Genomic DNA, 57,671 nt, shown 5'->3' with positions numbered 1-57,671 from the left:
CTCTACGTGAGGCATAACGTTTGTTAAAGCATCTTTCCAGATTTCAAGGGCAGTTTTTTCGTTTTCTCCTTTTTTGCTTTCTACGATATCCAATGCATCATAGAATATTTTGAATGCGATGGATTTTTTACCGTCCATCATCAAATTGTTTACAAATCTTGTTACCAGTTGATCATTAAATTTAGGATCGGGTAACAACGGTCTTTTTTTCGCTTTTGTCTTTCTCATTGTTTCGTGTCTTACTGATTAATGATTACTTTTTCTTTCCTTTTGCAGGTGCTGCAGCTGCCTGACCTGGTTTTGGTCTTTTAGCTCCGTACTTTGATCTTCTTTGGGTTCTTCCGCTTACTCCAGCGGTATCCAAAGCTCCACGAACAATGTGATAACGTACTCCCGGTAGGTCTTTCACCCTTCCTCCGCGTACCAATACTATCGAGTGCTCTTGAAGATTATGACCTTCGCCCGGGATGTAGGCGTTGACTTCTTTACCGTTCGAAAGTCTTACCCTTGCAACTTTTCTAAGTGCAGAGTTCGGTTTCTTAGGAGTGGTAGTATATACTCTTGTACATACACCCCGTCTTTGTGGACATGAATCAAGGGCAGCCGATTTACTCTTCTTGGTAAGTGCGACTCTTCCTTTTCTAACTAATTGTTGAATAGTAGGCATTTAATTGCTTTTTATTTTAGGGTGCAAAATTAAGATTATTTTTTTAACCTGCAAGTACAATTGTCTAATTTATAAGAATTTGTAACCAACGTTTACTTTAAAATAAGTCGCGATGTATACAAAATCTGCGATTTATCTTTAACTGTGTCATATTTCAACCATTTGATCTGGGGATTTATAGTTCCGGCGATAGCTTGTTTAATTTCACCCTTTTGAGTGTTTGTATGCTGATATGTAAATGACTTTTCAAGGACGGGTATATGATATTCCGTTATAATTTTTATATCCTTTTCATCATTATACATATACTTCTTCTCCTTAAATTGAACCATCTGTGGCACTATTTCAGCCTTATTTTTCAAATAATTTTCCGGACTTTTTAAACTGTAAATTGTCAGGAACATTAGAAAAAAGCTCCCTAATCTGAAAATGAATGCATCAGATTTTAAATCTTTAAAATAGATAACCAGAAAAGAGAAAAACACACAGAAATTAGCCGCTGCCAGCATTCTTACATTCATCTCTTCAATCTGTTGAAAATAACCCGATATTAAAAGGGTAATTGCATACACTCCTGAAATAATCCAAAGAAGATAATGAAACTGTAACTGAAGATTCTCTTTTTTTATTCGGACGAGCCGGACAAGATATTTCAGCAAAAGCAAATCAAAAATCATTAATAGTATCTGAAAAGCAATACTTACAATACTGTTGGAAGTGGGTTTAATTCCTATAAAAGGGTCCACAACATTGCTTACTCCTAAAATATCCCGGAATATATAAACCGCATAATACGCCGAAGGGGCACCACGGAGATTCTCTCCGGTAAAACTCCCGTAAACATTATAATTAACTCCTATATAAATGCAAATTCCTAATCCCGCAAACAATAATAATTTAAAGAAATCACCTTTTAAAGGAAATGCTTTTACCCGTAACATAAGCACCCAGAAAACACCAACACCCATATAAATATAAACTCCTGAGTATCTCACGATAAACAAAAGCACCAAAAGTAATGACGCAGAAAGTATAAAACGACGTGAGTTAATTTTCCCGTAAAATCTTTCATGAAACAAATAAATAAGGAAATACAGGATGAAAATAAATATGCCTTCTGAACAGGCGTTGTTCAGCGCAAAAAAAAGAGTTTTGCCTGCAAACAGCAGTACGGTCTCTCTGAAATAAAACTTTTTAAAATAAGAAAACAGAAGGATAATTAATATCATTGAAATATTCAGCATTTTGGAAGCCCAAAAATAATCCTGGAAAAGGAGGTGAAAAATTCTGATAAAAATCGGATACCCCGGTGGAAAAAGATTCGTTTCAGGTTTGGGTAAATCCGAAGCAATTCCAAAATAAGAAAGGCTGTCAGCCCCAATCCCTCCTGCCGGAAGAAAAAAGGACTGAAAAAAATAAATTGCAATCACTGCAATTGCTAAAAACACATATTTCTTCATGCACAGAATATTCAGGGCAAATATGCACAATTTAATTATTTTATTCAATGATCCACAAACTGCGGGAACGAACAATTATCTGACCTTATACTTTTGTATTAAAAAAGGCTCCTGTCATTCAGCGATTGTTGTTTGGAATTTCTAAATTTGTCTGTCCTCAGAGCTACTTTAATCTGAAGAATGACTGGAATTAACCCCAAAATCATCATTCTATGAAAAATTCACATACTCTTCTAGTATCATTATCATTGATTTTCTGTGTTGTTTTTACAAAAGGTCAGAACGGAAAACTCGGTGAGCCTTCAAAAACGACTTTCACCACTTCAGGTTATAATCAAAAATTAGCGGATTCCTTAAACGCTGACGAAAGAGGAATGAAAAATTACATGCTCATTATCCTTAAAACCGGCCCGAAAGATGCTGAAATTACAAATAAAACACAGCGCGCGGAACTCTTTAAAGGTCATTTCTCCAACATGACGGAAATGGAAAAATCAGGAAAGCTTAAACTTGCCGGTCCTTTCGCTACAAAAAACACTCTTGGTTACCGCGGAATTTTTCTTCTGGATGTGAAAACCGAGGCCGAAGCCCGGGCGCTTTTGCAGAATGACCCTACGGTCAAAATTGGAATTTTCCAAGTGGAAATTCTGCCGTGGTATGGTTCCGCAGCGATTCCGATGCATCTGAAATACCACAAACAGATTTCGAAAGAGAATCCCTAAACTTTTCCACAAACGGGAAAAATCATTTTTTTTCTTCTTATTTTTGAAAATGGAAATCACCACACTGCCCACAGGACTTATTTTCGGTGCCATTCTTGGTGCTGCGGTCCTGTACTTTATCTTAAAATCTGCAAACGTTCCGCGAAAAGATTTCGATGAACTCAACAGCAATTTCATCCGTACCACTGCCGAACTACAGAATTCAAATCAGAAAATATCGGAACTGGAACAAGTACATCAGACTGAAAAACAAACCAATTTTCTGCAGGCTGAAAACATAGGCCAACTCAGGAACGAACTCTCCAAGACTGCCGCTGAGAACAGTGCGCAAACGCAGAAAATCGCCGAGCAGCAGGAAATCAACAACAATCTCTCTTCAGATATAAAGATTCTTCAGGAAGATAAAAACAGTTTAATTGCCGCAAAATCCCATCTCTCTTCGCAGAATGAGAAACTGCAGGAACTTCTGGACAATCAGAAGGAAGAGATTTCGAAAATGCAGGAAATTGCGAAAAATGAATTCCAGTTGCTTGCTACAAAAATTTTTGATGAAAAATCAGAGAAGTTTGCCACGCTGAACCAGAACAATCTCAAAATCATTCTGGATCCGTTTCAGGAAAAAATTACCGACCTCAGGAATAAAGTAAGCGAAACCTATGATAAAGAATCGAAGGAACGTTTCTCTCTCGGCGAAAAAGTCAGGGAACTCGCGCAGCTGAACCAGCAGATTTCCGAAGATGCTAAAAAACTGACCCGCGCGCTGAAAGGCGAAAGCAAAACCCAGGGAAACTGGGGCGAAATGATCCTTGAAAGCATTCTTGAAAAATCCGGTCTTGTAAAAGGACGGGAGTATTTTATGGAACACGAACTTCGGGACGAGGATAACAAGGCGCTTTTTTCCGAATTCTCTGGAAAGAAAATGCGTCCCGACGCAGTGGTAAAATATCCTGATGCGCGGAATGTGATCATCGATTCCAAAGTTTCACTGACCGCGTTCACGGAACTCGTGGATGAGAATGATCCTGAAATGTACAAGTCGAAACTGAATATGCATTTGGCTTCCATCAAAAATCACATCAAACAGCTGAGCGAAAAGGCTTACGACGATTACGACAAGTCTCTGGATTTTGTCATGATGTTTATCCCAAGCGAACCGGCTTATATCGCAGCAATGCAGGCAGATCCTGATCTGTGGAATTTCGCTTACGAAAAAAGAATTTTGCTTCTGAATCCGAGCAATCTGATCACTTCCCTGAAACTGGTTGCAGATCTGTGGAAACGAGACTATCAGAATAAAAACGCCATGGAAATCGCCGAACGTGGGGCAAAACTATATGATAAGTTCGTTAATTTTGTCGATAACCTTGAAAAAGTTGGGAAAAACATCGATCAGGCAAAAAATGTGTATAATGATGCCTTCAAACAGCTTTCTACGGGTAACGACAATTTAATTACACAGACGCAGAAACTGAAAACCCTCGGAATTAAAAACAAAAAGGAGCTCCCACCGAGTTTAGTCGACGGATCATCGCCTGAGATTGATTTTAAAAATTAAATCATGGAAACGAAAAAAAGTTCGCTGCCCCTTACCTTTTTTCTAGTGAGTCTTTTTATTTTCTTTTTTTCTATTCTTTTTGATGCGTTTTATGTGGATAAAACACCAAGCGAATTTTCTGCCTTCTCGGCATTGCTGCTGGGCTGGGCCTACCTCGGCGGACCGGGTATTTCCTGGGTCGGAAATGTATTTCTGTGGATCTCCTATCTTTTTATCTTGAAAAGAAGGACCAAAACCTCCGCAGTTTTGAGCTTTATTGCTGTTTCTTTCATGCTGAGTTTCCTCTTCTTTGACACGACTATTGTCAGCGAGAATAATTTTGAAGAGAAAATTACCGGTTACGGATTAGGATATTACATGTGGCTTTCAAGCGGATTCATCATTCTGATCGGAAGTTTATACCTGACTTTTAAGAAGAATCTGAACTAAAAATCCGACTTTTGCAGAATGTTGATCGAAAGTTTACAGAACGAAAAAATTAAAAACCTTACCCGCCTCATGTCGGACAACCGGTTTCGGAAAAAATCCGGGACTTTCACTGTGGAGGGAAAACAGGAAAATGAACGGGCTTTGAATTTCGGATTCGAAGGCCTGGAATTCTTTATCTGCGAAAGCATTTTTGAAGGAAATTTACCAAACGGAAAAATCAATCCAGTATCGGAAAAAATCTATAACAAAGTCGCATATCGGGGAAGTTCTGAAGGAATTATAGGCGTGTACACGTCGAAACAGAATGTTTTATCGGAGTTCAGACCAACGGAAAATGCTACCGTCATTGTTTTGGAAGGGGTAGAAAAACCAGGAAATCTGGGTGCAATACTCAGAAGCTGCGAAGCTTTTGGCGTTGATGCCTTAATTGTAACTGATGAAAAAGTGGATTTCTTTAATCCGAATGTCATCCGTTCCAGCGTTGGCTGCCTGTTTGGAATGAATATTTATCAATCCAAAAACGAAGAAGTTCTTGAGTTTTTAAATGAAAGCGGTTTTAATATTTTCACCACGATGATGGATGAAAGCGCAGAAGATCTTTATAAAAGAAATTTAACCTTGAAAAGTGCGCTGCTTTTCGGTACCGAACATTCCGGCCTCAGTGATTTCTGGAAAGGAAAAGGAAAAAACACCTTAATTCCGATGACCGGAACCATTGATTCTTTAAATTTGAGCAATGCTGTTGCGATCACCTGTTATGAGGCTTTGAAACAGAAAAGGAAATAAAAAAACCGCTTCTCAGGGAGAAACGGTTAATTTGTAATAAAAGTTGCTAATTAGTTAGCGTCTTTTACAGCTTGTTTAGCATCTTTAGTTGCGTCTTTAGCAGCATCAGCAGCACCTTTAGCAGCATCAGCAGCACCTTTAGCAGCATCTTTAGCAGCATCAGCACCAGCAGCAGTAGTTGCAGAAGCAGCATCTTTAGCAGCATCAACAGTTACTGAAGCAGCAGAATCAACAACAGAAGCAGCAGAATCAGCTACAACAGCAGCAGAATCAGTAGCAGCCATAGCAGCAGAATCAGCAGCGTTAGCAGTTTCAACAGTTTCAGTTTTTTTACAAGCTACAAGAGCTAAAGCAGCGATACCAGCTACGAATAATGACTTTTTCATAATAATTAAATTTAATTGTTTGTTTTAATAATTGTGTCCGCATTCTCATTTGAACAGGACAAAGATAGACCGGAGAAAAAATTTGTTTTAGAAAATTAATTGTAATATCTTTGTAAAACCATTTTACAATTTTTGAATACTGATAATCAGCATATTAAACACTTTTAAATTTTGACAGATTTAGAACTTCTACATTTCGACCAGCTAAAAAATGAGGTTCAGGCTCAGTATCTGGAGAATCACACCCCTTCCTTTGATGAAATCTCAAAGTGGAAGGGCATTGATATCATTTATTTTCAGGAAGATTTAAGAAAAAAAGCCAAAGGCAATATTTCAGAAAAATCTTTTTACACTTACTTTAAATCTCCCGTTACCCGGCTGCCGAGAATCGACATGCTTAATCTGCTCGCTGTGTATGCGGGTTATGTCTCTTGGTATGACTTTAAAAAGAATCATCTTTTTGCCGATGAAGTTCTGCTTGATCAGGAAACAGAAAAGATCACAGAAGAACTTTCAGCAATTGAGATTATTGAATCTGAAACGGCAATCACTGAACAAAAGATCACCGGTGACCTCCAGGGTTCCACGTCATCAGTTCCGCCATCTAATACCGGAAACGCAGATTTACAAAAAACCGATACTGAAAATCAACATACTAAACCTAAACCGGTTCTTCTCGAAACGTATGATACTTCCGATCAGAGATCGACCTTCACTTTAATCAAGAAATACATTTGGCTGGGAATTTCTTTAGTTTTGGCAGTACTCGTAGCGCTTCTTATCTTTAAAGAGGAAATTTTCAGCAAAGAGTTTACTTACACCTTTATTGATGCCGACCGCAACTCAAAAATAAACGATGAGCTGGATGTAAAAATCCTTAAAGAAAACGAAAGCCCCATCTTTACACGCGTCCTTCCCAACCAGCCTTTTGTCTATACTACACGCAGCAAAACTTTGAAAATGGTGGTTTCTTCGCCCTATTATAAAACAGATACCATCAACCGCAATCTGGAAACCGCTCCATCTGTTGAAAACATTGAGTTAAGACCGAATGATTATGCAATTATGCTGTTCTTTTACTCCAAATCCATTACCGACCTGAAGAAAAAAAGGCTGAGCCTGAATTATCTCATCAGTGATAACGCTCTGATTTATCAGGTGTATGATAATGAAACCTATGGCGTAGAAACTTTAGATAAACAGCGGTACATTAACCTTGTCACCTTACCTTCCACTTCACTGGAAAACCTGGAAGTGATTGACACCCAAACCAATGATAACGGAAAAATCGTTATGATTAAATTTAAAATCGGAAATAATGAAGAAAAGAAATAGCTTTTTCGCTCTTCTTCTGGCCATTCTGCTTTTCACCTTTTCCTGCGAAAAGAAAAAGGAAGAAATCAGTGATCTGGAAAAAATCAGGAGCAGCAGCAACAAAAAATCATATCCCGCTACCAAAATGGACAGCGTTCAGGCAATTGCCTTCATCACGAAGCAAAAAGTACAGGAACTTCTTGATCTCTCAATTCTCTATACGAACGGAAACCGTGACACGGAGATTGACTCTGTGATTTACGGACAGATCGAGAATTATTTTGCCAAAAATGATTCTGCAAAACTCAACAGAATCTTTCGGGAAATTGATACGCTGCAGGTGAAATCGGCAAAAGTGGGAGATCTGGAAGTTCTGAAAAAAATTGAGGGTACGGACACTCTTGATTTTGCGAAATTTAATGTAGAATATTTCGATAAAAAAAACAGGTCCATCGGAAATTTCCAGAAAAACGCGCAATATGTTCTTCAACTGTCTCCGGTAAAGTTCAAGAAAGAGTTTAAATTCTATTTTGTGGACTTCGATGTGAAACCGAAAGACAGTACTTCAGTTGGCGTTATGAGATAATCTAACGCAATATCCTTTTCCCGGAGATCATCAATTTTTTCCAACGGTTCGAAAAAGTTTAATCCTGTTTTAAGGCACTTATTATTCAAAGAAGTAAAGAAATCGTCATAAAAACCTTTGCCATAACCAACCCGGTGACCTTCAGCATCGCAATAAAGTAAAGGTGTGATCACATAATCAAAATCTGAAATTCCGGCAGCTACATTGCTTTCAGGCTCAGGAATTCCCCACGGATTTTTCTTGAACGTCGTTTTCCGCGTTATTTCAACCGAAATCATTTCACTGTTGACAATCTTAGGGACAAAAACCTGAATTTTATTTTCAAAGAAATAATCAAGTAAAAAATTGGTCTCTACTTCTCCTTTTTCAGGAATGGACAAAAAACAATGTACCTTCTGACCTGAAGAAGGTTTAAAATACTGAATAAAATTCTTCGATATCTGTTCCGACAATGCAAAAACCTCATCCGCCGAAAAGGTTTGGCGTTTCTGAAGATATAATTTTCTGATTTCAGATTTATTCATCAGTCCTACTACAAAATTTTGTACAGTTTGTCTGATAAACGGATCCTGAAAGGTATTTCAAACGTGATTTGATCTCCTTCTCTGGCCGTTTCGCAAGACCCGCCGTTGGCAAAAATTTCAGTAATGGTAAATTCCTGTTCTCCGGTTGTGGGTCCGGAAATCAATACTTTATCGCCTACCGAAAGCGTTCCGTTTTCAACTAAAAACTGTGCGATTTTGGATTTTGTATAATAATGTTCTGCATTCCCAATCAACGTTTTTTTGACCGCTATTTTTTGACGGATATTATTTGTATGGGCTTTAGCCAGTGGCTTATTGGGTAAATCACCTGACATTTTAAATTTCAAAGCCTCGGATTTTCCTTTTTTGAAAATTTTATTTCCGACCTGTAAGCCCTTTCTCAGTTTCAACTGTTCAACCAGAGGCAGATGGATGGTTTCCTGACACTCTACTGAACAGCAGTTTTCCATTGTTTCCTTACACTCGTCGCACTGAATAAACAACAGATGACAGGCATCATTAAAACAGTTCGTGTGGTTGTCGCACGGTTTTCCACACTGGTGGCATTGTGAAACAATATCGTCTGTAATTCTTTCTCCTAAGCGGTGATCAAAAACAAAGTTTTTACCGATGAATTTGCTTTCAATATTTTCTTCCTTGATTTGGCGGGCATATTCGATGATTCCGCCTTCCAGCTGGAAAACATTTTTAAAACCCTGATGTTTGAAGTACGCACTTGCTTTTTCACAGCGGATTCCACCTGTACAGTACATTAAGAGGTTTTTATCTTCTTTAAAATCCTGTAACTGTTCATTGATGATGGGCAGGCTTTCTCTGAAAGTTTCTACATCAGGAGTGATGGCACCTTCAAAATGACCGACTTCACTTTCATAGTGATTTCTAAAATCGACTACAATCGTGTTGGGATCGGCCAGTAAATTATTAAATTCCTGCGCTTTCAGGTGAATTCCTTTGTTGGTGACATCAAAAGAATCATCATTCAACCCGTCAGCAACAATTTTATTTCTAACTTTTATGGTCAGTTTTAAAAAAGAATGGTCATCCTGCTCAACCGCGACATTCAAACGGATTCCCCTCATAAAGTCATACACTTCCAGCGTATCACGAAAAGCTTCAAAATGATCCGCAGGAATACTCATCTGAGCATTAATTCCTTCATGGGCCACATAAATACGGCCAAGCGCATCAAGGCCGTTCCAGGCTATAAATAATTCGTCGCGAAATTTTTTGGGATCTGGCAGATTGGTGTACGCATAGAAAGACAGAGTAAGGCGTTGCTTACCGGCTTCATCAATAAGTCGGGCTCTTTCTTCTGCGCTTAAGGTGTTATACAGTTGCATGCTATAAACGGTTTAAGTGAGAAATAGTGTGCAAAGGTAACAAATTTTCAGTATTTCGAATGCAGAATCAATATCCTCAAAATCTATGTAAAACTATTAATAATCATTAAATCCTGTTAAATTTTCGTTAAAAATGGAACATACCACTTTCCTTTAATACTCATTAAGCATTAAATTTGTTTGTAAATAATAAAAAGAAAGATACGTATGAATACAATGAAAAAGACTTTAAGAAAACTATTGCCTTTTGCTTTCGTTGGAATTATTTCAGGTGCCACTACAGTTGGTGCTATTAAGTATTTTGATTCTGCCGCAGGTGGTTCTGATTCGTCCTACTTTACCAAAGAAAGTAAAAATGTAACCTTCGCCGGATTCAATGCAGGTGCTGTGGGAGATGATTTCGTTAAAGCTTCAAAAATGACCGTTCCGGCGGTAGTTTCGATTAAAAGCTATTCGGACAGAGCGTCCAACAGACCTTCCGAACAGGATCTTTTCGACTATTTCTTTGGTGAAGGCCAAAGACAGCAGCGACAGCAGCCTCCTCAAAACATGCCTTCTGGGCTGGGTTCCGGCGTGATTATTTCTCCTGATGGATACATTATTTCCAATAACCACGTTGTAGCAGGCGCGAGTAAACTTGAAGTCGTGCTGAGCAACAGAAAAACCTATATTGCTAATCTGGTGGGTACAGATCCCAATACCGACATCTCTCTTCTCAAAATCGAAGAAAACGGGCTTCCGTATCTCAATTTTGCCAATTCCGACAATGTAGAAATCGGGCAGTGGGTTCTGGCGGTTGGAAATCCTTTAGGACTAAGTTCGACTGTTACTGCAGGGATTATTTCTGCAAAAGGAAGAGGTATCGGAATTTTAAGCAGCGGTCAGGGGAAAGCGGCAAATCCAATTGAAAGTTTCATTCAGACTGATGCGGCTATCAATCCCGGAAATTCAGGTGGCGCGCTCGTAAATGTAAACGGTGACCTGATTGGAATCAACTCCGCTATTTCCTCAACAAACGGCTATTATCAGGGTTACGGTTTTGCAGTTCCCTCAAATCTTGCACGCAAGATTGTGGAGGATATTAAGAAATTCGGTCTGGTTCAGAGAGGATTTCTTGGAGTGAACTCCCTGGATCTTTCAGATGATCGATACGTGTTGGCCTATAACAAGGAGAAAAAAACCAATATAAAGCCGGGAAATGGTATTTATGTAACAGGCGTTTCCGAAAAAAGCGGTGCTGAAGATGCAGGCTTAAGAGTCGGAGATATTATTGTTCAGGTTGATCAGATCAAAATAACCGATTTTGCCGATCTTTCCCTTTCCGTTGGCAGCAAACGACCGGGCGATCATGTAATGGTGACCTACCTCAGAAACGGAAAAGAAAATACCGCAAACGTAACCTTGAAGGATCAGAATGGCGGGATTTCCACCAGAACAAAAGCCGACCTATCGGTTACTGAAAAAATCGGCGCTGAATTTGAACCGTTAAGCGACAGAATCAAAACCGACTATGGCCTCACAAGCGGTGTAATTGTACGGAATGTCACCTCCGGAAGTGAGATGGATAAAATTGGGGTAGTTGATAATTATATTGTAATGGAAATTAACGGCAAGCCGGTGAACTCACAGAAAGATGTTGATAAAATCCTGAATAAATATCAGGGAAATGTACAGGTAAAATATGTAGATGAATACGGAAGGATTACCACAAGAGGTTTCAAAATGCCTTAGCTTAGATTCTTCAACAAAAAAAGAGCAGCCTTTCAGCTGCTCTTTTTTTATTTCTTTTGGTGAAGCTGTTTCTTCATCCGCTTCTTTTTGCGTTCGTAGATCACTTCCACAATTTTTCCGCCGATCCAGGCAAAAGGAAAAAACGTAAGGAAAATACAGATCTTGTAGAACGTTGGGTGATAGGAGTAAATGATAATATCCAACATTGCAAGGAATAACATAATGAAACCGATAAGAATGGCATACGCCACTTTTGCATACTTTACAATGATCGCAGTAACTACTCCACCTACCATTGAACCGATCCCAGAGAGCAGAAGCAGGACAAGAAAAAAAGCATTGTCGTGCTGCACTTTTCGTAGGAACTGATCCCAGTTTTCGAATGGGGTAAAATCATCAGAAGTGATCCACTGGGGATTTAGTCGGATTCCCAGTGTAATGATTAGGGCACTAATGCCCAAACCGACGAGTACTGCAAAAGTATTTCTTAAGAAATTCATTAATCCTGATGCGCAATCATTGAAATTTCGATGTCAACATTTTTTGGAAGGCAGGAAACCTGCACCGTTTCACGCGCCGGATAGTTATCGGCATCCAGATAAGAAGCGTAAATATCATTCATCACCGCAAAATCATCCATGCTTTTAAGAAAGATTGAAGCTTTCACCACGTTTTTAAAAGTCATTCCCGCTTCGGTAAGAATCGCCTGAAGATTTTTCATCACCTGATGGGTCTCCTTTTCAATGCCCTCCACCAGTTTACCGGTCGCAGGATCTACCGGGATCTGACCCGAAATATACAGAACACCACCTGCAAAATTAGCCTGAGCATAAGGACCTATGGCAGCCGGAGCATTAACAGTAGAGATAATTTTTTTCATAATTTTTATTTTGCAAATATAATTTTAATTAATTTATTATTTTTTAGAAAGGCGCGTTCGGCTGTGTAAAACTTCTGTCCTGATATTTCAGGGCATCTTTAAGGATGTTGGCCTTGATTCCGATGAAGAAGTCATACACCTTGTACTGCCCGAATGGTACCCAGTTGAAATTGATCGTGAAACTCCGCTGATCGCGCGAGAAACCGATCCTGGCATAGGCCAGTTCCTTCGAAACCATATCGTAGTGCGTACTTCCGTTGATATTCCAGAAAGGGGTTAGTTTTAAACTGCCGTCCAAACCTACCGAGGCAATCTGAGAGCCAAAACGGGTGAGCGTTTTGGTGTAGGAATAGTTGGCATTGATATTCAATGTCCAGGCCTGGTCGAATTTGGCGTAGTTATCGTCATCAAAATAATAATTTTCGTTCCTGATCTCTCCTTTGGACCTGTATGTTTTACTAAGATCTTCCTTCTCCCCAAATATGGCCTCAGTCAAAGGATATGAAAGCTGCACATTAAAACCCTGAATATTGAAATGTCCAAAGTTTTCGGTACGGATTCCGGTATCCTCGCCCGGTGCAAAAAGTACCTGATAGGGATCTACTGCCAGACTTGTGTTGATATTCAACTTGTCTTTGAACAATGAAGTCTGACCTCTTACATTGAAAATAGACCAAGGATGGTCTTTCGCAGCGAAGTTATAACCACCTGTTAAATTAAGAGATTCAAATATCTTGACTTTTTTTACACCGGTAGAATCGCTCTTTGATCTCACCTTCATTTCGATGTTATTACCGATGCTGAAACCGAGCGCGCCCACCATTCCCGAAGTTGGAGAGCCTACAATGCCACCGTCAAAAATGGAATACGGTGTGAGAACGCCAAGCGCATCATAGTAATTCCTGAAGTATCCGAAACCCCGCGAACTGAAATCTGGAGAATAGCTGAAGCCAAAACTTGGGGTGACTACGTGGCGGATTGCCTGGATCATAGCCCCTTTTTTAAACTGTTTGCTTCCGTAAAGTGTGGTCTGCAAACTGGTATTGGTTGAGAAATAGGAATATCCGGTGACATTGCTGACGGTTACGTCTTCCACAAGATTCGTGATAGGGTTGTAAGTCCGTGTGAGCGATTTCGTAGTAAGCGCATTATCAATATTTGCTCCGATCGAAAAAGTGAAATATTTCGCGACGGTTGTATTGGTTCCTAGCGAAATATTGTTTTTAACGCCTGTCTGCAGTTTTTCCCACATCTCTTTCTTAAACATCTCGCTTCCTTTTGCGGAGACATAATTGGTTAAATTGAGTCCTGTATTCACCGTAATATTCTCCAGCAGTCCCTCTCTGGTACCTGTTTTCGGTTTCAGAAGATAAAACTGGTTTACCGACACATTGAGCTGCGGAAGCCGCAGATCGGACAGTCCGGTAGAAAAGTTCTGCGAATAGGAAGCTGTACCTGTGAGGGTAATGGGTAAGGTCAGAAATCTTTTCGTAAGGCTTAAACTCGAATTCTGCTGGGTATTCAGTACATTCTGGTTAAAGATGTAATTGTTGTTGATGGTATTGTTATAAAACTTTGTACTAACAATATCAACTGAGGCCGAAAAATTCAGGAACGGGTTGGCTTTCGTATCCTGAGTATGCCTCCACGCGATTCGGTAAGTTCCCGTTTTTGAATAATCATCAAGTCCTTTTATACCACGGACTGTTGTGCCGATATCTGCAGCAAAATTACCACTGTACCGGTATTTTTTGACGTAATTAAGTTCCGGTCTGACGCCCCAACTTCCTTTCGTATAAATATCTGCAAGGATCTTAATGTCGAAATGATCACCAATCGGTTGGTAATACCCGAGGCCGCCCAGATAAAATCCAACATCCTGCCGCTCGCCAAACCTAGGAATCAGGATTCCCGCACTCCGTTTATCCGAAAAAGGCAATATAGCAAAAGGCATGATTAATGGCGTAGGCACCTGTTCTATAAAAAGCTGAACCGGACCGGTCACAACCTGCGATTTGTTTTTCCCTTTAATTAATTTGATATGAGGCGCCAGAAGATAATAGTCGGAAAGTGTATCTTTTTTCTTGATGAAATACTCGTCGGTGGTATAGAGTCCTCGGCGCATAAAAAACACGGAGTCGTTATACTTTTTTGTTTTCTGGGCTACAATTACGCCTTCGCTTTCTTCAGTTCTTGCATTGTAGGCAATGGCCTGTTTTGTACGGTAATTATAATTGAACTCATCGGTCTCGTATTTTTTTCCAGCCTGAGTGGTTACTACGGGTTCAATGATTTTCCCCAAAGAATCCTGTTTCCCGCGTGCAAAAATGAAACCTTTCTCCCAGTCGATATTGATGTAATCAGCATCAATCTGCATATCCTGATAAATGACCTGTGCCTTTTGGTTCAGGTAAGTCATTTTTTTAGGAATATCGTTGCGGATGTTTTCGGCTTTTGATTGCACCACATCTTCAAGCTGTTCTTTCTGAACGACCACGGTGTCGGATTTCCGAACGGTATCACTAACTATCTTATTTTCAGACAAATTTTGAGCGCTGAATTGTGCTAAAAAACTGTTAAAAATTAGGATAATAAGAAATTGTAATATATTTTTGAAGCCGGTTTTGGACAATTGCTTGTTTTATGTAATTTGGGCTCAAAATTAACATAAATTTTAAAATTGAAGGATGATTAAGTCAACATTTTATATTAAAATATTCTATTCACTGCTGTTCTGCTTACTTTTTACGGGAGCCCATGCACAAAAGAAATTTACAATTGTTCTGGATGCTGGCCATGGCGGCGAAGACCACGGTGCAAACAGGCTGTATGACGACATCGGCCGCGTTACGGAAAAAGAAATTACACTTGCCATAACACTAAAGCTCGGGCGTATGCTCGAAAAAAATAAAGATTTCAAGGTAATCTACACCCGAAAAATTGACGAATATCCTTCGCTTACCGACCGTACCAACCTTGCCAACCGCAGTAAAGCCGACTTTTTCGTCTCCATTCACTGCAACGCAAACACCAAAACGACCCCTTACGGTACCGAGACCTTTGTTCAGGGTCCTGACCAAAATAAAACCAATTTGGAAGTCGCAAAAGCGGAAAATGATGTAATTTATCTGGATGAAAAAGACCGACAGACTTTCGCGGCCTATGACCCGAGTTCTCCCGAATCACTTATCGCACTGAAAATCCAGCAGAGCAAATACCTTGAAAGCAGTTTGATTTTCGGCGGTTTTGTAGAAGAAAATTTCACAACCAAAGACAAAAGACTTTCCCGCGGCGTAAAACAGCAGAACCTTCACGTTCTAAGAATGAATGCCATGCCTTCAGTCCTGATTGAGACCGGTTTCATCAGCAATTATGAGGAAGCACATTATTTGGCTTCAGACAAAGGACAGACGGAAATCGCCGAAAGTATTTTCAATGCTATTATGAGCTACAAACGGGCTCACGACAGACGTCTCGGCATTTCAGATAAAAAGCAAGAACCGGAAAAAACGGCAGAATCGCCGTTAAAAAATGATTTCAGAGTGCTTCTGATGAGTTCCCCGTTAAAATACAGTTCCGGAGATCCTGCGCTGAAGGGTCTGAACTACGTACTTCCGATCAAGGAAAACAATCTCTACAAATATTATTACGGAGTTTCGAATTACGCATCAGTTCGCGATATTAATTTAAAAACCGCTAAAGATGCCGGATTCCGAAGTGCTTCTGCGGTGGGATTTGTTCCCAACCAGAAACTTTCTTCAGGGTATTACACCATCGAGGTAGCGATCTCGAGGGAGAAACTAAGCAGCAATTCGTATATTCTTCAAACACTTAAGGATGTTAACAGGGAAAAAGTGAACGGGACATTTTTCTACACTTACGGTAATGTAAAAACGCTGGAAGATGCAGTGAAACTTCAGAAGGAACTGGAGGATAAAGGCATTAAAAACACAGTGATTCAAAAAGTTAACAAATAGGCTCAGGTATTGTTTGCAATTCACCAAATAATCTCTATTTTTGCAGTCCCAAAAACACTTTGGCCTATTCGTCTAGTGGTCAGGACTCAAGATTTTCGTTCTTGCAACAGGGGTTCGATTCCCCTATAGGCTACTGAATTTTGAAAAAAATAAATATTTTTTAAAAAATATTTGCAAATAGAAAAAAAACATATATCTTTGCACCCACATTTAGGAAAAGTTATGGCAAATCATAAATCAGCATTAAAGAGAATCAGACAAAACGAAGTTAGAAAAGTTCGTAACAGATATTATCACAAAACAGCAAGAACTGCTCTGAAAACATTGAGAAATGAAGAAGACAAAGCTGCTGCAACTGAGCAACTGCCGAAAGTAATATCTTTGTTGGATCGATTGGCTAAGAAGAACATCATCCACAAAAACAAAGCGGCTAACTTAAAAAGCAAACTGACTAAGCACGTTAACAAACTGGCTTAATTAAATAAAGATGATGGCCCGTTCGTCTATCGGTTAGGACCTCAGGTTTTCATCCTGGTAAGAGGGGTTCGACTCCCCTACGGGCTACAAAACTTCCGAATTTTTTCGGAAGTTTTTTTTATGTTTATATTTGAAATAAATTTTTACTGATGAAGATCCTGATCCTGAACGGCCCCAACCTTAATCTTTTGGGCACCCGCGAACCTGAAATCTACGGAACCGTTTCGATGGAAGAGGAACTGAAGGCGCTGGGAAAGGAATTTACACACCACGAAATACAGTACTATCAATCAAATGTTGAAGGGGAAATCATCAACCGCATTCAGCAGGATGATTTTGATGCACTGATCATTAATCCCGGAGCTTTTACCCATTATTCCTACGCCATCGCAGACTGCCTTAAAAACCTCTCAAAACCCAAAATCGAGGTTCATATCAGCAATATTTATCAGCGTGAAGAATTCCGCCAGAAATCGGTTACTGCAGCTTATACTGACGGTGTATTGAGCGGGTTAGGTTTAAAAGGATACCGGCTGGCGATTTTAAGCCTGAAATAATCACTTTTATTGCATAAAAAATCCTCAATTTAAAATTGAGGATTTTCAGTTTTATATAAGTTAGGATACTTCTAAAGCTGCGGCCCTGCTGCAACCAATCTTCGACCTTCTTCTGTATCGCAGTACTGCTCGAAATTTTTCACATAACGTGCTCCTAGGTCTCGTGCTTTCGTTTCCCAGTCTGATGCATTTTCATAGGTATCTCTTGGATCCAGAATTCCTTCAGACACATTCGGTAATGCAGTCGGGATTTCGAGATTAAGTATTGGTACAATTGTTTTACTCGCTTTATCAATAGAACCGTCTAATATCGCATCAATAATCGCACGGGTATCTTTCAGGGAAATTCTTTTTCCGGTTCCGTTCCAGCCGGTATTTACCAAATAAGCATTTGCACCGTGCTCTTTCATCTTGCCGATCAGCGTTTTGGAATACATGGTTGGATGTAACGTTAAAAATGCTTCACCAAATGCCGGTGAAAATGATGGCTGAGGTTCGGTAATTCCTCTTTCAGTACCCGCCAATTTGGAAGTGTAGCCGCAAAGGAAATGATACTGTGCCTGATCTTCGTTCAAAACAGAAACCGGAGGCAAAACTCCGAAAGCATCTGCGGAAAGATAAACGATTTTCTTGGCGTGTCCTGCTTTTGAAGGCAGTACAATCTTGCTGATATGATAGATTGGATAGGAAACTCTTGTATTTTCGGTAATGGAATTATCTTTATAATCAGCCTCGCCATATTCATTTACGACAACATTTTCCAGCAAAGCGTCTCTTCTGATGGCTTTAAAAATATCCGGTTCTTTTTCTTCGGTAAGATCGATTACTTTCGCGTAGCAGCCGCCTTCATAGTTAAACACTCCGTTATGGTCCCAACCGTGTTCATCATCCCCAATAAGATATCTTTTCGGATCTGCTGAAAGTGTGGTTTTCCCGGTTCCGGAAAGTCCGAAAAACAAAGCAACATCGCCTTTTTCCCCGACATTCGCTGAACAGTGCATGGAAGCCATTCCTTTCAACGGAAGGTAATAGTTCATCATCGCGAACATTCCCTTTTTCATCTCTCCACCGTACCAGGTTCCGCCAATGATCTGCATTTTCTGGGTAAGGTTGAACATCACAAAATTTTCAGAATTCAGCCCCTGTTCCTTCCAGTCAGGATTTGTGGTTTTGGAGCCGTTTATAACGATGAAATCGGGATTTCCAAAATTTTCGAGTTCGTAGGTGGAAGGACGGATGAACATATTGGTTACAAAATGAGCCTGCCAAGCCACTTCCATTATAAATCTCACTTTAAGTCTTGTGTCAGGATTCGTACCGCAAAAGGCATCCACGACATATAATCTGTTTGAATGGGATAACTGATCAATCACCAACTGTTTGCAGCTTTCGAAAACTTCAGGAGTTGTCGGCAGATTTACAGCACCATCCCAATTGATGGTATCTTTACTCACATCATCTTTAACAATAAAACGGTCTTTTGGGGAACGCCCGGTGAAAATACCGGTTTTAACGGCAACAGCGCCCGATTCCGTTTGAGCACCTTTCTCAAAACCCTGGTTTTTTGGAGACATTTCTGCCTTATAAAGTTCTTCGTAGGAAGGATTGTAAACTACTTCCCGGTAACCGGTGATTCCTAAATCATGTAATTGTTGGATGATTTTGATGTGTTTCATAAATATACTTTTGGTTTGAGAATTTTGAGAAAAGCAAATTTACTCATCTTAAGAGTAAAGGAGGTGTTAAAACTAATGATATTCATCAGAATTCGCAAAAAATATTTAATATTGCAGTTCGCTGATTATCAAAGCACTAATTCAGACCACGCAAAAACCGAAGAAAAACCTTTATCCCGAAAATAGGCTTTGAAACCGGGAAATTTAGAAGTCAGTACAAAATCGCCGCCCCAGGCTCCGAGACTTTTTACAAAAACAGGTGCATCAGCAAAATATTTTTCCTTTACCGTCGGGATTCCGAGAAAATCTGAAAGTTTCTGCTCGTGAACTTCCATGAGTTCGGAAAATTTTTCGGGCGTTTCACATTTGATGATTTCCAGGGTAAGTGAAGAAAATTCTTCAACCAGTTCCTTTGACTTTTCTTTGGATTTATAAAGGTTGATTCCTTCGCGGCTGTTTTGTTTGCGGTTGAGATGAATAAACAGGAGTTCATTTCTGAATTCAGGCGAGAAATTAATCTTTTTCACTTTTCTTTCCGGTAAATTTTGGTAAAGCACAGCAGCTTTTTCCCTCGCTACGGCAATATCGTAACCGCTGCCACCCAAACTGAGTTCATTTAGACGGTAAGGGTCTACATTAGCCCATTCGGCGAGGTTGTTCATGAGCGTTGAACTGCTACCCAAGCCATAATCGGCAGGAAACTGCAGGTTGGTCTTCAAATGATAAGAAATTCCTTTCTGAAAAGTACTGCCGGAAAGTCTCTGGGCGTTTTGAAGCACTTTGAGAATGAATTCCCCGGGCTCCCGAAGATTGGAAGTGATGATTTCCCAATTCTGGTGACTGAGTTCAACTTTCAGCCAGAGTATACCCTGATGAAAAGCTTCCCAGCGAATCAGTGACTTCTCATCAGCAAATTCCTCAAAAAAAAACTCCTGCCCCAACTGTGTAGGCACAGCCAAAGCAAGAGCTCCGTCTAAAACGACATATTCTGAAGTGAGCAGCAACTTTCCGGGTGAAAATATTTTGCCCATATAAATTTAAATCGCTGAATGTACGTTTGCTTCAGCTTCAATTTTTTTAATCAAACCCTGAAGTGTTTTTCCGGGACCTACTTCAATAAACTGAGTCGCTCCGTCCTTAATCATATTTCTTACCATCTGTGTCCATTTTACAGGACCTGTCAGTTGTTTGATCAGATTCTGTTTGATTTCTTCAGGATCCGAAACTGCGGTAGTGGTGATATTCTGGTAAACCGGAATGGTTGCATTCCTGAATTTTGTACTTTCGATTGCGGCCGCAAGTTTTTCCTGCGCAGGCTGCATCAATGGTGAATGAAAAGCGCCGTTCACGGGCAACAGGAGCGCACGTTTTGCGCCGGCTTCCTTCATTTTCTCACACGCCTCCTGAACAGCAGCCGTTTCTCCGGAAATAACGAGCTGACCCGGACAGTTATAATTTGCAGGAACCACGATTCCGTTGATCTTTGCGCAGATTTCCTCCACTTTCTCATCGGCAAGACCCAAAATGGCCGCCATAGAACTCGGGTGTGCGTCGCAGGCTTCCTGCATCGCTTTTGCTCTGGCAAAAACAAGTTTCAGACCGTCGTCAAAAGACAGAACACCGTTCGCCACCAGTGCGGAAAATTCGCCTAATGAATGACCGGCTACCATTTCAGCGCCCAAACCGTTTACTGCTTTTAAAGCTGCAACGGAATGGATAAAAATAGCAGGCTGCGTAACTTCCGTTTTTTTTAAGTCCTCATCTGTTCCGCTGAACATAAGAGAAAGGATATCAAATCCTAAAATATCATTAGCGGAGTTCATCAGGTCTTTTACATCTTTACGGGAATCGTAGAGTTCTTTTCCCATACCGACGAACTGCGAACCCTGCCCAGGGAATACAAGTGCTTTCATCTAAATTCTTTAATCATTTTATAAGGCAAATATAGGTCAAAAAAACGGCAAATTATGTTAAAAATAATCTGCCGTTTTTGTCTTGAAAATTTTTTTTATTTTTACGGAACCAGTCGTACAACTCGATAGCCGGTGTTGATGTATGCTCCTGGTTTTGTTTTCACAAACTCGAATTTGGTAGCCAGTTGGGTCTGGACTTTATTCATCTGTTTAAAGATTTCGCCTTTTTTGTTTTCGCGGCTGAGCATATCGTTCATTACATCAAAACCGATAACAGCATATTTCGTTGGCGTTTTGCAGTATTTGCTTTTGTAAGCAGCTAAAATTTCCTGTTCAAAAGCACCTTCGGTATTGATTTTTCTATCCATCAGGTAAACGAGATTCGCCTCACTGAGTTCATCAAATTTCTTTTCAAAAACCGGCACATAAACTGAACTGAAGGCCTTCATTCCCGGTGTTTCTTTCGACAGTGCAATAATTCTGGAGGCAAAATTCTCTCCCACTGTATCATTGTCATTCACCAAAACCGCAATGACCGGCGCTGACTGGCCTGTCATCATATTTTGTTCCAACTGAATATCCGCCGGAGAAGTCACAATGATGATATTTGGGTTTCTAACCGCTTTTTCCAGAGTTGTTTTCAGATAATTCGCACCGGTTTTATTCGCATCGGCAACGATATAAATTTTCTGATTGGAATAAACGCTTTTTACCTCCTCAGAAATCCTGTCCAGATAAGCCTGTTCGTTGGTTTCAATAATAATTAAATTGCTGTGAGCATAAAGATCGGTTGAATTTGCAAAAGGAGCGACTACAGGAATTTTAGTGTTTCCTAAAAAATCCAAGACCTCTAAAATACTGGATTTGAAAAATGGCCCGATTATAAGATCGGTATTATCTTTATTGATTTGCGTAAGTGAATTTTTGAAACTGGCTTCATTACCTGCATCTACTACCTGAATGTCGAGCAGCTGACCTTTCATTGCATTTCTTTCGATCGCGAGTTTTGCACCGGTTAAGAAATCCAGAGCCATACTTCTGTAATTGGAATCGTTGGAATCGAAACCAAAAGGCAGCATCATAACAACCTTCAGCGCGTTGCTGTTTTTCTTCACGTATCCGGCATCCATTTTTTTGATCTTCAGCACCATTCCGGTCCGCAGACCGCCGGAAAGACCCGGATTTAGCGCAATAAGGTCATCAATTGTAATCCCAAACTTATTCACGATGGAAAAAACAGTGTCGCCATCTTCCACGGTATAGGTGACATAATCATCAGCCGAAGCCGTTACTGGAGCAGAAACTTTATCCGAAACTGTAGTTTCGATCACTTGTTTCGCTTGTGTGTTTGTTGCAGTAACCGGCAGGTTTTCACCATATTTTTTGATGTTGGCCAGAGGAAGAACGATCTCATTTCCAATCTGCATTCCGGCATCCAGGTTTGGATTTAAACGGCGAAGCTCACTTTCAGTAATGTGATACTGTTTCGTGATTCCGTAGATGGTCTGTTTCGGTTTTAAAATGATTGTTCCAGTTTCACCGCTGTTTGACGGAACCGCCGCCACTTTTGCACTGCCTTTAACGGTAAGAATTTCTCCGATGTCCAATATTCCGTCTTTAGCAGCCGGATTCATTTTCAGAAGTTCATCTACAGACATTCCGTATTTTTTTGCAATGCTGTATGGGTTATCGCCTTTAACCACAGTGTGTTTTTTCTGCGCAAATATGCTTATACACGCAAACAAAGCTGACAATATGAATACTCTTTTGATCATTTTTTTCCTTATAGTTTACAAAAATACTGCTTTCGGATTAACCGGCAATAATTATTAATTCCGGGCGTGTTACCTCCATCTCGTCTAAACAAGTTTTAAGCCAAGCTTCCCCGTATTCTGAATAAAAGACACTGAAGTTGAACACCCGCTCCTGCCAGTTTTTACCGGGGTGAATTTCAAGGAAAAGTTTTTCAAGGCGTTCCAAGAACTCCCGGTTCTTTATTTTTTCTGCCCGCAGAAGTCTTTTTTTCATTCTGCCGAAAGATTTCAGCTGCCGTGCCTCCTCCGCCTTTACCAGATTGCCGAAAGACTGATCCGTGAGTTCAGCTGCAGATCTGAGTTCCGCGAAATGTTGAATAAGGACATTTTCCTTTTCTTCCAGAATTTTTAAAATCTCGTGGTCTTTCATTAATTTCTCCCGGCTGATCTGTGCGAAACCGGAAAAGAATTCTTCGGTCTTCAGATCCATTTTTTCAGCTTTCTTCAGCGTTTTTTCTTTCAGGAAAAGAAAAGAACTGCGAGGCACCAATATCGGGAACGGCAATTTCAGAGAGGCAAAATAATCTTTAAGTTCCAGCCAATACATGATCTCTGCATTCCCACCGATGTAGGCCAGGTTTGGAAGGATGGTTTCCTGATAAACGGGGCGCATCAAGGCATTCGGACTGAATTTTTCCGGGAAACGGTTCAGGTCATTCAGAATTTCAGCTTCCGAAAATTTCAGATTTTTATCAATGATTTCATAATTTTCACCAGTCCTGTCAATCCGGTTGCGGGTATCTGTAAGGTAGAAAAGATTGATTTCTCTGGGGTTCACCTGAACTTTTCCATATCTTTCAGTCAGGAATTCGATAGTCTTCTCTGAGCTTTTCTTGAGTGACTGATTTAAAATTTCATCTTTGAAAATTTCCTGCATTTCTTTTTTCAGCAAATGGTCATCCCCATCGATCATGAGTAAACCATAACTTCCAAAAAGTCGCTGGACTAAAATTTTAGTCGCTTGCGAAAGAGTATTGCCGGGTTTATAGGCTTCCTTCATCAGTAAGATCAGTTCCGTCCCAAAGACCGAATCTTTAAATTCCGTTTCAAAATCATGGATAAAAGAAGGATGATGAACTTTTATTCTCCCCACGGCACCACCTGACGGTTCATGGATCTCATAGAAATTCTCTGCAGTCTTGAAATGACTGATCTCTTCAAAATCATGGTCTTCCGTAGCCATCCAGAAAACAGGTACAAAATGATAATCCGGAAAATTTTCCTTCAAATAAAGAGCCGTTTTAATGGTCTGTATAATTTTGTAGATAAAATAAGCAGGCCCTGTAAAAAGATTCAGCTGATGGCCTGTTGTAACCGTAAAAGTTGTGTTATCGGTTATTTTTTCCAGATTGTTTTGCTGGACTTCCGCCAAAGTAAGATCTTCAAGTTGCAATTTCAAAGCTTCCGCCAGAATGCTTCTTTGTTCAGCGGTAAAAAAATCGTTCTTTAATGCAATTTGGTTCTCGAAATGTTCCAGAGAAAAAGTATGCGCGCTGAAACCCGCGATCTGGCGATCGAGAAAATCTTTTATGAGTTGCGGAATACTTTCAATATCCTGAAAGTGTATTTTTTTGATTGCTTTCAATAGATTCTTTTTAACTGAATAAATACCATACAATCCCGATATTCAGGCGGAAATCGTAGAACGGATAGTGCGGCGCACTGTAGACTTTGTTGTTGGAAAAAAGTTCAGCCATATGCTGTCCTTCGATGAAGATAAACATTTTTTTAACTTTCATGTTAAAATAAACATCAACAACAGGCTGTCCGCCGATTGAAAACGAATCGGGATTCGGAAGAATAAATTCATTAAGCACCGGAAAATAATCCCGCGAAGCAAATTTCGTAAAATAATTCACTTTAATGCCCGTCTGTATTTCAGCAGCATTTTTAAAGGCTTTGGTCTGATAATAAAGATTTGCCCGGCCCACAAAATTCGGCATTGGGTAAAGTTCTTTATTGGTCAGTGCGTTCTGAAAAAGAACACGCGTATTTAAATGAAATTTCCGGTAATCGAAAGTGGCATTGCCGCCGATCTGGGAAATGTTGGTGGAAGTCTGGCTTTGGTTGGGCTGCCCCGTTGCATTCAGATAGGTGAAATTATCGATCCGGAAATAACTGGCAAAAAGCTGAGACTTAAACCAGTTCAGGTTAATATTGCCACCAATTTCCATGATGGTTTCGTTTTGGGGATCTTCCAGAAAATAATTAAATTTCTTATAAACCGAAGTGTTCATCAGATAGTTAAAACTCGGTGAAGCAGACTGGAAATTGACTTTTGCATCCACAAAATAATTTTTAACCGGTTCGAACCTCAGTTTATTTGCGCTTCTGATGTAATTTCCAAACTCTTTGCCACGGGAAATTTCGAGGAAAGAATTAAGATTGATTTTATCCCACAGAAAAATGCCTAGATTTCCGACGGCGCCAATACGGTTTTCCTTCAGCTCCCCAGGAACTGTAACAGCATTTACCGTCAATGGATTTTCGACCCCCAGTTTAATCATCTGGTGACGGAAACCAGCATCGAGTTTAAATTTTTCATTATCAAAAACAAGAGAAAAGGTGTTGCTTAAATTTTTCGAATATTTTTCTGAAACATAAGGATATCCTACGACTAAATCGGTATCACTGTCTACCCAATAGCTTTCCGGTGATGTTTGGTTATAGTAGTATTTGTTACCTTGATGAAAAATGGTATGCCGGATTTTAAATGGAAATTTCTCTGAATTGAAAGGCGTAAACTGCTGACTGAAATAATATCTGCGGTACGAAAACTGCGAATTGGAGTTCAGCAGATTAACTTCAACATTGTATTTATTATTAAAAGTATCATCTCCACTTAGATATAGAGCATCGTCTACAATACCGCCGTTCTCCTGATTGTTGACATTCTGATGAAGGTAATGCGCAAAGGCTTCGTATCTGGAGTTTTTACTGATAAAATGTCCCGAAAATAGGGTGTTGTTATTTGCGGAAAGCGCATTCCGGAAATTTCCCTGAGAGCGCAGTCCGAAATATTCAAGGGCAAAATTGAAGTTCTTCCCGATGTTCTGGGTATAGGTTGTATTGAGCGCCGCACCGTTTTTTACAGCGTTGTGATAGATAAAAGTCGTTGTAGGCGTTTTTACGTCGTAATATTTGATGTCAGTGATGCCTAAAATCCCAAAAGATTTATTCGTGGGCAAAAGCGAAAGATTCTGTTCGGGGTTTACTTCAAATACCAACGGATTAAAGCCGGAACCGATATTGGAAAAACGCTGCTTTCCAAAATTATCTTTGTTATTGTATTGGGAAAATATATAAGTCTTGTCGGGCGACAAAACAGTATCGAATACTTTCTTTTCTGAAAACTGTGTTTGGAATTTATAATCATCAATAGTGGGCTTAAAGATTTTCAGAGAATCTTTAATTCCAGAATCAATGACCAGAGAATCATCCTGCTTACTTTGAAGAATAACAGAATCTGTTTTATTTACTACCTGAGCTTTTGAAGCTACCGCAAAAGAGAGGAAGACAACAAGAAAGACATATTTCATGTTCGGATTTTGAATAGCAAAAGTACTAAAATTACGTCAATAAAAAACCCCGCTAAAGCGGGGTTTAATTAGGTCTGAATTTATTTTAAGAACTTTTTAAAGTCCGCTAAAAGATTCAATCTTGTTACCATAGCTACCAACACCTGGTACATAGTAATAAACATACAAAGTCATTTTACGGGTACAAGGGTTGAAAGAAGAAACCTGAGTAACATCGGTAGAAGGCTTTGCCCAAATATGAGCTGTAGCATTATAAGCATAGCCAGTATCCTGATCTGGAATTGTAACAACAAAAGTGCTAGGATTGTAGTTAAGAACCATATCAATACCGATATCCCAGAAATCTTTAACCAAAAGCTGATTAGGAGTTGTAGACTCTTCAATTTCATAGATTCCTCCAGGTGTGTTCCAGAATGATGTTGTGTTCGAGAAAGAACCCGTACCCAGGAAACTTGAAAGTGGACAAGTTAAAGAGATATTAAGAGTATACTTTTGATCAAAAATAGCATTTGGGAAAGAAGAAGACTGTAATTTGAAAGTTACTGTTTTAGGAGTTTGGGAAGCTGCTGCCTCTAAAGCTCTTAAAGTAAAAGTCCCACCAGTTTCACCCGGAGTAAGTTCATCAGTTGCATTATTAAGGATTTGAAAATCAACCCCTTCAACCGCTGTAGAATTCGCAGCGTCTACAACAAGTTTAACCTGTCCCGAAGTAGTTACCGGTTTTACAGTTCCGTAAGAAATAGGATAGTCAAGATGACCTGTCCCTGATACTACAAAAGCATTTCCATCTAAACCTTTATTGAAGTTCAGGAAGGCGTCGCCTTTATAGAAATCGGCCTCTCTATCAGCCTCAGAGCATGAAGATATGCTGAGTGTTAAAAACAACGATAATGTTGCTAAAATTAAATTTTTCATTTTAATTAAATTTTTTAAATTAATTGCCATATCCAGGATTCTGTTGGATATTTGGATTTGCGTTTGTTTCAGAAGTAGGGATTGGATACGTATATCTGTTAATATCCGTCAAGGTTGGGATCGGATTTAGCGGATAAATATCAACTCCCTGTCTTGTTATAAGTTTGCCATTTCTTTTTAAATCAAAAAGTCTTGAACCTTCCCAAGCAAATTCTCTCCATCTTTCTTCCAGGATTCTATCTACTGCATCTGTTTGACTTGAGAATCCAATGGAGGCACCCGCATTCCTTGCGGTTCTCACTGCCAGATAAGCATTATAAGATGCCACTAAATCCGGAGCAGCCTTTCTTGCATAGGCTTCAGCTTTCACAAGATACATATCTGCAACTCTAAATAGCTTAACATTGTTAATCCCATAATTTCCAGAAACCCCCGGGTACTTATTCACTATAAAAGTGTTAAAATTTAAAGTGTTACCAGAGAAGTATCTTGTTCTTCTGAAATCTCCTGCAGCAAATGTATTGTATAGGGTTACACTAGGGTTCCAATAAACCAGTCCTCCGGATGAAATAGCCGTAGTGGTAAACAATGCTCCGGGCGCTGCAGATGCTGAACCTGGGAAATTGGCCTGGTAAAAATAAAGCTCGTCTTTATTCGCGTCAGTCCAAGTTCCCTGTACAGTTCCTAAACTGTTTGCCAGATAACTGTTAATTGCCAATGCCTGATCTGCGTAAGTTATCGCCGCATCAAAATTATTCATTTCGAGAGCCACATAAGCTTGCATCGCTCTTATCGCCCCTTTAGTAAATCTAAATTTATTATTTGGGTTGGTATCTGGAAGCAATGGATAAGCCGCATCAGCATCAGCCATAATCGCAGCATATGTTTCCTGCATGGTAGGCCTGCTTGGTTGAGCGAAAATGTCGTCGGTAACAACATACGGAACTCCTAAAGCAGCAGGGCTATACTTGGGCGAAAAACTGCGTACCAATAAGAAATGATTAAAAGCCCGCAGGGCAAGAGCCTCACCTTTTAGCTGATTCTTTTTGGAAATATCATCATTCGTAATTGCTGGAATATTATCAAAATTCAATAGAAATTTGTTTGCATTCGAAATTGAACCGTAGGCTCCATACCATACACCTGCGAATTCTGCAGTTCCAGAAGTGAATGTCCACGAATGAACTTCCTTACCCTGACCATTATTCTTCGGACCATATTTCAATTCGTCCGTTAATAGGGCTTGGGCATAGATATTTGAATTGGTAGGTATTGCTGAATATCCACCCAAAACAACTCTTTCTGCGTTTTCCACTGTCTTAAAGACATTTTCTTCAATTACTGAATCTGGATCTAAATTGTCATTCATTAAATCACTACAGTTAGTGAGGAATAATGACGCAGATAAAAGTACTAATAATTTTATTTTGTTCATTTTTATTATATTAAAAGGTTAAAAATTAATCTTTGCACCAAACGTAATCGTTCTTGAAAAAGGATACTCATACTGTCCAATATTATTACTGTCGTCCGGATCAAGTCCTGTCCATTTAGTCCATGTATAAAGATTATTTCCAATTACGAATAAATCAATACTTGAAATAAAATCTCCTAAGACACTTTTAGGAATTTTATAGTTTAATCTTGCTTCCTGCAGTCTCAAGAATGATGCATCTTCAATATCTTTAGAGCTGAATTGTCTTGGAGACTTATAATACTGTATATCGGTAACCTGTCCAGGTGTAGTCCACATGTTGAGCATATCTGTTGAAAGATTATACTGTGCAAAATTCGGATTTTCTTTGAAATACGACTCATTGTTGAATCGATAGTACTTGTCTTTAAATCTGAAATTAGCACTTAAGGAGAAATTTTTATAAGCCACTTCAGTTCCAAAACCACCGATGATCTCCGGCTTAAATGATCCCCAGTTTGCAGTACTATTATCCTCAGTATAAAAATTAGTAACATTACCGTTTAAATCGTAATATAGTCCCTGACCATTGGAAGCATCTACACCTGCCCAACCTACCATGTAGTGGGAGCCTATTGGCAAACCAACTCTAACGATTGAGGTTCCTAATTCATACTCATTCACCTCGCCAAGAGAAGTAACCTTGTTTTTGTTCTGTGCAAAGTTTCCGAATAATGACCATCTTAAATTGTCATTCTTGATAACGTCAACATTTAACTGCACTTCATAACCCTTGTTTTCCATTGTTCCGGCATTGAAGTTATCAATAGAAGAAAAACCTGTAGTTCCTGAAAGTGTTTTACTTAAATACAATTCAGAAGTCTTTCTGCTGTAGTAATCTAAAGATCCGCTGATTCTGTTTCTTAAGAAACCGAAATCAAGACCAACACTTAACTCTTTACCCACTTCCCATTTAAAATTTGGATTTCCAGGATTACTTGGACTCAGTGTAGTCTCATTATTATATGATCCAGATGCATAATTTCTAGAAGTTCCGTACGGAGAAGATGTTTCCGGGTCTGTTGGATTCCCAACCTCACCGTAAGACACTCTAGGCTTCAAAATATTGATAAAGGTTAAAGGCTTCATGAACTCTTCTTTGTTCAACTGCCAAGCAAAACCTGCGCCCCAAAATGTACCCCATTTGAAATTGTCTCCAAAATCTGAAGCACTTTCTCTACGGATAGATGCATTGAAACTGTACTTGTCATCAAATGAATAATTTAATAATCCAACATATGCCAATCTGTGATATTTGGTATAACCTCCTGAGAGAGCTGGCAGCGTTAAATCAGATATTAAAATCGCGGAAGGACTGTTATCATAGAGATTATTCAAACCATAACCTGTGTAACCAAAGGATTTAATAAATTTCCCATAATATTCATATAGTCCAGTCAAACTTAAATCGTGACGATCTGCAAATGTATTTTGGTAAGTAACATTTGTATTACTCAAAATTGATGAAACCTGACTATTAGTTCTTCCTAATGCACCTCTATTTCCAGTAGTTACACCTGCTCCTAAGTTTGTATCAGGGTCTGTATAAGATTCTCCGTTAGAGTTTCTAAAGTCAATACCAACTGTCTGTTTTGCTGTTAAATTCTTAGCAATCTTGTAAGTTGCATTAACACCACTCACCAATCTAAACTGATTGGTTACGCTAACCCTTGTATTCAATTGTTCTAAGAAATTACCGCCCACACGGTTAGGACCTGTATTAAAGGATCCATCTGGAAGGTAAGGCGTATCACTAGGTGGCGCAAGGTATACAACGGCGGCAGGGTTATTAAGATTAATTGCTCCTTCAGAAGAAACATTATTTCTCATACTATACGTAAAACTGTTATTAAAGTTCAGTGAAAATTTTTCACTTACTTTAGCCCCAATGTTTACCGTAGCAGTAATTCTTTCCTGGTCTGAACCCCTGATGATTCCTTCCTGATTAAAGTAACCTAAATTGGTATAGTAAGTAAAATCTTCAGACCCTCCGGAAACCTCCAAATTATGCTGATTAAATACTCCATCCCGATAAACTAGATCAGCCCAATTGGTATTAATTAATGAAAGACGCTCTATTTCTGCATCTGTGTAAGGAACCGAAGGAAAAGTATATGGATTATTTTCGCCGATCGCTCTTCTGAATGTATTCCATTGTCTGGAATTCATCATCGATACTTTATCTTTCGCTCTTGATGTAACCCCTGTCTGTCCAGTATACGTTATCAATGCTTTACCTCTGTTTCTTCCTTTTTTAGTAGTGATCAAAATGATACCTCCACCACCTGATGCTCCGTACTGTGCTGCAGTACCATAATCTTTAACTACATCTAAAGACGCAAAGCTGTTAGGATCCAAAAGCTGAAAAGCGGAAGCCGAGATCGGAATACCATCAACGATATATAGTGGAGACACAGCACCATTAATGGTTTGGGTTCCTCTAATATCAACTCTTAAATTAGCAGATCCTGGAGCTCCAGAACCAAAGGAAATATCAACACCGGAAAGTTTACCAACTAAGGCTTGCTGTACGGTTGAACCAGGAGTGTTTTCAATATCTTCAGCTTTAACCGAAGTAATAGCACCCGAAACTCTTTCCTTTTTCACTTGGGTATACCCGGTATTTATCAGAACAACCTCCTCGATTTCAGCAACCTTTGTGGTGTCCGTAACTTGCTGTGCTGAAACAGCATGCCCAATGAAAAAAAGAACACCTGCACTTAATACTCGTAATTTTACATTCATATTAACAAATTTTAATATTTTAATTCGACAAATATGTTAATTTAAATTAACATATACAAGTTTTATTATTAGAAACTTACAGATCACGAAAAACCCCCTGTTTTAGAGGCTTTTAATGAATTTTAGGGAAACTTCGCGACCTTTTTTATCACGATAGACCAAAATATAATTACCTTTTACTAATCCTTTAATGTTAATTTTACCATCATGTATAATTTGTTTAAGGACAACTCGCCCGGAAACATCTAAAATGGAGATGTTTGCCTCAACAGAATTATTGTTTTTGATATAGATAAAATCTTGTGCAGGATTTGGATATAATTGCAACTGCTTGTCGCTGCTTTCTGTTTCATTTGCAGACAAAGTAGTTAAATTATTAGATGTAGCTATAAGAGTGAAATTCTGACTTCCTCCAACCAACGTTCCTTTGTGCGTTACAGTAATTGTATATAAACCAACGGGATTGTTAATATCAACCCGTTCGAAGGTATCTACATTATTTGTTGAATTATTAGATGCTGCATCATAAAAAGCAGCCATTCCCTGTAATTTCCACGGGTAATAAACAGTGGCTGAAGCATTAGTAACTTTAACATCCAAATCATTAACTAGATATTTTGTAGTAGGGTCAATATCTCCATTATTTTGTCCCGGGTAAGCCGGATCGGTCCATGATATTGAGACTTTTAGTGGCTCTGTACCTGTAGCTAATATTGTTTTGGTAAAAGTTCCACCGTTGTTTAAAGTTAATTCCTCTACAATACTTTTATTGGTAACCAAATTTTTGTCACGAATCACTTTAGCTGCATTTTCAGCATTAATAAGTCCCCATCCAAAAGAGTAATCAGGTCCGACAAAATCTCCTGCTTCGTCAGCTGTATGCAGAATGAGACCTTTTGTAGTTGCTGCTTTCATATAGTTTGAATACAGTTGATTGTAGTACTGCTGCAAAAGTAAAACAACTCCGGTAACACCAGGCGAGGCCATAGAAGTACCCGACATAAAACCTACAGCGGTATCTGAAGTGTCCAAGGTAGATCTCACCTGAACCCCTTTCATAGAAATTTCCGGCTTTATTCTCCCGTCATCCGTAGGCCCCCAACTGCTGAATGAAGACATTACCACACTGGCCGGGCCTGTATATGCAGAAACTTGCCCTATAGCTGCAACAGTAAGAACGTTTTTAGCATTAGCATGTCCGAAAATCAAGTCATAACCTGCTTTCGCGGCATTTTGGGTAGAACCCGGAGTATCCGTAGCTCCTCTATCGTTTCCGGCTGAAATAACCGGTAAATAAAAAGGATTATTATAGGTAATATTATCCATTTGTCTTGCTCTTGAATCGTATGCTCCATAAAACCAAATGCTTCCCAAAGAGCCAATACCATATGAATGGTTAGAAACAAGCAATCCTGTCGAAGCTTCCGTGAGCATTTCAGTTAAATCTCCAGTCCAGTCATAGGATTTAATTGATGAATTAAATGCAACACCGCGCACCAAAGGTACAATACCCTGTGCAGCAATAGTACCGGTAACATGTGTAGCATGCTCGGCCATTGCCGAACCATCTACGATATCTATTTTGGAGATATTGTTTACCATGAACTCCTGATGAGAATTTCTTGCGCTTCCACCATCCCATACTCCTGCGATCATATTTTGACCCTGAATATTTAATCCTAGGCTTCCTCCACTATAAAGACTGGTTGCACGTGCTGTAATAGCTGACCCGGCATTATCCGTTTTCGCATAAATTATTTCACCATTCGGAAGGACATCAATAATTTCTATGATTCCTCCCTTATCATCTACTACAACTTTATTTACAGTTGGGTTATTTTGAAGATAATTATTGAGACGTATTTTTCTCGCATAATCCTCCTCCTTAAGTTGCTGTGCTAAAACAGCATTTGATTCTTTATTTGAAAATGATGCAATTTTCGCTCTTTCTTCTTTAGTCTGAGAGAACATGAACATTGGCACCATCAGTAAAAGAACCGATAAAGATTTAATTTTCATTATTGAATTTATTATATTTATATTATTATTGTTTATGAATGGGTAAATATACAAAAAAAACTAAATTGCTTTAGTTTTTCTTGATTCTGATATTTTTTCTAAAATTATTTTAATTTTTTCTTGACGGCGACTTCTTCATATACTTCCAGGATATCTCCGACTTCAATTTCGTTGTATCCTTTTAAGTTCAGTCCGCATTCGTAACCCTTGGTAACTTCTTTAACATCATCCTTGAAACGTTTTAAACTTTCCAGTTCTCCGTCGAACTTCACAATACCGTCGCGAAGCAGGCGGATCTTGGAGTTTCTGGAAACTTTTCCGGTTAACACCATACAACCTGCAATGGATCCGACTTTCGAAATCTTGAATACTTCCCTGATTTCTACGTTACCAATCACCTGTTCTTTGATCTCCGGAGAAAGCATTCCTTCCATGGCTTCCTTCACCTCATCAATTGCCGCATAAATTACCGAGTAGGTTCTAATTTCGATTTCCTCTTTATCAGCAAGCTCTTTTGCGTTTGCACCGGCTCTTACATTAAATCCAATCATAATGGCGTCTGAAGCTGCGGCCAATAGAACATCGGATTCGGTAATCTGTCCGACTCCCTGATGAATGATATTTACGCTGATTTCTTCTGTCGATAAACTCTGAAGCTGGTCCGAAAGCGCCTCAACAGATCCGTCAACATCACCTTTAAGGATGATATTAAGTTCCTTGAAGTCTCCCAGGGCAATCCTTCTTCCGAGTTCGTCGAGCGTAAGGTGCTTTTTGGTTCGGATGGACTGTTCGCGCTGCAGCTGTTCTCTTTTCGTGGCTATGGTTTTTGCTTCTCTTTCGTCTGCAAAAACTCTGAATTTATCACCTGCTGTCGGAGCACCGTCTAATCCTAAGATTGTAACCGGAATTGAAGGTCCTGCTTCTTCCAGAGATTTCCCTCTTTCATCAAGCATCGCTTTTACTTTACCATGGTTTTTACCGGCTAATACATAATCGCCGACTTTCAAGGTACCGCTTTGTACGAGGATTGTTGAAACATAACCTCTACCTTTATCCAGTGAAGCTTCAATAACAACTCCCTGCGCGTTTTTATTTGGATTGGCTTTCAGTTCCAGCAATTCAGCCTGAAGCAATACTTTTTCAAGCAAAGCATCCATATTGTTACCGAATTTTGCAGAAACTTCCTGAGACTGAACATTTCCGCCCCATTCTTCCACCAATATATTCATTCCTGATAGCTGCTGACGAACGTTATCAGGATTGGAGTTCGGTTTATCAACCTTATTCAGGGCAATAATCATCGGAACCCCCGCTGCCTGAGCGTGCGAAATCGCTTCTTTTGTTTGTGGCATCACATCATCATCCGCTGCAATAACAATAATTGCGATGTCGGTAATCTGTGCACCTCTGGCTCTCATCGCGGTAAAGGCTTCGTGACCCGGTGTATCCAGGAACGTAATTCTCTGTCCGTTTTCAAGCTGAACATTATAAGCACCAATGTGCTGTGTAATTCCACCGGATTCCCCGGCAATTACATTTGTTTTTCTGATATAATCGAGTAAAGATGTTTTCCCGTGGTCAACATGCCCCATTACGGTAACAATCGGCGCTCTTGGGATCAGATCTTCTTCGGTGTCGGTATCTTCTTCGGTGGCTGACTCTTCCAGATCTGCATCGGAAAATTCAATTTTAAAACCGAATTCGTCTGCAACAAGTAAAAGCGTGTCCGCTTCTAAACGTTGGTTCATCGTTACCATTACTCCTAAAGAGAAACATGCGGAAATTACTTCGGTTGGGCTAACATTCATTAAGCTGGCCAATTCGCCTACGGTAATAAATTCAGTAACCTTTAAAGTTCTGTCTGCCGCATCGATTTCCTGCTGAAGTTCATCCTGTTCCCTTCTGTAGGTTCTTTTTTCTTTTCTGTACTTGGATCCTTTAGATTTACTTCCTTTATTGGTAAGTTTTTCCAGGGTTTCCTTGATTTGATTCTTAACCTGCTCGTCGGTAAGTTCTACCGGCATTACGCGGTCTGTTCCTCTGCGCGAACCTCCCGGTTTATTGTTGTTTCCGGCTTGGTTTGGCGGACGATTTCCTTGCGGACGGTTTTGGCCCTGACCTTGCGGACGGTTGCCCTGCGTATTGGTTCCACCCTGCCCCGGTTGGGCAGTTCCACCCTGAGGATTTGGCTTCTCAATCCTTTTCCTTTTTTTCTTGGCAGCTGCTGAGTTGGCGCCCCCCTGAGGTTTTGGTTTGTTGAACTGTGACAAATCCACAGTCTGTTTCAGGATTTTTGGCCCGTCAAGTTTCCGGTAAACGGTTGCGTGCGTATCGGAACCCAGATTTTCAGATTCCTGAATGGCATGTGATGCCGGAACAGGAGTTTCCGCTGCCGACGCAGGAGTTTCCGCAACCGGTGCAGGAGTTTCCTCAGCTTTCGGAAGAGGCTTTTCCTCTTCTTTTTTCGGTTCTTCTTTTTTCGGTTCTTCCTTACTTGGCGCCTCCTTTTTAGATGATCTTGGTTTATTGCCTTCGATCTGAGAAAGGTCAATTTTATCCAGAATTTTAAATTCCTGTTTTTCAGGAACGGCAGGCGTTTCCGGAACAGGTTTAACTTCTTCTTTTACTTCTTCTACTACCGGTTCAGGCTTCTTTTCAACCTCAACTTCCGGTTTTTTAGGATTCAAGTCGATTTTACCCAAAACTTTTGTTTCGGGTCTTAAACTTGCTTTGGCTCTTATTACCTCAGGTTTGGTGACTTCAATTTCCAGTCTTTCTTCCGGAATCTTTGTAATCACGACCTCATGAGAAGCTTTTCTCTGTTCACCGTCTTTGGCGAACTCAGCTTCCAATGCAGAATATGCCGATTCTTCCAATTGAGCGTTCGGGTTGCTTTCTACTTCGATTCCTTTAGACTGCAGAAATTCCACGAGTCTTGTCATCGAAATATTAAATTCCTTAACCGCTTTATTTAATCTAATTTTTGGCATGTATATTTTATACTTTTATTTAAATTTTTTGTAAAGTTAATTAAATCAACTTTATTGTGTGCTTTTAAAAGAATTAGTCTTCAAACTCTTCTTTTAAAACCTGTTTTACTTCTTCTATTGTCTCTTCTTCCAGATCCACCATTTTCAGGAGCGCTTCAGTATCTTTATCCAATACGCTTTTCGCTGTGGTAAGACCAACTTTTACAAACTCGTCGATGATCCACTGTTCGATATCGCCTGCATCGCTGCCTGAGAATTCTTTCAGTTCAACATCATCGTCTTCCTGAGCTTCTCTGTACACGTCAATTTCGTAACCGCTCAGCCACGAAGCCAACCTGATGTTCTGGCCCTGTTTACCGATCACTCTTGAAATTTCATCAACCGGAGTGTATACCATTGCATACATGGTTTCCGGATTGATCTCAATTTTATTGACCGTAATATTTCCTAATGCTCTTTTTACCATGATTTCAGGGTTTTTAGACCACTGAATCACGTCGATATTTTCGTTCCGCAGTTCTCTTACCACTCCGTGAATTCTGGATCCTTTTACTCCGACACATGCTCCAACAGGATCAATTCTGTCATCATAAGCATCTACAGCAATTTTCGCCTTCTCTCCAGGGATTCGCACCACTTTTTTCAGAATAATGGTTCCGTCCTGGATTTCAGGAATTTCAAGTTCAAGCAGTTTTTCCAGAAACTTCGGTGCCGTACGTGAAATGATGATCTGCGGTTTTGAACCTTTAAAATCAACACTCTCTACTATAGCTCTTACGCTTTCGCCTTTTTTAAAGAAATCGGATGGGATCTGATTCTCTTTAGGCAAAATGAATTCGTTTTCCTCGTCATCAAGTAAAATTACATGTTTGTGACGGATATGGTGTACCTCGCCAACAACAATTTCCCCAATGCGGTCGCGGAACTGGTCATACAGCATGGCGTTGTTATGCTCCTGAAGTTTGGTAGATAAAATCTGCTTCAACGTAAGGATGCTTCTTCTTCCTAACTGTGCAATTGGAATTTCAACGGTAAAATCCTCTCCAACTTCAAAAGTGGGGTCAATTTTTTTGGCTTCCGAAATTTCGATTTCCAGATCATCATCTTCAGACATTTCGTCTTCAACAATGGTTTTATTCAAAAATATCTGAAAATCTCCTTTATCCGGGTTTACAATCACATCAAAGTGATCATCGGAATCAAATCTTTTTCTTAAAAGTGTCTTTAATGAATCTTCGATAATCGCCATCAGATCAATCTTGCTGATGCTTTTTTCTTCTTTGAAATCGCCGAAGGCTTCAATCAATGCTAAACCGTCCATTTATATCTATTTGTTTAAAGATTTTAGTTAAAGTTAGTACTTTATCCTAAAATTTAATTGTTACTAATGCTTTTTTAATTTCGGAATAGGGAATTTCCTTCTCTTCCACCACATCCACTTTTCCTTTTCCCACTTCTTTGGGCTTGCGGTATTTTAAAACCAGTGTGATTTTTTCTTCATCCACCTTTGTCAATTCCCCTTCAATTTCTGATAAATCCTTCAAAAGGATATCAAGTTCGCGGCCGATGTTTTTTCTGAACTGTCTCGGCGAAACCAGTGGCTCACTTAAACCGGCACTCATAACCTGCAGTGCAAAATCATGTTCCTCGCGGTCAACATTAAATTCGATCGCACGGCTCGCGTCCAGACAGTCCTGCAGGGTTACGCCACTGTCACCGTCTAAAATAACCGTAATATCATCTGCTGAAGAAAACTTCAGGTCTACAAGAAAGAGATCTTCCCGTTCTTCCAGAAAAGTGTTAAGCAGCTCCTCTATTGTTTTTCTAAAATCCATAGTCATAAAATGAGTTACGAAAAAAGGCATTCTTGCGAAGGCCTTTTCATTGTTTTTCCGTAATTCCGATGCAAATATACGAATTTAAATATAATATCCAAAACCTAATTCCCTCTGTAAATGTACAGCATCATCTCAAGGCTTTAAGCATCTGTCATAATAATTTTCATTAATTTTGAGGAAAATTTTTATTTTGAATATTACAATTGTTGGGACAGGTTATGTAGGCTTGGTTACCGGAACCACTTTAGCAGAGCTTGGAAACTCGGTTTTCTGTGTAGACATCGACGAAAACAAAGTCGAAAGAATGAAAAACGGAAACGTTCCCATTTACGAACCAAATCTTGAGGAAATGTTTTTAAGGAACATTCAGGCTCAGAGGCTCTTTTTCACCACAGATCTTAAAGAAGCACTGGACAAAAGCGAGGTCATTTATCTGGCTCTTCCCACTCCTCCCGGTGAAGACGGTTCCGCTGACCTTTCGTATGTTCTCAAAGTAGCCGACGATATCGGAAAAATGATGACCGAATATAAAGTTGTCGTGAATAAATCTACCGTTCCCGTTGGAACAGCCGATAAAGTTCGGGAAGCGATTGCTGCAAACACCGAAATTGCATTCGATGTGGTCTCAAATCCCGAATTTTTACGTGAAGGTTTCGCAGTGGAAGATTCCATGAATCCAACGCGGGTTGTGGTGGGCTGCAGTTCAGAAAAAGCGAAAAATGTAATGGCGAAAATTTATCAGCCATTCACCAATACCGGGATCCCTATTATTTTTATGGACGAAAAATCGTCCGAGTTAACGAAATACGCTTCCAATTCTTTTTTGGCCGTAAAGATTACCTTTATGAATGAAATTGCCAATTACTGCGAAAAAGTGGGCGCCGATGTAGATCAGGTCCGTTTGGGAATGGGAAGTGATGACCGGATCGGACACCGTTTTCTGTTTCCCGGCATCGGCTACGGCGGAAGCTGTTTTCCGAAAGATGTAAAAGCGCTTATCAGATCTGGTAAAGATGAAGGTTTTGATTTTCAGATCCTTGAAGCTACCGAAAATGTCAACACTGCTCAGAAAGTCATTCTGGCTGTGGAAATTGAAAAATATTTTAACGGGAATCTCTTCGGTAAAAAGATTGCAGTTTGGGGACTGGCCTTTAAAGCAAATACCGACGATATCCGAGAAGCATCTTCTCTGGATAATATTAGAATTTTACTGGAAAAAGGAGCGGAAATCATCGCATACGATTCCGTTGCAGAAGATAATGTGCGCAAAATTTTAGGTGACCAAATTGTATATGCCAAAGACATGTATTCGGCACTTGACGGAGCCGACTGTCTTTTTATTGCCACGGAATGGCCTGAATTTAAGAACCCCAATTTCAAAATAATGGGCGAAAAACTCAAAAATAAAGTCATTTTTGACGGGAGAAATATGTATCCACTCGAAACGCCGCAACAACACGGTTTTCACTATAAAAGTATCGGGCGAAAAACCATCTCGTAGCACTAAAAACTTTTCAGAATATGAAAAACATTATCATCACCGGCGGCGCCGGCTTCATAGGATCCCACGTGGTAAGGGAATTTGTCACCAATCATCCTGATATCAAGATCATCAATCTTGATGCGCTGACTTACGCCGGCAATCTTGAGAATTTAAAGGATATTGAAAATGAACCCAATTACGTTTTCGAGAAAGCCGACATTACCAAGGAAGATGAGCTGAGAAAAGTTTTTGACAAATACAACCCGGATGCCATCATTCACCTGGCGGCAGAAAGCCATGTAGACCGCAGCATCACGGATCCAAATGCATTCATCAACACCAATGTGATCGGCACTGCAAATCTTTTGAATCTGGCCATCGAGTTCTGGGAACTGAATCCCGATCATACCCACGGAAGATTTCCGGATGAAACGAGAAAAAATCTTTTTTATCATGTTTCGACGGATGAAGTGTACGGAAGCTTAGGAGAAACCGGATTCTTTTTAGAAACTACGGCTTACGACCCTCAATCGCCTTACTCAGCGAGTAAAGCGGCTTCTGACCACTTGGTGCGGGCTTACGGAAATACGTACGGAATGCCCTTCATTGTTTCAAACTGTTCCAACAATTACGGGCCGAACCATTTTCCTGAAAAACTGATTCCACTCTGCATCTCCAATATCATCAACGGAAAACCACTCCCGATTTACGGCGATGGAAAATATACCCGTGACTGGCTTTTTGTGATTGATCACGCCAAAGCCATCCACCAGCTTTTCCATAAATCCCGAACCGGCGAAACCTACAACATCGGCGGTTTCAATGAATGGCAGAACATTAATCTGGTAAAGGAACTCATCAGACAGATGGATGAAAAACTTGGCAATCCGGCAGGGCATTCCGAAAAACTCATCACCTACGTGAAAGACAGACCCGGGCACGACAAACGCTACGCCATCGATGCGACAAAAATCAACCGCGATTTAGGCTGGAAACCGAGTGTTACTTTCGAACAGGGACTATCAAAAACAATTGACTGGTTTCTGGAGAATAAAGAATGGCTGGAGCATGTGACGAGCGGGGATTATCAGAAGTATTATGACAAGCAGTACTCTTAAAGGTTAGGAAGTTAGAAGGTTAAAAAGTTAGAGGATTGGAGATGAATATTCAGTCACATAAGGATTTAAAAGTTTGGCAGGAATCCATGGTTCTTGTTGAAGAAATCTACAGAATAACCGCTGACTTTCCAAAAGAGGAAATGTTTGGATTGACGAGCCAAATTAAGAGAGCGGCAATTTGGGTTCCTTCTACATCGCAAAAGGTTGCGGAAGAAAAGGAAGCGCGGAATTGAAGCGTTTTGTGTATATTGCATTGGGTTCGCTAAGTGAACTCGATACCCAGTTGGAAATAGCGGAACGTCTTTCTTTTATTGAAAGAAGCGAAGAGCTTATAAAAAGAATCTATTTTATAAAAAATATGTTAGCCCGGTTAATAACAAGTTTGAAAGAATAACGGTACACGTCACCATACCGCTTTCTAACTCTCTAACCTTCTAACCACTTAACAACCACAATGAAAGGAATTATTCTCGCCGGCGGTTCCGGTACCAGACTTTATCCGCTCACGATTGCGGTCAGTAAACAGCTGATGCCGGTTTACGACAAACCGATGATCTATTATCCGCTTTCCACTTTGCTCTTGGCGGGGATCAGGGATATCCTGATTATCACCACTCCGCACGATCAGGAAGGATTCATCAAACTTCTGGGCGACGGTTCTTCTATTGGCTGTAATATCCAGTATAAAGTTCAGCCCAGTCCGGACGGTTTGGCGCAGGCTTTTATTCTGGGTGAGGAATTTATCGGTGGTGATTCGGTGGCGCTTGTTTTGGGTGACAATATTTTTTACGGAGCGGGTCTGCCGGAACTTTTATCCTCTAAAACCACGGTTAAAGGCGGCTGCGTTTTCGCATATCAGGTTTCTGATCCCGAAAGATACGGCGTTGTGGAGTTTGATGAAAATCTGAAAGCCATCTCGATAGAAGAAAAACCGGAACATCCGAAATCAAATTTTGCAGTTCCCGGCCTGTATTTTTATGACAATTCAGTCGTGGAAATTGCCAAAAACCTGAAACCTTCTGTACGCGGAGAATTGGAGATCACGGATGTGAACAGGATTTATCTCGAAAGAGGCGAACTGGAAGTAGGCGTCATGTCCCGCGGAACTGCCTGGCTCGACACCGGCACTTTCGATTCCCTGCATGACGCTTCAGAATTTGTAAAAGTGCTGGAAAAAAGACAAGGCTTCAAGATTTCTTGTATTGAAGAGATTGCATACCTCAAAGGCTTTATCAACAAAACTCAATTGCTTGAAGTTGCTAAAAAGTACGGGAAAAGCGGTTACGGAGAATATTTAAAATCTTTAATTTAAAAATACTTTGATTTCATTTTTTCATAAAATCCTAAACTTTGTTAAAAATTCCGTTCTAAATACAAAAATTTATATTTTTGCACACTTATTGATTTCATCTATTGAATTTGAAAATAATTTAAACGAATTAGTATAATATAAACCCCTAAATTTTTATCATTATGGAAAAATCGTATGAAGTTATTTTTGAAAACAACAGAAAATGGGTAGAATCTAAAATTTCTGATGATCCTGAGTTTTTTCACGAGCTTGCAAAGACCCAGAATCCGGATTTCCTCTACATCGGATGTTCAGACAGCCGCGTATCGGCTGAAGAACTGATGGGTATGAAACCGGGAGAAGTGTTCGTAACCCGTAATATTGCCAATGTTGTGAATACTTTAGACATGAGTTCAACAGCCGTCATCCAGTATGCGGTAGAACATCTTAAAGTGAAACACATTATTGTTTGCGGCCATTATGGCTGTGGTGGTGTGAAGGCAGCAATGACTCCGGAAGATCTCGGACTTCTGAATCCGTGGCTGAGAAACATTCGTGATGTTTACCGGCTGCATCAGGCAGAATTAGATGCTATCGACGATGAACAAAAGCGTTATGACCGACTTGTTGAACTGAATGTTCAGGAACAGTGTATTAACGTGATTAAAATGGCAGCAGTGCAGGAAAGGTATATTCTGGAAGAGTATCCTATCGTTCACGGCTGGGTTTTCGATCTGAGAACAGGAAAAATTATTGATCTGGAAATCGATTTCGAGAAAATCTTGAAAGACATCCAAAAGATCTATAATTTGACCAACTCAAATTGGGTGATGAGCAGAAAGAACAACAAAAACCTCATCTAAAAGTATTTTTATGAAACTTTGGAGCATTATTACATTAACGGTATTTTTGAATTTTATGGCTTTACCCAGTATCGCCAGCATTTTCGATTGGGAACTGCCGTCAATGAACATGGTGATTTCCGAAGAAGAAACCCACTCACCGTCCGCAAGTCTTTTTGAAAAGACGGTACCGAAAACAATGAATGTTCATGATTTTCTGAAGTTTTTTGAAGAAAATTCAACCAAAAGAACTTTTGTTCAGGCTGATGACTCCGTTCATCTGTCTCCTTTCCTTACTATATTCTCTCCTCCTCCCGAAGCTTAATTTTTATTTCAGGTTAACTATTGTGTTCAGAATTTTCAAAAATCCTGAACCATCACTCATGTACTAAAAATTAAATTTCAAACGCTGTGATTCAACTGCTGATTGCAAAAGTCAGTGGTGAGGCTCTATATCGGAATCTTAAGAATCTGCCATCAGCACAATTTTTCAAAAAAATGAAAAAAGCAAAATCAATGATTGGAGGAATCAAAGAAAATTTCCCATCAGGACTCGTCGTATTTTTAGTTGCACTTCCGCTTTGTTTGGGAATTGCACTTGCCTCCGGCGCGCCGCCACTCTCCGGAATCATTGCCGGGATTGTAGGTGGACTCGTAGTAGGATTCATCAGCAGTTCAAATGTTTCAGTATCGGGACCTGCCGCAGGATTAACCGCTATTGTTCTTACTGCCATTACTGATCTGGGAGCATTCGAACTCTTTCTGTGTGCAGGCATAATTGCGGGTCTCATTCAGCTTATTTTAGGATTTGTGAGAGCCGGAAGTATTTCCAACTATTTTCCAAATAATGTAATCGAAGGAATGCTGGCGGGGATCGGAATCATCATCATACTGAAGCAGATCCCACACGCTTTGGGATTCGACCAGGATTTTGAAGGAAACGAAAGCCTTTTTGCCAATGGTTTCAATCCAAATTATTTCACTGAACTTTTTGGTGGAATTCACGTGGGGGCCATTATCATTACGCTTGTTTCAGTAGGAATTCTGCTGGCGTGGGAAAAAGTTCCGGTCCTGAAGAAAATAAAAATGCTTCCGGGCGCTTTGGTTGCCGTTACGGCCGGAATTTTACTGAATTATCTATTCAAAATATCAGGAAGTTCGCTCTATATAGGGTCTGAACATTTGGTAAATCTACCGGTTCCTGAAAGTTTCAGTGATATCGGAAATCTGATTATTCTTCCCGATTTCAGCGGATTTTTAAATCCCAAAGTGTGGATTGTTGGAGGTACTATTGCCATTGTTGCTTCTATAGAAACCCTTCTGTGTATTGAGGCAACGGACCGCCTTGATGTTCGCCGAAGAATAACCGACACGAATCTGGAACTTAAGGCACAGGGAATCGGAAATCTTATCAGTTCCGTGATTGGTGGCTTACCAATGACTTCCGTCGTAGTACGAAGTTCTGCAAATGCCAATGCTGGAGCCACATCTAAACTTTCAGCAATGATTCATGGGGCGATGCTTTTGGTTTGTGTACTGTCGATCCCATTTATATTAAATCTCATTCCGCTTGCAACGCTGGCTGCCGTACTGATCCTGGTGGGTTATAAACTTGCAAAGCCTACAACAGTGAAACATTTCTGGAATAAAGGAAAATATCAGTTTATTCCTTTTATCGCCACTATATTGGCGGTGGTGTTCCTGGATTTGCTGAAAGGTGTAGGAATCGGATTGTTGATTTCTGTTTTCTATATTTTACAGGGAAACATGAAAAGGGCTTACTATTTAAGCCGAGAAGAACTGGATGATGCCGATGAAATTACCATTAAACTGGCCGAAGAAGTCTCATTTCTGAATAAAGCTGCACTTAAGAAAACGCTGAAAAATATTAAACCCGGCTCTACCGTAATTTTTGATGCGAGAAGCACTTCTTATATTGCAGGAGATGTTCTGGATTTGATTCAGGATTTTGCCAATATAAGGGCAAAGGAAGAGGAAATTGATGTAAAATTACTCGGTTTTAAAACATCGTACCGTGATTATGATGAAGATGAGCATTCTCACATTCTTGTTACCCACCGCAGAGCGATGTAAAAGGCCTAAAACGCTCAATTGAGTGCAATCATTTACCGTTAAAAGTGGTCATTGTATTCTGTATTCCTGCAAAAACAAAAGACAGGCAGGCTTTGGAAAACTTCTCGATTCTTTCGGGAAGTTTTTCTTTTTCCTCTCCTTCCCATTTGCCCAACACATAGTCGACCTGTTTACCTTCAGAAAATTCAGCAGAAATGCCGAATCTCAGGCGCGGATAATTTTGGGTCTGCAACTGTTCCTGAATGCTTTTCAAACCATTGTGCCCGGCATCTGAGCCTTTCATTTTCATTCTCAAAGTACCGAACGGCAGTGCAAGATCATCAGTAATGATCATCACATTTTCCAATGGAATATTTTCTTTCTGAATCCAGAATTTAACTGCGTTTCCGGAAAGGTTCATGTAAGTGTCGGGTTTCAGGATAAAGACTTTCCTGCCTTTGTATTTGCCTTCTGCCAGAAGTCCGAAGTTGGAAGATTTAAAAGGAACTTCCAGGGTTTCAGCTACTTTTTCGGCTATTTTAAAGCCGATGTTGTGACGTGTTTCCGCATATTCCTCCCCTTTGTTTCCGAGACCGACAATCAGATATTTCATGAATAATGTTTGTGCAAAAATAGGTTTTTCAAAAAATATTTGGGAAAGAAACTTGCAAACTGAAAATAAAAAAAACCCAACCGAAGCTGGGTTTTATAATTAAACTCATTTTTTTAAAAAGGCTTATACATATAGGTAAGTCCAAAGCCTGTAAGAACATAGTTCTGAGCATCATAGCCATAAGCAGTAGTACTTACCACCGGTGTAATAATAAGGTTTGAGGTAATGCTCACTTTTTTAGGATTATTGGCCGACAGTCTGTAGCTTTTGAAGCTGGTTTTGTTATCATCCAGCAACTGATGAATGTTGAATCCGAAAGGTAGCAGGCGGCTGTATGGGTTTATTTTGTCATCGTAATCTGAAAACTCAAAGTTAGTCTGGGCTGTAACCGGACCATAAATACTTCCGGACATTCCGCCCATTTTATCAACCATTCCAGTTAAATTCATTCCGGTAAACGTATATGCTTTTTTGGAATAAGTGGTAAACTCAAATGGCATAGCCGTAATTTCTTCCCCTTTTTTGGTAATGATAGAATCCAGTTGACCGTTTGTTTTATATTTCAGCGTGTACAACGCTTTGTATTTTTTCATTGGCTGCGCCGGTAAACCTATATAATACTTCTTAGACGTTTCGGAGATGGTGCTGATTTTCCCGGCGGCGTCATAAGTAAAAAAGCGGGTATAAGAAATACTGTCGTGCAGATTAACAAAACCGTCGAAAGTTATTTTGTTGATCATATCAGAATTGTAAACAATTTTAGTAAGTGTACTGTCTGTACTAACATCTGAAAGTTTTAGGCCGTCGTAATGGTATTCAAGCGTGTCAGAATCAGTCATTTCGCGGAAAAGCGCTCTGGAACCGGTTAATCCGCCTGGGTTTTGTCCCATGTTGTTGAGCAGATTTCCGTCTTCATCTGCGAGTTCCTTGCAGGAATGAAAGGCAGAGAATCCTATAATCAGTAGAATAAAGTAATATACGTTTTTCATTTTTGTAAATTTTCACAAATATAAATTATTTTTAATAAACAAATAAAGATGTGTTTTGATTAAATGGTTAAATATAAGTGTATCCTTGTTCCAGATCTATAGTGCCTGATAGATAAAATCCTGATTATTCGAAGAGGTAGGATAATTCTGCGCATCATACTGATACTGGAAATTCTGTACAGTAGTAGCCGATGCTCCGCTCACGTAATTTGTGTAAGTTAACTTTGAGTGGTTATTTGGATTGAGGTAGATGAAGCCAAAACCCTGAATCACTCCCCAACATATGTTAAATTCTTTTGGAAGGGTCGTATAAGGGTTGATCTTTGTGTCAAAGTTTTCCGCAGTCATTTTTGAAAACATACCAGGTGTTCCACTCGGATTTCCGGCTGAATCCAGGGTGCCCCAAAAAGTTTCCACTCCGCTGATATTTTCACCGGTATAAGTAATATTATCTTCGCTGTACATCGAATAATTGAATATGCCTCCAGCGGGAGTTCCAATTTTCTGAAACTGTTTAATAACTTTTCCTGAACTGTTATAGGTAAGGGTGCCAACAAGTCTTCGGCCTGGAACTGTTCCTGTGGTGGGAGTGGTAATATACTCTTCAAGAATAGTGTTGGTCACTTTTCCCGAAGTATCATACATCAGCTTGATGACATTTTTATATTGAAAATTTTGACCATTTACTGCGGGCGGGGCGGAGAGGTATTCAAATACTGAAATTTTATTTCCACTATAAATCAAACTGATCGTCCCTACCGTCGGGTTGGGTGAAGAAGCATCATAAGTGAATGTTGTAGCCCCAGTTAGCTTGGAGTTGGTCAGATGGTATTTTTGTTGAGTAACACCCGAGCTGTCCACCCGGCTTAAAATCCGCGGACCGGTAATACTGTTGGTATTAACAAGCGAATTTGGGTCTACACAGGAATGCAAAATAAAAAATCCGGCAATCAGACTGGCAATAAATAAAAATTTTTTCATGTTTAATATTTTGTTCTACAAATCTAATATAATTTTGGTATTGTCAAAATTAATTTAAAATTCTTTCGAGAACTGCATTCACTTCATCTACATTCTGTACATTTTCTTTGCGCATCATGAGTTGGTTTCCCTCAGCAGTATGCTTTTCCTTCAGCGTTGCATCTTTCGGATTTTTACTTAAATAGGCAATGATATGCCTGAATTTTTCGCTCTGGTAAAACTTATCCTGTGGATTTGAAGGAAAATAGCCGATAAACACACCATTTTTAACGACAATTTTATCAAAACCGATTTCGGCGGCAATCCATTTCAGTTCTACACTTTTCAGAAGATTTCCTGCTTCCGAAGGCAGTTCCCCGAAGCGGTCGGTGAGTTCATTTTCAAATTTATGGAGGTCTTCCCTGTTTTGTATTTCAGCGAGTTTTTGGTATAATGAAAGTCTTTCTTCAATGCTTTGCACATAGAAATCAGGCAGCATGAGTTCCAAATCGGTGTCAATGTTTACTTCTTTTGTCGATTTAAAGAGTTTTTTACGATCTTCCTCATTATCAAAAAGTTCCTCGAATTCCTCATCGTTCTGGAGTTCCTCCAAAGCTTCCTGCATGATTTTCTGGTATGTATCAAACCCCATTTCATTGATGAAACCACTCTGTTCACCACCCAGAAGATCACCGGCTCCGCGGATTTCCAGGTCTTTCATTGCGATCTGGAATCCGCTTCCGAGATCCGAAAACTGTTCAATCGCTTCGAGCCTTTTTCTCGCATCCGAAGTCATCATGTCAAACGGCGGCGTAATCAGAAAACAGAAAGCTTTTCTGTTGCTTCTTCCAACCCTGCCACGCATCTGATGAAGATCGGCCATTCCGAAACGGTGTGCATCGTTGATGAAAATCGTATTGGCATTTGGAACATCCACACCGCTTTCAACGATCGTTGTGGAAACCAAAACGTCGTATTTTCCTTCCATAAAATCCAGGACATTCCGTTCGAGCTGTTTTCCTTCCATCTGTCCGTGACCGATCATTACTTTCGCATCCGGAACAAGCCGCTGAATCAGTCCTGCAATATCTTTCAGGTTTTCTATTCTGTTGTTGATGAAATACACCTGCCCGTCGCGCTGAATTTCATAAGAAATGGCATCACGGATGATTTCTTCGTCAAAACCCACGATACTGGTATCAACAGGCTGGCGGTTTGGAGGTGGTGTTTTTATAACCGATAGATCCCGCGCTGCCATGAGGGAAAACTGTAATGTTCTCGGAATCGGTGTTGCCGTTAAAGTAAGCGTGTCAATATTATTTTTTAAAGTTTTGAGTTTGTCCTTCACCGAAACGCCGAACTTATGTTCTTCATCGATGATCAGAAGCCCCAGATCCTTGAATTTCACACTGCTGCCGACGAGCTGATGCGTCCCGATCACAATATCAATTTTTCCTTCTTCAAGACCTTTTAAGGTTTCGCTTTTCTGTTTTGCAGTCCGGAAACGGTTCATATAAGAGATATTCACCGGGAAATCTTTGAGCCTTTCTTTGAAACTGCGGTAATGCTGGAAAGCAAGAATGGTTGTCGGAACCAGAATCGCAACCTGTTTTCCGTCCGTTGCGGCTTTGAAAGCGGCTCTCACCGCGATTTCCGTTTTTCCGAAACCTACGTCGCCACAAATCAAACGGTCCATCACGGTGTCGTTTTCCATGTCTTTTTTTACATCAACAGTTGCTTTTTCCTGATCCGGCGTATCTTCATAAATAAAACTCGCCTCCAGTTCATTCTGAAGATAGGAATCGGGCGTAAATGCAAAACCTTTCGCCGTTTTTCGCTGTGCATAAAGCCGGATAAGGTCAAAAGCAATCTGCTTGACCTTTGCTTTGGTTTTCTGTTTCAGGGTTTTCCATGCCGGTGACCCGAGCTTACTCAAAACAATTTCGCGTCCGTCAGGACCATTGTATTTCGAGATTTTATGGAGCGAATGAATGCTCACATACAGGAGATCACCATTTTTATAAACGAGTTTGAAACATTCCTGGACCTTTCCGTTGTTGTTGACTTTCACAAGACCCATAAATTTCCCGATACCGTGATCAATATGGGTGATAAAATCACCGACCTTCATCTGCATCAGGTCTTTCAGTGTGAGCTGTTCAGATTTTGCAAAATTATTTTTGGTCTTGAACCTTTGGTAACGGTCGAAAATCTGATGATCGGTATACACCGAAATCTTCTGGTCAAAATCCACAAAACCTTCGTGCAGTTCAGATTTAAAGGATTTAAACGGAATGTCCTGCAGCGCCGAATCAAAACGCCCCAGCTCTTCGAAAATCGCTACAAGTCTTTCTTTCTGTTTTTCAGTGGAAAACGAAATCCAGATATCGAAATTCTCTTTCTTTTTCTCTTCGAAATCTTCGATTAAAAGTTCGAAATTTTTATGGAAAACAGGTTGTTGTTGATGGTTCAGCTGAACTGCGGCACTTCCGGGCAGGTTCAAACTTTCCAGTGTAAAATCCACCGATTTGAATTTCTGAAAACCCGTCAGCAACTGTTCTCCGGTAATAAAAAGTTCTTCCGGCTTCCGGTGGCTGATTTCTTTACTCAGCAGGTCAAATTTTTCTTCCGCTTTGGTATAAAAATCACCGACTTTTTTCATTCCTAAAAAAGCGTTTTTCGAAACCACCAGACTGTCCTTCGGCAGGAGTTCAAAAAGCGAAACTTTCGTGCCTGAAGCTGCGAAATTCATATTGGAAACGAGTTGAAACTCATTCACTTTCCCGTTTGTCAGCTGTGTTTCGATGTTGAAGGTCTTGATGCTTTCTATCTCATTACCGAAAAAAGTGATCCGGTATGGCTCTTCATTCGAAAAGGAAAAAACATCCACAATTCCGCCACGAACCGAAAATTCACCCGGTTCGGAAACAAAATCGGTAAAATTAAAATTGAACTGATGGAGCAGTTCGCCGGTAAAATCGAAATCCAGGCTCTCTCCCACTTTAATCAGGTGCGAAATAGCACTGAAATCCTCTTTTTTCAGGACTTTTTCCGACAAGGAGGAAAATCCGGCCACAATAACTTTCGGTTTTTTTCCGGCATTCAGTTTATTCAGCACTTCTGTTCTTAGAACAAGGTTGGCGTTCTGCGTTTTTTCAATCTGATACGGTTCCAGATGCGTTGCAGGGAAATAAAGAACATTCTCTTTGCCCAGCAGATCCTCCATTTCTGCGGTAACGTACAGCGCTTCCTCTTTGTCTTCAATCAGAAAAAGAATATTTTTTTGACGGGTAAGGAAAAGCTCTGCGGTAAAAACGGAAGGTGATGATCCTGCAAAACCTTTGACTGAAATATGCTGATGGCTGTCTAAATTTCTGAAGATCTCTTTCCCGAATTCATTTTTCAGCATGTCGGGAAGAAAGGTCTCGTGTATGGTTTTTAACTGCATTATTTAGATAAGAAATTAAATTGCTGCCGCTGCAAACGACAAAATCGATTTCGGGAGCATTCCCGGAATCGTTCAAAGCACAAATTTACGGATAATTTGCGAGAAGTATTTTCTACAACAAATTAGAAATCAGTAGAGGTCTTGAAAGTCGTAGATTTTAATGGCATAATCTTTGGAAACCCTATTCCAAATAAAATAAATGAAAAACGTATTCAAGATCTTCGGAATGCTGCTGATTGTTTTTTCAGTAATTTCCCTTAACTCATGCAGAAGCGATGACGATCCTGCAGACAATGATTTCTTTGCAGGAACTTATAGGGGGAATCTGTCCTATATCGATGGATCAACAACTGTAAATACGGATAACGGTAGTGTTTTCGTAACAAAAATTGCCAGCGGGACCAAGTATAATTTTACATTCTCCAACGGAATTCCAGATTTAAACGGAATTGAATTTCAGCAACAGGGTGACCACACTTTGGTAATGGTGGGTTCCACTGCAACTTCTTTCATCAGGATTGATAACAGCAATTTAAAAATATTCTACAGCATGGACGGCAGAACATGGACTGCTGACTGTATCAGAAATTAATAAAAACCAACATTATGAAAAATTTACTCACCGCCTTTATCGTAGTTTTAGGATTCGGACTCGCCTCTGCACAGCAGCGGCCGCCGGCTCCGCCTAAACCGCCAATTCCTCACCTTAAACATCCTGCACACCCGAATCCACCGAAACATCCTGCACATCCTGCGGTTAAAAACGGAAAATTGGTAGCGCCACCGGCACCGCCGAAACCAAAATCGCCAAAACAGGTGTTCAATTCCATTTTCAAGAAAAGAAAATAGACCTTATTTAAACCGATGAAAATTCATCGGTTTTTTTATATTTTTGAGAATGGTAAATTTCATCAAGAAAAAAGTCGCGCTGATTTGGGCAAACCGGCATGTGCAGAGCGCCGAAACCTTCAAAAATAATGCAGTTCAGGATCAGACTGCCGTCCTGTTTTCATTGGTGAAAGAAGCCGAAAATACAGTCTTCGGCAAGGAAAAGAAATTTGCGGAAATCAGTACCGTGGAAGACTTTCAGCAGAGGGTTCCAGTTGCCGATTATGAAGATATAAGACCTTTTATTGAAAGGATTAAAGCCGGGGAAGCAGATATCCTCTGGCCAGGAAAACCGGAATACTTCGCAAAAACTTCCGGAACAACTTCCGGCTCCAAATACATTCCCATTTCGAAAGAAGGCATGCCTTTTCAGATCGCAGCCGCGCAAAGCGCCCTTCTGCATTACATCAGCCGGAAAAAAAATGCTGATTTTGTGAACGGAAAAATGATTTTTTTACAGGGAAGCCCGGAACTGGAGGAAATCAACGGCATAAAGACTGGCCGCCTTTCAGGGATTGTGGCGCATCACATCCCAAAATACCTTCAAAAAAACCGCTTGCCCTGTCTGAAAACAAATTTAATTGAAGACTGGGAAACGAAAGTGGACGAAATTGTAAAAGAAACCGAAAAAGAGAATATGACGCTGATTTCGGGAATTCCGCCCTGGCTCATCATGTATTTCGAAAAACTTATTGAGAGGAACGGTAAAAAAATCACGGAACTCTTCCCCAACCTTCAGCTTCTGATTACCGGCGGTGTAAATTATGAACCTTACCGCGAGAAAATGACTGAGCTTCTTGGAAAAGAAGTCGATACGATCCAGACCTTTCCGGCAAGCGAAGGATTCTTTGCTTTTCAGGATGATTTTGAAAAAGAAGGGCTTCTGCTTTTAACCAACCACGGCATTTTTTATGAATTCATCCCGCTCGAAAATTATGGAAAACCCGATGGAAAACCCGATGCAAAACGCCTGACTTTAAAGGAAATTGAACTTCATAAAGACTATGCGCTGATTCTCACGACCAATTCGGGACTTTGGGCGTATTCGATCGGTGATGTGGTGCGGTTTATTTCAAAAAATCCTTACCGGATTGCAGTTTCAGGCCGTACCAAACATTTTACTTCGGCATTCGGCGAACATGTGATCGCATTTGAAGTGGAGGAAGCCATGAAAGCGACGGTGGAAAAATATCCCGCACAGATCACTGAATTCCATCTCGCGCCTCAGGTAAATCCTGAACAAAACCTTCCTTACCACGAATGGTTTATTGAGTTTGAAAAGGAACCGGAAGATATTGAAGCTTTCAGAAAAAATCTGGACGGAGAAATGAGAAAACGAAATACCTACTATGAGGATCTGATCTCAGGCAGCATCCTGCAGCCTTTGATCATTACAAGGCTGAAAAGGAATGCATTTCAGGAATATGCGAGATCGGAAGGGAAACTTGGCGGCCAGAATAAAATTCCGCGGCTTGCAAATGACCGGAAAATTGGGAATTATCTTGAAAAATTTAAAATTTGATAAAGAAAAAGCCAGAAACGGCGACTTTTTAAAAAAAATTTATAAATTTGAGAATCTAAAAAATTGAAATGAAATTATCACGATCCCTTAAAGCTTGTTTTTTAACGGCATTATTTTTATTATCGTCCTGTGCGACAACAAAATATTCCGACGACCTGTATAAAAACGACTACACGAAGCTGAAGACCGGAAGAACCTACAGTTTTTCGCTGAAAGACAGCTCCAAAAAGCAGAAAATGATTTTCATGAGCACGGATAGTGAAAACATCACTGGTTTTGTAAGCAGAAAAGACAGCACTCAAATTTCTTTGTCAAAAAGCAATGTAACTCAAGTAAAAGATCATACAAAAGCAAAGGTTACGGCAGGAGCTGTAGTAATTGGGGCTGCTGCTGTTGGCGCACTGGTGTTGAGTTCAACACGCGCAACTTCCAACTAATGAGTTTGGGTGATTTTCAACCCGACCACCGACGCAATTAACGTACATACAAAAAACATCCGCCAGAAAGTAGCAGGTTCATCGAAGAAGATGATGCCTGATATCACGCCGGTTACCGCACCAATTCCCGTCCAAACTGCATAAGCAGTTCCGATGGGAATTGCATTTTCACCCGAAATGGATCTGTACATCAGAAACATGGACAGAAAAAGGCAGGCGACAAATCCGCCCCACCAAAAAATATTTTCTTTTCCGGAAGTTTCCTGGGCTTTCCCGAGACATGTGGCAAAAGCGGCTTCAAAAAGGCCGGCAATAAGGAGTAAAATCCAGTTCATTTTTCAAAATTAACAAAAAAATTGAGTTAATAATTCTATTTTTGCCGACATGATTGCTCAGAAGCCGCTACAGACGCTAAAAAATATTGAATTCAGAAATCTTCTTACCGGAAGATTTTTTATCGTTATTGCATTCCGGATGCTGGCGACCCTGCTCGGCTGGTGGGTGTATCAGCTGACCAAAGATCCTTTTTCGATTGGCCTGATCGGACTTTCGGAAGTCATTCCCGCGGTTTCCACCGCACTGTACGCCGGCCATATCATTGACATGAAGGAGAAGAAAAAGCTGCTCCTGATCTGCAACTATACTTATGCCATTCTGATTGCCCTTCTGCTCGTTCCGGCTTTTCTGAACATACAGCTGCATTTTACCGGCCACCAGATTACCTATTACATTTATGCTGTGATTTTCTGTACAGGAATTGCAAGGGCCTTTATCGGACCACTCGTACCTTCCATGATTCCTAAAATCGTTCAAAAAAACAATCTTGCAAATGCAATTACCCTGAATCAGGCGACTTTTTTGACATCATCTGTTTTAGGGCACGCTATCGGCGGATTTCTGATTGCGCTGATCACCATCAAATGGACTTTGGTCGTCATCATCATCCTGATTTTAATCGCTTCGATCTTTTTCTGGCAGCTCCGTAAACAACATTCCGAACACAATGAAGCTGATGTGAATGTCTGGGAAAGCATCCGCGAAGGTGCAGCATATATTTACAGGACAAAGGAAATTTTGGGTGCTTTATGCCTCGACATGTTTGCCGTTCTTTTTGGAGGCGCAGTTGCCATGATTCCCGTATTCGCAAGTGACATTCTGAAGGTGGGTGCTGACGGTTTCGGACTGCTGAATGCCGCTTCTGATATCGGCTCGATGTGCATTATCGTGACGCTTTCCTTTATTCCATTACGAAAAAATCAGGGGAAAATACTGCTCGTTGCAGTTGCCGGGTTTGGGTTATGCATCGTTGGTTTCGGACTCTCTGAGCTTTACTGGCTTTCGTTTATATTATTGGTGTGCAGCGGAATGCTCGACGGGATTTCAGTCGTAATCAGAGGAACCATTGTTCAGCTGAAAACGCCGGATCATATCCGTGGAAGGGTGCTGAGCGTAAATTCGATTTTTATTATGTCGAGCAATGAAATGGGACAGTTTGAAAGCGGAGTTGCCGCAAAACTGTTTGGCGTGGTAAGGTCGGTGGTTTTTGGCGGAACCATGACGGTTCTTATTGCCCTATTGGTGGGAAGCAGTCTTCCGAAACTCAGAAAAATGGAATATTGATATTTTTGATCAACACTATCACAATTCTACTTCACAATTCTTAAAAATTATATATTGAGTGAGTGAGAGTATCACGCAAAACTATTGATCTATAATTCATTAAACTAATTAATCTTAAAAATTTAATTATATTTGTCAATAATAACTTTATTTTATGAAAAAACTTTTTATATCCCTGTGCTTGGTATTATTGAGTGTTTCAACTTACGCCCAGTCTGCAACAGACAACGCGTTGGCTGAAAATATAATAAAACTGAACGCAGCAAAAACAGCAAACGATTTTCAAACTGCAAAAGACAGTTTCACCGCACAGATCACTGCAAATTCAGACTGGCATGTGGGCTATTATGCAGCGCTCTCCACCTTGAAGGAAGCGGAAATACTTGTGAAATCTAAAAAATTCTCTGAGGCGGATGTTTTAACTGATGAAGCATTAACATATTTAGATCCACACGCTAACCTGGAAGCGGCCAATTCTGAAATAAGAGCTTTGAAAGCGTATGTTTATATTGTAAAAACTTCTGTAAATCCTGCCGAAAGATTTTCTACCTACGGCAGAAAAGCGAGTGAACTTCTTTATTTGGCACAGAATATTGATCAAAATAATCCAAGATTTGATTTAATGCGCGCAAAATTGGAGTTGTTGGGAAATGGTAAAAATGTCAAAAATCTTTTTCAACATGCCGCCTTAAAACTCAAATCTTTTTCTGCAAAATCTAAACTTGATCCAAACTGGGGATTAAAAGACGCTGAATATTATATTTCTATCTTAAAGTAACTTTTGAATCAAGATAATTAAACAATATGAAAAAATTATTATTTATACTTTCAATATTTTTTGTGAATTTGAGTTTTGCCCAGTCAGATTGTATTTCAGCAATGCCTGTTTGTGGAAACTCAGCGATATCTTATAATCCGCAGAATGCGGGAACTATTGCAGAGGCGACAAGTAACAGCTGTTTAGCATTGGAGCATTATTCGGTATGGTACACTTTTACAGTTGCCACCAGTGGAACCTTAACATTTACTATTAGTCCGGATGTTCAAACAGATGATTATGATTTCGCCCTGTATGGACCTAATATTAATTGTTTAACACATGATTTTGGAAATGCAATCCGGTGTAATTTTTCCGGTGCCGATGGCGATACCGGTTTAGGAAATGGAGCTACAAATCCTGATGGCGGCGGCGGTGGAGCTCCCGGTCAATGGAGCAGTCCTTTAAATGTATTGGCTGGCGAAGTTTATTACCTCCTTGTTGATAATTATGTACCATCAACACTTAATGGTTTTGATTTAACCTGGGGAGGAACAGCGGCACTTACATCTCCTTTTAACGCTACCATACAGCCAAATCCTTTCATAGCACCGGGAACTAACCATGACGGTAATGTACTCATCTGTGCAAGTCCTCAAATCTTTGATTTTTCGTCGCTTTCCGCCGGGATATTAAATGCCAATCCAAACTTTAATATAAATTATTATTTAAACAGTAATGATGCGATAACCAACACTAATCCTATCACTACACCCATTAGCGTTAACTCCACTAATGTTTATTATTACGCAATATCGTACACTGATCCTACAAGTCCTACGAATCCTGCAAATACCTGTAAAGAGTATGGTGAGATTCATTTCATTCAGGGAAATATTACCGTGAACAACGCTACCCTGCAGGAGTGTAACAATAATAATGCGGGAACTGCCACATTTGATCTGACGTCAGTTTCAACTGCGATGTTTGCTGATCCCACGGCCACAAGGAAATACTATCCTTCCCAGGCAGATATGAACGCAGGAACCAATCAGATAGCTAATCCGGCTGCGTATGTGTCGGCTGTTCCAGCATCTGTATATGTGAAAGTAACCACAACGCAGGGCTGTTCAAACTATGGAGTAATTACCCTGCAGTTCTATCCGGTAGTGGTGATGAACGATGCATCACTTACGACCTGTTTTATTGAAGCGAATCCATCTACAGGATTGTTTAATCTAAATTTAGCCACTGTTGGCGGCGGAGCGGTAACTAAACTGTATTATCCTTCGTAT

At 40.0% G+C, this 57,671-nt stretch carries 51 protein-coding genes, 2 tRNA genes and 1 pseudogene (1 of these 54 cut by a window edge); 27 read left to right on the top strand and 27 right to left on the bottom strand.

The annotated features are described in order from the left end of the window. The 3 genes from rpsG to FUA25_RS10225 all read right to left on the bottom strand — a co-directional run. On the bottom strand, positions 1 to 228 hold the beginning of the coding sequence (gene rpsG / locus FUA25_RS10235; protein ID WP_147756809.1) for a 30S ribosomal protein S7. It extends 249 nt beyond the left edge of the window; the window shows 228 of its 477 coding nt (coding positions 1–228); its start codon is at positions 226 to 228; its stop codon lies beyond the left edge, outside the window. A 25-nt stretch (positions 229 to 253) separates the two neighbouring features. Further along, on the bottom strand, positions 254 to 667 hold the full coding sequence (rpsL, locus tag FUA25_RS10230; RefSeq protein ID WP_027383325.1) for a 30S ribosomal protein S12: 414 nt from the start codon (positions 665 to 667) through the stop codon (positions 254 to 256). A gap of 92 nt (positions 668 to 759) precedes the next feature. Then, positions 760 to 1,635 carry a hypothetical protein gene (locus FUA25_RS10225; RefSeq protein WP_147756808.1) on the bottom strand — a complete coding sequence of 292 codons (876 nt, stop codon included), beginning with the start codon at positions 1,633 to 1,635 and terminating at the stop codon, positions 760 to 762. Positions 1,636 to 2,339: 704 nt separating this feature from the next. Here FUA25_RS10225 and FUA25_RS10220 point away from each other — a divergent pair. The 4 genes from FUA25_RS10220 to FUA25_RS10205 are packed head-to-tail and all read left to right on the top strand — an operon-like array spanning position 2,340 to position 5,619. After that, positions 2,340 to 2,849: a YciI family protein gene (locus FUA25_RS10220; protein WP_147756807.1), complete on the top strand. Its 510-nt coding sequence runs from the start codon at positions 2,340 to 2,342 to the stop codon at positions 2,847 to 2,849. Between the two features lie 49 nt (positions 2,850 to 2,898). After that, complete coding sequence (gene rmuC, locus FUA25_RS10215) at positions 2,899 to 4,404, top strand: DNA recombination protein RmuC (protein ID WP_147756806.1); 1,506 nt, start codon at positions 2,899 to 2,901, stop codon at positions 4,402 to 4,404. A 3-nt stretch (positions 4,405 to 4,407) separates the two neighbouring features. Further along, positions 4,408 to 4,833 carry a hypothetical protein gene (locus FUA25_RS10210; RefSeq protein ID WP_147756805.1) on the top strand — a complete coding sequence of 142 codons (426 nt, stop codon included), beginning with the start codon at positions 4,408 to 4,410 and terminating at the stop codon, positions 4,831 to 4,833. A gap of 18 nt (positions 4,834 to 4,851) precedes the next feature. Continuing rightward, positions 4,852 to 5,619, top strand: a complete 768-nt coding sequence (locus FUA25_RS10205) for a TrmH family RNA methyltransferase (protein ID WP_147756804.1) — start codon at positions 4,852 to 4,854, stop codon at positions 5,617 to 5,619. 50 nt (positions 5,620 to 5,669) lie between these two features. Here FUA25_RS10205 and FUA25_RS10200 read toward each other — a convergent pair whose 3' ends face one another. Then, positions 5,670 to 6,005, bottom strand: a complete 336-nt coding sequence (locus FUA25_RS10200) for a hypothetical protein (RefSeq protein WP_147756803.1) — start codon at positions 6,003 to 6,005, stop codon at positions 5,670 to 5,672. A gap of 171 nt (positions 6,006 to 6,176) precedes the next feature. Here FUA25_RS10200 and FUA25_RS10195 point away from each other — a divergent pair, with 171 nt between their 5' ends. After that, a complete protein-coding gene (locus FUA25_RS10195) occupies positions 6,177 to 7,340 on the top strand; it encodes a hypothetical protein (RefSeq protein ID WP_147756802.1) in 1,164 nt (387 codons plus the stop codon). Beyond that, positions 7,324 to 7,905 carry a hypothetical protein gene (locus FUA25_RS10190; protein WP_147756801.1) on the top strand — a complete coding sequence of 194 codons (582 nt, stop codon included), beginning with the start codon at positions 7,324 to 7,326 and terminating at the stop codon, positions 7,903 to 7,905. Before FUA25_RS10195 ends, FUA25_RS10190 begins: the two co-directional genes overlap by 17 nt. Here the strand turns inward: FUA25_RS10190 and FUA25_RS10185 are convergent. Beyond that, entirely contained in the window at positions 7,845 to 8,429 is a 585-nt protein-coding gene (locus FUA25_RS10185) for a 5-formyltetrahydrofolate cyclo-ligase (protein WP_147756800.1), read from the bottom strand. The genes FUA25_RS10190 and FUA25_RS10185 overlap by 61 nt on opposite strands. 8 nt (positions 8,430 to 8,437) lie before the next feature. Beyond that, entirely contained in the window at positions 8,438 to 9,790 is a 1,353-nt protein-coding gene (locus tag FUA25_RS10180) for a rhodanese-related sulfurtransferase (RefSeq protein ID WP_147756799.1), read from the bottom strand. 216 nt (positions 9,791 to 10,006) lie between these two features. Here FUA25_RS10180 and FUA25_RS10175 point away from each other — a divergent pair, with 216 nt between their 5' ends. Continuing rightward, on the top strand, positions 10,007 to 11,521 hold the full coding sequence (locus FUA25_RS10175; RefSeq protein WP_147756967.1) for a trypsin-like peptidase domain-containing protein: 1,515 nt from the start codon (positions 10,007 to 10,009) through the stop codon (positions 11,519 to 11,521). A 47-nt stretch (positions 11,522 to 11,568) separates the two neighbouring features. On the opposite strand, the gene FUA25_RS10170 is transcribed toward FUA25_RS10175, so the two are convergent. The 3 genes from FUA25_RS10170 to FUA25_RS10160 are packed head-to-tail and all read right to left on the bottom strand — an operon-like array spanning position 11,569 to position 15,033. Next, positions 11,569 to 12,021, bottom strand: coding sequence for a hypothetical protein (locus FUA25_RS10170; RefSeq protein WP_147756798.1), 453 nt, complete (start codon positions 12,019 to 12,021; stop codon positions 11,569 to 11,571). Then, positions 12,021 to 12,401, bottom strand: coding sequence for a RidA family protein (locus FUA25_RS10165; protein ID WP_147756797.1), 381 nt, complete (start codon positions 12,399 to 12,401; stop codon positions 12,021 to 12,023). The genes FUA25_RS10170 and FUA25_RS10165 overlap by 1 nt, the downstream gene beginning before the upstream one ends. A gap of 43 nt (positions 12,402 to 12,444) precedes the next feature. After that, entirely contained in the window at positions 12,445 to 15,033 is a 2,589-nt protein-coding gene (locus FUA25_RS10160; RefSeq protein ID WP_147756796.1) for a putative LPS assembly protein LptD, read from the bottom strand. Positions 15,034 to 15,088: 55 nt separating this feature from the next. Between FUA25_RS10160 and FUA25_RS10155 the strand changes: the two genes are divergently transcribed. The 5 genes from FUA25_RS10155 to aroQ all read left to right on the top strand — a co-directional run bounded on the left by FUA25_RS10155 (position 15,089) and on the right by aroQ (position 17,412). Next, entirely contained in the window at positions 15,089 to 16,378 is a 1,290-nt protein-coding gene (locus FUA25_RS10155; RefSeq protein WP_147756795.1) for an N-acetylmuramoyl-L-alanine amidase, read from the top strand. A gap of 61 nt (positions 16,379 to 16,439) precedes the next feature. Continuing rightward, positions 16,440 to 16,511 (top strand) — tRNA-Glu (locus FUA25_RS10150). Positions 16,512 to 16,600: 89 nt separating this feature from the next. Next, the gene (gene rpsT, locus FUA25_RS10145) at positions 16,601 to 16,855 is read left to right on the top strand and encodes a 30S ribosomal protein S20 (protein WP_147756966.1); all 255 of its coding nucleotides are present in this window, start codon (positions 16,601 to 16,603) and stop codon (positions 16,853 to 16,855) included. Between the two features lie 15 nt (positions 16,856 to 16,870). After that, positions 16,871 to 16,942: transfer RNA gene (locus FUA25_RS10140), tRNA-Glu, on the top strand. A gap of 62 nt (positions 16,943 to 17,004) precedes the next feature. After that, positions 17,005 to 17,412: a type II 3-dehydroquinate dehydratase gene (aroQ, locus tag FUA25_RS10135; protein WP_147756794.1), complete on the top strand. Its 408-nt coding sequence runs from the start codon at positions 17,005 to 17,007 to the stop codon at positions 17,410 to 17,412. Positions 17,413 to 17,483: 71 nt separating this feature from the next. On the opposite strand, the gene pckA is transcribed toward aroQ, so the two are convergent. From pckA to rimP, 13 genes are all read right to left on the bottom strand, one after another. Further along, positions 17,484 to 19,088 carry a phosphoenolpyruvate carboxykinase (ATP) gene (pckA, locus tag FUA25_RS10130; protein WP_147756793.1) on the bottom strand — a complete coding sequence of 535 codons (1,605 nt, stop codon included), beginning with the start codon at positions 19,086 to 19,088 and terminating at the stop codon, positions 17,484 to 17,486. A 128-nt stretch (positions 19,089 to 19,216) separates the two neighbouring features. Then, on the bottom strand, positions 19,217 to 20,119 hold the full coding sequence (locus FUA25_RS10125; RefSeq protein ID WP_147756792.1) for a GYDIA family GHMP kinase: 903 nt from the start codon (positions 20,117 to 20,119) through the stop codon (positions 19,217 to 19,219). Between the two features lie 6 nt (positions 20,120 to 20,125). Continuing rightward, positions 20,126 to 21,001, bottom strand: a complete 876-nt coding sequence (gene fabD, locus FUA25_RS10120; protein WP_147756791.1) for an ACP S-malonyltransferase — start codon at positions 20,999 to 21,001, stop codon at positions 20,126 to 20,128. Positions 21,002 to 21,102: 101 nt separating this feature from the next. Then, positions 21,103 to 22,776 carry a LysM peptidoglycan-binding domain-containing protein gene (locus FUA25_RS10115; RefSeq protein ID WP_147756790.1) on the bottom strand — a complete coding sequence of 558 codons (1,674 nt, stop codon included), beginning with the start codon at positions 22,774 to 22,776 and terminating at the stop codon, positions 21,103 to 21,105. 37 nt (positions 22,777 to 22,813) lie between these two features. Further along, positions 22,814 to 24,400, bottom strand: a complete 1,587-nt coding sequence (gene bshC, locus FUA25_RS10110; RefSeq protein ID WP_147756789.1) for a bacillithiol biosynthesis cysteine-adding enzyme BshC — start codon at positions 24,398 to 24,400, stop codon at positions 22,814 to 22,816. Positions 24,401 to 24,410: 10 nt separating this feature from the next. Next, positions 24,411 to 26,354 carry a putative porin gene (locus FUA25_RS10105; protein WP_147756788.1) on the bottom strand — a complete coding sequence of 648 codons (1,944 nt, stop codon included), beginning with the start codon at positions 26,352 to 26,354 and terminating at the stop codon, positions 24,411 to 24,413. Positions 26,355 to 26,450: 96 nt separating this feature from the next. Continuing rightward, positions 26,451 to 27,299 carry a hypothetical protein gene (locus FUA25_RS10100; protein WP_147756787.1) on the bottom strand — a complete coding sequence of 283 codons (849 nt, stop codon included), beginning with the start codon at positions 27,297 to 27,299 and terminating at the stop codon, positions 26,451 to 26,453. Then, positions 27,289 to 28,704, bottom strand: a complete 1,416-nt coding sequence (locus tag FUA25_RS10095) for a RagB/SusD family nutrient uptake outer membrane protein (protein WP_147756786.1) — start codon at positions 28,702 to 28,704, stop codon at positions 27,289 to 27,291. Before FUA25_RS10095 ends, FUA25_RS10100 begins: the two co-directional genes overlap by 11 nt. Before the next feature lie 18 nt (positions 28,705 to 28,722). Then, positions 28,723 to 31,488, bottom strand: a complete 2,766-nt coding sequence (locus tag FUA25_RS10090) for a SusC/RagA family TonB-linked outer membrane protein (protein WP_147756785.1) — start codon at positions 31,486 to 31,488, stop codon at positions 28,723 to 28,725. A 102-nt stretch (positions 31,489 to 31,590) separates the two neighbouring features. Further along, positions 31,591 to 33,507: a S8 family serine peptidase gene (locus tag FUA25_RS10085; protein ID WP_147756784.1), complete on the bottom strand. Its 1,917-nt coding sequence runs from the start codon at positions 33,505 to 33,507 to the stop codon at positions 31,591 to 31,593. A 104-nt stretch (positions 33,508 to 33,611) separates the two neighbouring features. Further along, entirely contained in the window at positions 33,612 to 36,497 is a 2,886-nt protein-coding gene (gene infB, locus FUA25_RS10080; RefSeq protein WP_147756783.1) for a translation initiation factor IF-2, read from the bottom strand. Positions 36,498 to 36,570: 73 nt separating this feature from the next. After that, positions 36,571 to 37,818, bottom strand: a complete 1,248-nt coding sequence (nusA, locus tag FUA25_RS10075) for a transcription termination factor NusA (RefSeq protein WP_147756782.1) — start codon at positions 37,816 to 37,818, stop codon at positions 36,571 to 36,573. Between the two features lie 46 nt (positions 37,819 to 37,864). Then, positions 37,865 to 38,332 (bottom strand): ribosome assembly cofactor RimP, encoded by a 468-nt coding sequence (rimP, locus tag FUA25_RS10070; RefSeq protein WP_147756781.1) that lies wholly within the window; start codon positions 38,330 to 38,332, stop codon positions 37,865 to 37,867. A gap of 193 nt (positions 38,333 to 38,525) precedes the next feature. Between rimP and FUA25_RS10065 the strand changes: the two genes are divergently transcribed. The 8 genes from FUA25_RS10065 to FUA25_RS10035 all read left to right on the top strand — a co-directional run bounded on the left by FUA25_RS10065 (position 38,526) and on the right by FUA25_RS10035 (position 45,163). After that, positions 38,526 to 39,836: a UDP-glucose dehydrogenase family protein gene (locus tag FUA25_RS10065; RefSeq protein ID WP_147756780.1), complete on the top strand. Its 1,311-nt coding sequence runs from the start codon at positions 38,526 to 38,528 to the stop codon at positions 39,834 to 39,836. 20 nt (positions 39,837 to 39,856) lie between these two features. After that, the gene (gene rfbB / locus FUA25_RS10060; protein ID WP_147756779.1) at positions 39,857 to 40,936 is read left to right on the top strand and encodes a dTDP-glucose 4,6-dehydratase; all 1,080 of its coding nucleotides are present in this window, start codon (positions 39,857 to 39,859) and stop codon (positions 40,934 to 40,936) included. A gap of 41 nt (positions 40,937 to 40,977) precedes the next feature. After that, on the top strand, positions 40,978 to 41,169 hold the full coding sequence (locus FUA25_RS13400) for a four helix bundle protein (RefSeq protein ID WP_262712209.1): 192 nt from the start codon (positions 40,978 to 40,980) through the stop codon (positions 41,167 to 41,169). An 8-nt stretch (positions 41,170 to 41,177) separates the two neighbouring features. After that, positions 41,178 to 41,330: a four helix bundle protein gene (locus tag FUA25_RS13395; RefSeq protein ID WP_262712208.1), complete on the top strand. Its 153-nt coding sequence runs from the start codon at positions 41,178 to 41,180 to the stop codon at positions 41,328 to 41,330. A gap of 60 nt (positions 41,331 to 41,390) precedes the next feature. Further along, positions 41,391 to 42,248, top strand: coding sequence for a glucose-1-phosphate thymidylyltransferase RfbA (gene rfbA / locus FUA25_RS10050; protein WP_147756778.1), 858 nt, complete (start codon positions 41,391 to 41,393; stop codon positions 42,246 to 42,248). Positions 42,249 to 42,409: 161 nt separating this feature from the next. Beyond that, a complete protein-coding gene (locus tag FUA25_RS10045) occupies positions 42,410 to 43,090 on the top strand; it encodes a carbonic anhydrase (protein WP_147756777.1) in 681 nt (226 codons plus the stop codon). 10 nt (positions 43,091 to 43,100) lie between these two features. Then, positions 43,101 to 43,394, top strand: a complete 294-nt coding sequence (locus FUA25_RS10040; RefSeq protein ID WP_147756776.1) for a hypothetical protein — start codon at positions 43,101 to 43,103, stop codon at positions 43,392 to 43,394. Between the two features lie 173 nt (positions 43,395 to 43,567). Then, positions 43,568 to 45,163, top strand: coding sequence for a SulP family inorganic anion transporter (locus FUA25_RS10035; protein WP_147756775.1), 1,596 nt, complete (start codon positions 43,568 to 43,570; stop codon positions 45,161 to 45,163). 28 nt (positions 45,164 to 45,191) lie between these two features. Here FUA25_RS10035 and pth read toward each other — a convergent pair whose 3' ends face one another. The 4 genes from pth to mfd form a co-directional block, all read right to left on the bottom strand. Beyond that, positions 45,192 to 45,755 (bottom strand): aminoacyl-tRNA hydrolase, encoded by a 564-nt coding sequence (gene pth / locus FUA25_RS10030; protein ID WP_147756774.1) that lies wholly within the window; start codon positions 45,753 to 45,755, stop codon positions 45,192 to 45,194. A gap of 113 nt (positions 45,756 to 45,868) precedes the next feature. Continuing rightward, a complete protein-coding gene (locus FUA25_RS10025; RefSeq protein ID WP_147756773.1) occupies positions 45,869 to 46,744 on the bottom strand; it encodes a hypothetical protein in 876 nt (291 codons plus the stop codon). A 96-nt stretch (positions 46,745 to 46,840) separates the two neighbouring features. Continuing rightward, a complete protein-coding gene (locus tag FUA25_RS10020; RefSeq protein WP_147756772.1) occupies positions 46,841 to 47,725 on the bottom strand; it encodes a hypothetical protein in 885 nt (294 codons plus the stop codon). A gap of 49 nt (positions 47,726 to 47,774) precedes the next feature. Continuing rightward, on the bottom strand, positions 47,775 to 51,152 hold the full coding sequence (gene mfd / locus FUA25_RS10015) for a transcription-repair coupling factor (RefSeq protein ID WP_147756771.1): 3,378 nt from the start codon (positions 51,150 to 51,152) through the stop codon (positions 47,775 to 47,777). Between the two features lie 199 nt (positions 51,153 to 51,351). Between mfd and FUA25_RS10010 the strand changes: the two genes are divergently transcribed. The 4 genes from FUA25_RS10010 to FUA25_RS09995 all read left to right on the top strand — a co-directional run bounded on the left by FUA25_RS10010 (position 51,352) and on the right by FUA25_RS09995 (position 53,999). After that, the gene (locus FUA25_RS10010; protein ID WP_147756770.1) at positions 51,352 to 51,744 is read left to right on the top strand and encodes a hypothetical protein; all 393 of its coding nucleotides are present in this window, start codon (positions 51,352 to 51,354) and stop codon (positions 51,742 to 51,744) included. A 14-nt stretch (positions 51,745 to 51,758) separates the two neighbouring features. Continuing rightward, the gene (locus tag FUA25_RS10005) at positions 51,759 to 52,001 is read left to right on the top strand and encodes a hypothetical protein (RefSeq protein WP_147756769.1); all 243 of its coding nucleotides are present in this window, start codon (positions 51,759 to 51,761) and stop codon (positions 51,999 to 52,001) included. Positions 52,002 to 52,050: 49 nt separating this feature from the next. Next, entirely contained in the window at positions 52,051 to 53,562 is a 1,512-nt protein-coding gene (locus tag FUA25_RS10000) for a GH3 auxin-responsive promoter family protein (RefSeq protein WP_147756768.1), read from the top strand. A 68-nt stretch (positions 53,563 to 53,630) separates the two neighbouring features. Beyond that, entirely contained in the window at positions 53,631 to 53,999 is a 369-nt protein-coding gene (locus FUA25_RS09995; RefSeq protein ID WP_147756767.1) for a hypothetical protein, read from the top strand. On the opposite strand, the gene FUA25_RS09990 is transcribed toward FUA25_RS09995, so the two are convergent. Next, a complete protein-coding gene (locus FUA25_RS09990) occupies positions 53,996 to 54,334 on the bottom strand; it encodes a DMT family transporter (protein ID WP_147756766.1) in 339 nt (112 codons plus the stop codon). The two genes, FUA25_RS09995 and FUA25_RS09990, sit on opposite strands and share 4 nt — an antisense overlap. A 49-nt stretch (positions 54,335 to 54,383) precedes the next feature. Here FUA25_RS09990 and FUA25_RS09985 point away from each other — a divergent pair, with 49 nt between their 5' ends. The 3 genes and pseudogenes from FUA25_RS09985 to FUA25_RS13260 all read left to right on the top strand — a co-directional run. After that, positions 54,384 to 55,619, top strand: coding sequence for an MFS transporter (locus tag FUA25_RS09985; RefSeq protein ID WP_185146690.1), 1,236 nt, complete (start codon positions 54,384 to 54,386; stop codon positions 55,617 to 55,619). 154 nt (positions 55,620 to 55,773) lie between these two features. Beyond that, positions 55,774 to 56,397, top strand: coding sequence for a hypothetical protein (locus FUA25_RS09980; RefSeq protein ID WP_147756765.1), 624 nt, complete (start codon positions 55,774 to 55,776; stop codon positions 56,395 to 56,397). 26 nt (positions 56,398 to 56,423) lie between these two features. Then, a pseudogene (locus tag FUA25_RS13260) lies at positions 56,424 to 57,671 on the top strand (gliding motility-associated C-terminal domain-containing protein); the annotation flags it as partial.

The organism is Chryseobacterium sp., from assembly GCF_008014695.1.
GTDB lineage: Bacteria > Bacteroidota > Bacteroidia > Flavobacteriales > Weeksellaceae > Kaistella.
The sequence above is the reverse complement of the archived record's forward strand: the minus strand, read 5'-3'. Positions and strand labels throughout refer to the sequence as shown.

What these genes read in the sequence shown, in the direction of transcription:
- FUA25_RS09980 (WP_147756765.1), top strand. Translation starts at nt 55,774, where the DNA reads ATGAAAAAACTTTTTATATCCCTGTGCTTGGTATTATTGAGTGTTTCA.
- FUA25_RS10220 (WP_147756807.1), top strand. Translation starts at nt 2,340, where the DNA reads ATGAAAAATTCACATACTCTTCTAGTATCATTATCATTGATTTTCTGT.
- FUA25_RS10200 (WP_147756803.1), bottom strand. Translation starts at nt 6,005, where the DNA reads ATGAAAAAGTCATTATTCGTAGCTGGTATCGCTGCTTTAGCTCTTGTA.
- FUA25_RS10180 (WP_147756799.1), bottom strand. Translation starts at nt 9,790, where the DNA reads ATGCAACTGTATAACACCTTAAGCGCAGAAGAAAGAGCCCGACTTATT.
- FUA25_RS10205 (WP_147756804.1), top strand. Translation starts at nt 4,852, where the DNA reads ATGTTGATCGAAAGTTTACAGAACGAAAAAATTAAAAACCTTACCCGC.
- FUA25_RS10210 (WP_147756805.1), top strand. Translation starts at nt 4,408, where the DNA reads ATGGAAACGAAAAAAAGTTCGCTGCCCCTTACCTTTTTTCTAGTGAGT.
- FUA25_RS10095 (WP_147756786.1), bottom strand. Translation starts at nt 28,704, where the DNA reads ATGAACAAAATAAAATTATTAGTACTTTTATCTGCGTCATTATTCCTC.
- FUA25_RS10000 (WP_147756768.1), top strand. Translation starts at nt 52,051, where the DNA reads ATGGTAAATTTCATCAAGAAAAAAGTCGCGCTGATTTGGGCAAACCGG.
- FUA25_RS10105 (WP_147756788.1), bottom strand. Translation starts at nt 26,354, where the DNA reads ATGAAATATGTCTTTCTTGTTGTCTTCCTCTCTTTTGCGGTAGCTTCA.
- FUA25_RS13400 (WP_262712209.1), top strand. Translation starts at nt 40,978, where the DNA reads ATGAATATTCAGTCACATAAGGATTTAAAAGTTTGGCAGGAATCCATG.
- rfbA (WP_147756778.1), top strand. Translation starts at nt 41,391, where the DNA reads ATGAAAGGAATTATTCTCGCCGGCGGTTCCGGTACCAGACTTTATCCG.
- FUA25_RS09990 (WP_147756766.1), bottom strand. Translation starts at nt 54,334, where the DNA reads ATGAACTGGATTTTACTCCTTATTGCCGGCCTTTTTGAAGCCGCTTTT.
- aroQ (WP_147756794.1), top strand. Translation starts at nt 17,005, where the DNA reads ATGAAGATCCTGATCCTGAACGGCCCCAACCTTAATCTTTTGGGCACC.
- FUA25_RS10185 (WP_147756800.1), bottom strand. Translation starts at nt 8,429, where the DNA reads ATGAATAAATCTGAAATCAGAAAATTATATCTTCAGAAACGCCAAACC.
- rimP (WP_147756781.1), bottom strand. Translation starts at nt 38,332, where the DNA reads ATGGATTTTAGAAAAACAATAGAGGAGCTGCTTAACACTTTTCTGGAA.
- FUA25_RS10125 (WP_147756792.1), bottom strand. Translation starts at nt 20,119, where the DNA reads ATGGGCAAAATATTTTCACCCGGAAAGTTGCTGCTCACTTCAGAATAT.
- FUA25_RS10170 (WP_147756798.1), bottom strand. Translation starts at nt 12,021, where the DNA reads ATGAATTTCTTAAGAAATACTTTTGCAGTACTCGTCGGTTTGGGCATT.
- rmuC (WP_147756806.1), top strand. Translation starts at nt 2,899, where the DNA reads ATGGAAATCACCACACTGCCCACAGGACTTATTTTCGGTGCCATTCTT.
- pth (WP_147756774.1), bottom strand. Translation starts at nt 45,755, where the DNA reads ATGAAATATCTGATTGTCGGTCTCGGAAACAAAGGGGAGGAATATGCG.
- FUA25_RS10085 (WP_147756784.1), bottom strand. Translation starts at nt 33,507, where the DNA reads ATGAAAATTAAATCTTTATCGGTTCTTTTACTGATGGTGCCAATGTTC.
- rpsT (WP_147756966.1), top strand. Translation starts at nt 16,601, where the DNA reads ATGGCAAATCATAAATCAGCATTAAAGAGAATCAGACAAAACGAAGTT.
- FUA25_RS10040 (WP_147756776.1), top strand. Translation starts at nt 43,101, where the DNA reads ATGAAACTTTGGAGCATTATTACATTAACGGTATTTTTGAATTTTATG.
- FUA25_RS10225 (WP_147756808.1), bottom strand. Translation starts at nt 1,635, where the DNA reads ATGGGTGTTGGTGTTTTCTGGGTGCTTATGTTACGGGTAAAAGCATTT.
- FUA25_RS09985 (WP_185146690.1), top strand. Translation starts at nt 54,384, where the DNA reads ATGATTGCTCAGAAGCCGCTACAGACGCTAAAAAATATTGAATTCAGA.
- mfd (WP_147756771.1), bottom strand. Translation starts at nt 51,152, where the DNA reads ATGCAGTTAAAAACCATACACGAGACCTTTCTTCCCGACATGCTGAAA.
- FUA25_RS10155 (WP_147756795.1), top strand. Translation starts at nt 15,089, where the DNA reads ATGATTAAGTCAACATTTTATATTAAAATATTCTATTCACTGCTGTTC.
- FUA25_RS10190 (WP_147756801.1), top strand. Translation starts at nt 7,324, where the DNA reads ATGAAGAAAAGAAATAGCTTTTTCGCTCTTCTTCTGGCCATTCTGCTT.
- rfbB (WP_147756779.1), top strand. Translation starts at nt 39,857, where the DNA reads ATGAAAAACATTATCATCACCGGCGGCGCCGGCTTCATAGGATCCCAC.
- FUA25_RS10115 (WP_147756790.1), bottom strand. Translation starts at nt 22,776, where the DNA reads ATGATCAAAAGAGTATTCATATTGTCAGCTTTGTTTGCGTGTATAAGC.
- FUA25_RS10020 (WP_147756772.1), bottom strand. Translation starts at nt 47,725, where the DNA reads ATGAAAAAATTTTTATTTATTGCCAGTCTGATTGCCGGATTTTTTATT.
- FUA25_RS09995 (WP_147756767.1), top strand. Translation starts at nt 53,631, where the DNA reads ATGAAATTATCACGATCCCTTAAAGCTTGTTTTTTAACGGCATTATTT.
- FUA25_RS10165 (WP_147756797.1), bottom strand. Translation starts at nt 12,401, where the DNA reads ATGAAAAAAATTATCTCTACTGTTAATGCTCCGGCTGCCATAGGTCCT.
- FUA25_RS10090 (WP_147756785.1), bottom strand. Translation starts at nt 31,488, where the DNA reads ATGAATGTAAAATTACGAGTATTAAGTGCAGGTGTTCTTTTTTTCATT.
- FUA25_RS10175 (WP_147756967.1), top strand. Translation starts at nt 10,007, where the DNA reads ATGAAAAAGACTTTAAGAAAACTATTGCCTTTTGCTTTCGTTGGAATT.
- nusA (WP_147756782.1), bottom strand. Translation starts at nt 37,818, where the DNA reads ATGGACGGTTTAGCATTGATTGAAGCCTTCGGCGATTTCAAAGAAGAA.
- FUA25_RS10005 (WP_147756769.1), top strand. Translation starts at nt 51,759, where the DNA reads ATGAAAAATTTACTCACCGCCTTTATCGTAGTTTTAGGATTCGGACTC.
- FUA25_RS10035 (WP_147756775.1), top strand. Translation starts at nt 43,568, where the DNA reads ATGAAAAAAGCAAAATCAATGATTGGAGGAATCAAAGAAAATTTCCCA.
- infB (WP_147756783.1), bottom strand. Translation starts at nt 36,497, where the DNA reads ATGCCAAAAATTAGATTAAATAAAGCGGTTAAGGAATTTAATATTTCG.
- FUA25_RS10025 (WP_147756773.1), bottom strand. Translation starts at nt 46,744, where the DNA reads ATGAAAAACGTATATTACTTTATTCTACTGATTATAGGATTCTCTGCC.
- fabD (WP_147756791.1), bottom strand. Translation starts at nt 21,001, where the DNA reads ATGAAAGCACTTGTATTCCCTGGGCAGGGTTCGCAGTTCGTCGGTATG.
- FUA25_RS10045 (WP_147756777.1), top strand. Translation starts at nt 42,410, where the DNA reads ATGGAAAAATCGTATGAAGTTATTTTTGAAAACAACAGAAAATGGGTA.
- pckA (WP_147756793.1), bottom strand. Translation starts at nt 19,088, where the DNA reads ATGAAACACATCAAAATCATCCAACAATTACATGATTTAGGAATCACC.
- rpsL (WP_027383325.1), bottom strand. Translation starts at nt 667, where the DNA reads ATGCCTACTATTCAACAATTAGTTAGAAAAGGAAGAGTCGCACTTACC.
- FUA25_RS10100 (WP_147756787.1), bottom strand. Translation starts at nt 27,299, where the DNA reads ATGGCAATTAATTTAAAAAATTTAATTAAAATGAAAAATTTAATTTTA.
- FUA25_RS10010 (WP_147756770.1), top strand. Translation starts at nt 51,352, where the DNA reads ATGAAAAACGTATTCAAGATCTTCGGAATGCTGCTGATTGTTTTTTCA.